A 55,305-nucleotide genomic window follows, 5' to 3' on the forward strand; every position below is an offset into this window, starting at 1 on the left:
GATCGATAAGTGACCGGCGTTCTGCGCGGCCGCAAAATATTGGGCCCTGCGCGATCAGACCAAAACGCTGTGACGCGTTTTCTTGACGCGAACCGGTATCCACTTTGCTCGAAAACGCGATAGAAGCATCGCATGATTCCATGGTTGCAACTAGATACGACGCGTGTGCCGGGGGCAGAGGTCGAACTTCGCTTGATGCGAAGGGGAACGGAATTCTCGATGATGCTGGGTCCGAACGAGCTGATGAACAGCCGGCTCAGCGGATCCGAGGAGGCGCTGGCCACGCTCGCCTGCAAGAGGCTGGAGGCCGGCAAGGCGGCGCATCTGTTGATCGGCGGACTGGGCATGGGTTTCACGCTCCGTGCCGCGCTCGCGGTGCTGGGATCCGAAGCGCGCATCACGGTGGCCGAACTTGTGCCTGCCGTGATCGCCTGGGCGAGAGGTCCGATGGCGGGCATTTTCGGCGACAGTCTGAGCGACCCGCGCGTCCACATTCGCGAGGCCGATGTCGCCGATGTGATCGGGGCGCGCGCGTCCGCGTTCGATGCGATTCTGCTCGATGTCGACAACGGCCCGGAGGGATTGATCCGCAAGGCTAACGACGCGCTCTATGATGCGAAGGGATTGAAAGCGATCCGCCGGGCGCTGCGGCCGGGCGGCGTGCTCGCCGTGTGGTCGTCGGGACCGCATCCCGCCTTCACCAAGCGGCTTCGCGATGCCGGCTTTGACGTCAACGAAGTCAATTTGCGCGCCACCACCAGGCGCAGCGGCGCACGCCATGTCATCTGGTTTGCGACGAAGTCGTGAGCCTGCCGGAACCCGCCTGTCAGCGGTGGGTGGTGCTCTGCGCCACGGCGCCGACGATCGAATTCGTCCATGGCCATTCGCTGGAGGCGAGTTTTCCCGCGACCAGGACCAGGGTCACCGCCAGCAGCAGCCGCAGCGCCATTTCCGGCACGCGGGTGGCGAAGTAGCTGCCGATCACGATCCCGGGCAGCGAGCCCATCAGCAGCACGGCCATCAGATGCCAGTCGATCGCGCCGAGCGCCCAGTGCCCGATACCCGCAACCAGCGTCAGCGGCACCGCATGGGCAATGTCGGAGCCGACGATGCGCGACATCGGCAGTTGCGGATAGAGCAGCAGCAACGCGGTCACGCCCACGGCGCCGGCCCCGACCGATGAAATCGAGACCAGCACGCCGAGCGCGGCCCCGACCAGCACGGTCGCGCGCGCGATGGTATGCTCCTCGAGCCGCTCCATTCGCCAGCGAAGCCTTTCCATGATGGCCTTGCGGAAGATCAGCGATGCCGCCGTCAGCATCAGCGCAAAGGAGAGCACGATGTTGACCAGGCTGCGCGCGGCGGCGCTGTCGAGATCGAGCTGCCACAGAACAAGGAGCGTCAGGATGCTGGCCGGGATACTGCCGCTGGCGAGCCGGATCACCGCGGGCCAGTGGATGCTGCGCGCCCAGCTATGTACGAGGCTGCCGCCGGTCTTGGTAGCGGCGGCATAGAGCAGATCGGTGCCGACCGCGGTCGAGGGATGAATGCCGAACAGCAGGATCAACAGCGGCGTCATCAGCGAGCCGCCGCCCACGCCGGTCATGCCGACAAGCAGTCCGACGCCGAAACCCGATGTGACATAGAGCGGATCGATTACCGGCATCGGGCGCGCCTGCACTCACGCTTGGTCATCGAACAGGTTCCCTCGTTGGCTCGCGCGGAACGGCGGCCGGATCGTTCAGCATATGTTCAGGTAGGATCATGCCTGCGATGACGGCAAGAGGGCGGCGGAAAAAAGAATGTTACTTGCGTTGATCGGGACAGGGTAGGAATTCCTCCCAGCAAGCCGGCGAGTGGCGGTGATAGCGGCCTGTCGGAACCCCGCCGGCAAAGGCTTCCAAATCGGGTGCTTTGATTGTGCTCGGCCTGATCGAACCATCAAAAGAAATAGCGCGGCGGATGGTTCCGCCGCGCTGCTGTCTTTCTGGGCGCCGGCGGCACGCTTCCCGCCGCTTCGTGCCGAGGCTTATGCTCAGCTGTAGATTTCGAACAGGCCGGCGCCGCCCTGGCCGCCGCCGATGCACATCGTCACCACGCCCCACTTCGCCTTGCGCCGGCGGCCTTCCTGCAGGATGTGGCCAGTCAGACGCGCGCCGGTCATGCCGAAGGGATGGCCGATCGCGATCGAGCCGCCGTTGACGTTGTACTTTTCGGGATCGATGCCGAGCTGGTCGCGCGAATAGAGGCACTGGCTGGCGAACGCCTCGTTGAGCTCCCACAGATCGATATCCCCGATCTTCAGGTCATGACGCTTCAACAGCTTCGGCACCGCGAAGACTGGGCCGATGCCCATTTCGTCCGGCTCACAGCCCGCCGCCGCCCAGGCGACGAAGCGGCCGAGCGGATGGAGGCCGCGCTTTTCGGCATCCTTGGCTTCCATCAGCACCACGGCCGCCGCGCCATCCGAAAGCTGGCTGGCGTTGCCGGCGGTGATGTATTTGCCCGGTCCCCTGACCGGTTCGAGCCTCGCGAGACCTTCCAGGGTCGTCTCCGGGCGGTTGCACTCGTCGCGGTCGACCACATAGTCGACGATGCTCTCGGCCTTGGTAGCCTTGTCGACCACCTTCATCCTGGTCTTCATCGGGACGATTTCGTCCTTGAACTTGTTGGCCTGCTGGGCGGCGGCCATGCGGCGCTGCGATTCCAGCGAATACTCGTCCTGGTATTCGCGGCTGAGCTTGTAGCGCTCCGCGACGATATCGGCGGTGTCGATCATCGCCATGAAGATGTCGGGCGCCGTCTTGAGCAGGTCCGGATCGACCACTTCCTTCGGCAAGGGACCGCCGGGGACCGAGATGCTTTCCACGCCGCCGGCGACGATGCATTCGGCGCCATCCGAACGGATCGAGTTGGCGGCCATCGCGATGGTTTGCAAGCCCGAGGAGCAGAAGCGATTCACCGATACGCCACCGGTCGACTTCGGCATGCCCGCGAGCAGCGCGGCCTGGCGGCCGATATTGGGCGCGCCATGCGCGCAATTGCCGAGATAGCAATCCTCGACATATTCCTTGTCGACGCCGGCGCGCTCGACGGCGTGTTTGATGGCGTGGGCCGCCATCGACATCGGCGGGGTGATATTGAACCCCCCGCGGCCGGATTTCGCCAGCCCGGTACGGGCATAAGAAACAATGACGGCTTCACGCATTTTTTTGATCTCCCCTGGAACTGGCCGATGATGCCTCGCGAAGGGCTGTAATCGTACATAATTCCAGCGGGGGCAATGAAAATACCGCGGGTTTGGGTTTCCGGCTGGCGGAATTAGTCGGCGGCGCGGCAGATTGTCCGCGCGTCACTACCGGTTCAAGGCGACGCTCTTGAACGCCGTCACCAGCGGCATCTCGAGCTTGTCTTGCATGCCCGTGAGGATGTCGAAGGCCTGGGCCCGCGACATCGGCGGCTTGTATCGCCGATCCTCGATCAGCGCGGAGAAGATATCGGAAATGGTCAGGACCCGGACGAGGTCGGCTATATCGGCAGCGCTAAGGCGATCGGGATATCCGCTGCCGTCAAGATATTCATGGTGGTGCCTGACCGCGTCCAGGATCTCCGGGGATATCCCGCCGGCCCCCTTCAGCGCATCATATCCCGCCGCCGCATGGGTTTCGATAAGAGCCCGTTCCCGGTCATCTAGTCGCCCGGGCTTGTCCAGCACGGCGGACGGGATCTTGGCTTTGCCGACGTCATGAAACATGGCTGCGGTAGACAGGCGTTCCAGGTCGGCTCTCGCCAGTCCCAAACTCAATCCAAAAGCCGCGGCTGTGCCGGTTACCAGCAGGCAATGCTGGTAGGTACCTTCGTGGTGGCGCCGTACCGTTTCCAGCCAGTGGGTAAAGCCGTTTTCGCCAACCGCATCGGCGATCTTCGCGGCGGCGCGTTTTGCTTCGGCTGCGTCGACCTGTTGGCCGGTCGCGACGCGGGAGAACATCGAATCAAGACAGACCGCGCCTTCCAACGCGGCTTCGCGCGCAACCCGATCGGCATCTCCGGCGGGTTCGGGTGGTTTGCCGGGACCGCCCAGGGCCGCGAGCAGAGTCGGCTGATTTACGGGATTGAACAATACATGCGTCGCGCCCAGTGCATATGCCTGAGCGGCATCCAGCCGCGCCTTCTGATCGACGACGAAAACCTTTCGCCGGGCGGATTTGAAGGCCGTCGATACCGTCTTGAGGGCGGCGATGTTCTCGGCGTTCCGGAGATCGGCAGCGGCGATCATCGCGTCGCAGTCCTGCGGCAGGCGATCCTTGCCATAAAGCAGAGTGGAAGTGATCACATGCCGCGAACCGAACAGCGGACGCAAGTCCGAAATCTTGTTCGGGTGGTCGGCGACAATGTGCACCAGCATCGAAGTGTGCTTTTCTATTCGGTCGGATTCCTGATGAGATTGAAAGCAAGCACCTTGTGGCCGCGCCATGAATTGAGCGCATGGCCGCAGACCTCGCAGTCAGCGCTATCTTCAACCCAATCGGTGATTTCGAATTCGACCTGCTCGTAGACCGCTTCGCACTCGCATTTGATGATGATTGCCATGTCGGGGGCCCTCTAACCTCGGACGGCTTTTTTCGACTTCGGCGCCGGTGCCTGCAGGAATCCGACGCCGATCTGATCGCCCGCCACCCGCACCAGTTTGCAGCGACGATACGCAAGACCTGTCGATGACAGCAAAAGGAAGAACTCCTTGAGGTCCAGTCCTTCGAAGGATCCTTCGATGCGCAGGCGCGCGCCTGTTTGCGACACATCGAACATCATGCAGTCCCGGCGCCAGGTGCCGTCAATTCCCATGATTTGAACGTCAATGCCGCGTTCGAAATCAACACGCCCGCTTTTTCTGTCTCCGAAGGCCATTGGTGCAATCCGATTTGTCGTAAAATTTGTGGATGGCGGTTTCAGGCGCTCCGCGCGCTGACCTCCCGGACCTGCCAAAATCGAAGCAGGCGCTGGGCGTTGGGTTTCGACAATTTCGCGAAATCAATCTTGAGCTTCTCCTGTCCCGGCTTCGGGGCGGAGCCGGGCGGGAGTTTGCTCGCGAGAATGGCGCTGACGGTTTCCCATTCGCAGCCGGCTACCTTGCAGGGGATCAGGAGACCGTCGTCTCTCGGGCTGTTCATGACAGCCTTGATGATCTCGAGCGATGCCGACGACAGCAGCGACAAAGCCGCCGTCGCCTCTTCAAATTTGCGGCTGCGCGCGAATTCGAACAACGTGTCTTGGTCAAGCTCGCCTTGTTCCCACAGCAGACCCACAAAGGCCCTGGCCGTCTGGTAGTCGCGGGGCTTGCTCGATTCCCTGTCGACCGCATCCGAGGCAATTCGCAGCGCGAGACGGACTTCGTCCTGGAGTTCGGGAGGGGCTCGAGAAAGAAGCTTCGACCGGACGGCCTCGGTTGCGCGCATCAGCAGCTCGCGCAGCAGCTGGAGCGGAAGATCGAGCCGCAGCCCCGTCTTCTCCGCCAACTTCTCGTCGTGTTCGGACGCCTTGAGCAGGGCGGCAAAGCCGGTCTCGGACAGTTCGGCGCCCGAATTGCCGGCAACAATGTGCTTAACCGCGTTGTTGCCGCGGTTTAGCAGAACGTCGGTGACGTCGGCTTCGATGCGGGCGCGCCCGGAAATGGCCAGCAGATGGTCCTGCCCCCTGGTCTGGGCAATCTCGACGAGGTCGCGCGTCGTCAGTCTGGTCGAATTGGTGAGCACCGGTCCCGCAACCGCAATCGCCTCGTGCCGGGCCAGCCGAAGCGTGACATCCAGCGGCGCATTCTCGACCGGCGCCAGACGAGCGCTGATCTCCGCCAGCGTCCTGGTTTCGATTCGGTTGATCAGATGTACCAGGACCTGGTCGAACACGCCGATTTGCTGGTCGTTCAGACGATCGGCATCGTTCAGGAAAAGATCGGTGACGCGACGCAGCATATCGACGCGTTTGTCGGACGACCCGTTGCGCAGGACGTCGTCGAGTTCGTCAAATAGGGAGCGTTCGCAACTCGTCATAATCCACAACCCGAACCCAAGGCAGCCGGCGTCGTTGCCGGGCCGCGTGGCGAAAGCAAAACAATTGATACTTACGTCTTCCCGTCGGGCCGCAGTTCGGGAAATTCCTAAAATGCGACGCCCGCGCGTCGTCCGGCTTTCCAGACCACGCGACATCTTTTCTTGGTGGCACCCCAGAGCAATTCAAATCGGTTTGGCAGAACGACGGATGGCGAAACTTCCAGACAGGCACCTCCCGGTGCATAATCGATAATCGTGCAATCTATGATCGGCGCCCGCGGCGCGACAATGATCTTCGCGACCTTGGACACCTGCCCGCTTGGCCGGACCCGGGCAAATCGGCGCGGATGAATCATCTGAGTCCTCAATCACAGATGCGAACTTCTACTGAATGATAACCGGCATTCCATAATGTCCGTTTAATGCAAAAGCAGTAGGCGGCCCTCGCGTCGAGTCGGTTAGCCGACATACGCTGGGCGAAAAGCGACAACGTTCCGCAAGCTGTGGCGGAAAACGAGCGCTGGCAGTATTGGATAACCTAAAAAACAACCGACGCGTGCAAGGCTGCTGCGCGCTCAAACGATCCGCGAACTCTTGTTGCCCCAGTAGCGGTCGCGCAACAGCCTCTTGTAGAGCTTGCCGGTCGGCAGCCGCGGCAGTTCGTCCTCGAAGTCGATCGAGCGCGGCACCTTCTGGCGCGACAGCGACTGGCTGCAGAACAGGATCAGTTCCTCGGCGAGCGCGGCGCAGGGCTCGATCCCCGGCATCGGCTGCACCACCGCTTTGACCTCCTCGCCGAGATCGGCGTTGGGTACGCCGAACACGGCGGCGTCCGCGATCTTGGGATGGGTGATCAGCAGGTTCTCGCATTCCTGCGGGTAGATGTTGACGCCGCCGGAGATGATCATGAAGGTCGCGCGGTCGGTCAGATAGAGATAGCCGTCATGGTCGACATAGCCGACGTCGCCGACCGTGCTCATGCTGCCGTCCGGCGAACGTGCCTCCCTGGTCTTGTTCGGGTCGTTGAAATATTCGAACGGGCTTGCGGTCTTGAACCAGACCGTGCCCGGCGTGCCCGCGGGGCACGCTTTCATGGACTCATCGAGAATGTGGAGGTCGCCGAGCAGCACCTTGCCGACGGTGCCGCGATGGGCGAGCCATTGCTCGCTGTCACAGGCGGTAAAGCCCAGTGCTTCGGTGGCGCCGTAATATTCGTGGATGACCGGCCCCCACCATCTGATCATGTCGTCCTTTACCGCCGCCGGGCAGGGCGCCGCGGCGTGGACCGCGATTTCCAGCGACGACAGGTCGTAGCGGGCTCGCGTTGGCTCCGGCAGTTTCAGCATGCGCGAGAACATCGTCGGCACCAGCTGGCTGTGGCTGATGCCCCATTTCTCGACCAGCTCGAGGTAACGCTCGGGATCGAAATGCTCCATGATGATGACGGTGCCGCCCTCGCGGATCGCGAGATTGACGGCGGCCTGCGGCGCCGAGTGATAGAGCGGTGCCGGCGACAGATAGATCATGCCCTCGCGATACCGCCAGAGCTTCCGCAGGAACTCGAAGATCGGCAATTGCTGGGTCGACGACTGCTCCGGCAGCGGTCGCAGGATACCCTTCGGCCGTCCGGTCGTGCCCGACGAATAAAGCATCGCGGTGCCGATGCACTCGTCCGGTATCGGCGTCCGGGGCAGCCCGCGCGTCGCCTCCCGCAGGCCGACGATGCGCTCGCTTTCGCCTTCGCCGTCGGCGACGATGCAGAGTTCGACGTTGGGGCATTCCCTGAGAGCCTCGCGAGCGACGTCGAGTTTGGCGACTGACGTGATGAGGACACGCGAACAACTGTTATTGACGATGTAGGCGAGCTCGCCCGGCGTCAGGTACGAATTGACGCAGGTGTAATAGAGCCCGGCCCGCTCGCCCGCGCCGCAGGCTTCGAGATAGCGGCTGTTGTTCTCCATGAAGATCGCATAATGGTCGAGCCGCTTCAGTCCGAGCTTGCGCAACAGATGCGCCAGGCGATTGCTGCGCGCCTCCAGCTCGCGATAGGTCACGGCCTCGCCGGTGGCGGCCATGATGAAGGCGGGCTGCAGCGGACGCAGATGAGCATGCTTGCCGGTATACATCGTGTCTCCCATTCCCTCATGCGGCCAGAAGCAGAATTTCGCGCACCTGCGCCGGCGTATCGATCCTGCGCGGATTGCGCGGTATCCATGGCGTTGCCATCGCCAGTTCCGCGATGCGGTCGAAATGTTCGGGACCGATGCGGACGTCGTGCAGGCTGCGCGGCATGCCGAGGTTGTGGATGAAATCATCCAGCACATCGGCGGCGTCCTTGCCGGGCTCCCCCATCGCGGCGGCGACCAGCGCCTGCCGCTCGGCATCGTCCTGCCGGTTCCAGCGCAGCACCGATGGCAACATCACGCAGGAGGTATAGCCGTGCGGCACGTCGTAGACCGCGCCGAGCACATAGCCGATGCCGTGGCTCGCGCCCATCGGCACGCCCGACGACAGCGGCCCCATCGAAAGCCAGGTGCCGATCTGGCAATCCATCCTGGCGTCGAGATCATCGGGACTTGCCTTCACGCGCGGCAGCGCCTGCGCCAGCATCGACAACCCCTTGACCGCCTGCGCGTCGGCAAAAGGATGCGCCTCGCGCGAGCACAGGCCTTCGACGCAATGATCGACGGCGCGGATGCCGGTCGAAAGCCACAGCCATTGCGGCGTGTGCACGGTCACCGCGGGGTCGAGGATGGCCGCGCGCGGCATCACGAGGTCATGGCGCAGCATTTCCTTGACTTTGGTGCGGAGGTTGGTGACGCCGGCGATCGCGCTGAACTCGCCGCCGGCAATCGTCGTCGGCACGCTGATCTGGCGCACCAATGGCGCGTTCATGTCGGGCGCGACGCCCTTGACCGCGCGAATCCGGTCGATGTCGTCGGTGGTGCGAACGTCGTTGGCAAGGCAGAGCTGCACGGCCTTGGCGCCGTCGGTGATGGAGCCGCCGCCGACGGTGACGATAAGATCGGCATTCGCGTCGCGCGCCTGCCCGGCGGCGGCGACGACGGCCTCGCGCGGGGTATGCGGCGGCATGGCATCGAAGGTCCCGACGCAACGGGGCCCAAGTGCGTTTCGGATCTTTTCGATCTCGCCGGTGGTTCGGTTAAGCGTGCCGCTGACCATCAGGAAGGCGCGGCTCGAGCGCAGACGCTCCATCTGCCCCACGATCACGTCGGCGGCCGGTCGGCCGAACACGACCTCCTCCATGGCGCCGAAAACGACACGCCCCCTGTGCACGACGATTGTCCTCCCCGGACATTTTGGTCTTGTTGCCGCGTTGCGGACAATCTAGCGGAGGTCCGGCGCCGATGGGAACCGTAAAAATCGCGCGCGACGGTCGGCGGACAAGAGGCTCTCCAAAATGGGGCTGAGATCGCCAGCCGGGCGGCATGTCCTGCGTGAAATCGCGGCTCGGCACCCGAACCGCAGACACATGGTCAGCGCGGGTTATGCGACCAGAAGTCCCGCAACGTCGGCAATCCCGACCTGGCGCTCCGAGAAGATGATTTCCGCGGCCGCATCCTCCCAGCCGCCGGCCTGGGGCTCGAGCGGATCCTGAGCGCTCAGCCGATGTTCGAGAACCAGCCGCGCGTACAGCGCGCGGCGCGCGTCCGAGCCCGGCCGGGAGGCTTCCCACATCATCAGGATGGCGCTGGCGACGTGATAGAGACTTGATGCCGCCTGCCGCGCGCTCGCTTCCAGCGAAGGCTCCGCGGCGACGCGCTCGGCAAATGCGAGCGAGCGGTCGAGCGCCAGGCGAAGGCGATCGCGGAACGAAGCCGGCACGCCGGTCGCGTTGTCGAGCAATTTGGTGAGCGCGGTTCCCAGCGCGCGGTGGGCGCGGCTCTTGCCGACCGCGCGGCTGACGATATCGAGCGCGTTGATGTTGCTGGTGCCTTCCCAGAGCACGCCGATATGGGCATCGCGGATCAGTCGCGGATTCACCCATTCCTCGATGTAGCCGTTGCCGCCGCGCACTTCCATGGCGCCGGTCGCCACCGGAACGTTGTCGCGGCAGGCGCGGAATTTCAACAGCGGCGTGAGAATCCGCAAGGCGTTCTCCGCTTCCTTCGAGCCGGCATTGGCGCGGTCCATGGCGCTCGCCGCAAACAGGAACATCGAAAGCGACTGTTCCGACGGCAGCGCGATCTTCAGCAACTGGCGGCGAAGCAGGGGAAATTCGATGATGGTCTTGCCGAACGCCATCCGGCCGTGCGCGCAGGCCATCGCCTCGTTGACGCAGCGCCGCATCATGGCCGCCGCCCGGACACCGTGCGAAAGCCGCGACAGGTTGACCTGCTCCATCATCTGCTTCAGCCCGCGATCGATGTCGCCGACCAGATAGGCGACGGCGCCTTCCAGCAGGATCTCGCCCGATGCCATCGAGCGGGTGCCGAGTTTGTCCTTGAGCCGGGCGATGCGGTAGGCGTTGCGGCGGCCGTCCTTCAGCCGTCGCGGCAAGGCAAACAAAGCGAGCCCCCTGGTGCCGCTTGCGGCACCTTCCGGGCGCGCCAGCAGCAGGGCTATGTCGGCGTCGGCGTGCGAGCAAAACCATTTGTCGCCGTAGAGCCGCCATACCCCGTCCTCGCAGCGGGCCGTTGTTTCGATCGCGCCGACGTCGGAGCCGCCGGCGCGTTCGGTCATGAACTGCGTGCCCTTCCACTGCACGGCCGGGTCAGCCGACAGCATTTTCGGCAGCAGATAATCCTTCAGTTCCGCGCTGGCGAATTTGCGGATCAGATGGATCGATGTGTCGGTGACGCTGATCGGACACATCAGTCCGAACTCGGCCTGCACAAACAGATATTGCAGCGCATATTTGGCGACCGCGGGCAGCGGCCGGTCCATGCCGAGGGCGCCCGAGCGATGGCTCATGGCGTGAAACTGGAAATCGGCGAAGGCGATTTTTTCCATGTCGCGGTAGGACGAATGGTAGTCGATCCAGTCCTCGTCGCGGCCGAAGCGGTCCCGGGCATTGAGAACCGGCGGATGCTTGTCGGCGACCCGCGCCAGTTCGTCCAGCCGGCCGCCCGCCAACTCGCCCAGACGATGAAAATGCGGCTCCAGCCGCCGAAAATCCTCCGGCTGCAGGTATAATCGAAGCAGATCGCGCAAACCCCGATCAACGGCGTAAAAATTCTGTCCTGCGCAATCCGGCGCGATGCGATCGGGGCCGCGGCCCTTCGTCTCGGCGTCGGCGAACGATTGGTGAGAGAGAGGCGCGTGCATGTCTGACCTCGTGTGACGGATCGTTCGGCCGGGATTTTCGCGATAATGCCTGCACTTCGGCGCGGGGTCGAGAGCCAACCGCACGGCGGAGGAGGCACGCCGGCCGCGGCATTTGCGCTGACGGCCCGTCTTGGTGCGCCATGGGCTCTGGCACCGAAACGGGGTTAGGCAACGCCACAAGGTGCAAAATCGGGTGCCGATCCGAATTGGACAGCTCGGTTGTCATGTCTTCCGGTTATCATTGCTGATGAATGCGAGAAGGGATGGGAGGCGTCTGCACTCAACCCGGCCAGAAGGCTAGCTCGCGCCAAATGCGCAACACGGTATTAATGGCCCAATCCAGAAATTGCCTGTGCGCACGGGGGCGTGGGCCGCTCGCGCCTGACGCCTACCGAATTTCCTTGATCTCGCCCGGTTCTTGCACAGACTGGGGATCAATCGGATAGGCGCGGCAAGCGCGGGGGAGAACGAAGTGAGAATGAGCGGGAGATCGGTGCGTTTGGCGCCCACACTTCGGGTCTTGAGGCCGCTGATCGTCCTGCTTGCGGTCGCGCTGTCCGGCTGCGGCGAAAAGCCGCCGCAACAGGCGGCCGGCGCGCCGCCGGTCACGGTCGCGCAGCCCACCAAACGCACCGTCACCGATTGGGACGAGTTCACCGGCCGCTTCGAGGCGATCGAGGAGGTGCAGGTCAAGGCGCGCGTCGGCGGATTTGTGACTAATGTCGAGTTCAAGGACGGCGACATGGTCCATGCCGGCGACCTGCTCTACATCATCGATCCCCGCCCCTTCGAGGCGGTATCGACGCAGGCCGATGGCCAGCTTGCGGATGCGCGCGCCAAGATGGAACTCGCCAAGCGCGAGCTCGATCGCGGCCTGAATCTGGTCGTCACCAGTGCCGTCTCCGAGCAGGTCGTCGATCAGCGCAGGCAGGCCTTACAGGCGGCACACGCCGCCGAGACCATCGCCGAAGGCGCGCTGAAGGCGGCCCAGCTCAATGTCGAGTTCACCCATGTGATGGCGCCGATCACGGGCCGGGTGAGCCGTCATCTCGTGAGCATCGGCAATCTTGTGCAGGGCAGCGACAATGGCGCTTCGACCTTACTCACCAGCATCGTCTCGCTTGATCCGATCTACATCTACTTCGACGTGGATGAGGCGACGTATCTGAAGCACAACAAGCTCTGGTTCGAGGGCAAGCGGCCGAGCTCGCGCGACACCCCCAATCCGGTGCAGGTGACGCTGACCGGCGAGACCAAACCCTCGCATGAGGGCCACATGGACTTCCTCGACAACCGGCTCGATGTCTCGACCGGCACGCTGCGCAGCCGCGCGATAATCCCGAACCACGATCTTTCGATCCTGCCCGGACAATTCGGCCGCGTGCGGCTGCTCGGCTCTTCTCCCTACGAGGCGCTGTTGCTTCCTGATACCGCGATTGCGACCGACCAGTCGCGCAAGATCGTGTTCGTGGTGAAGGACGACGACACCGTGGAAGCGCGCACGGTCGAGCTCGGACCGCTGGATGAAGGCCTGCGCGTGATTCGTACGGGCCTGAAGCCGGAAGACCGCGTCATCATCGACGGCATCCAGCGCGCCCGCGTCGGCGCCAAGGTGGCCCCGCACAAGGCCGAGATCGGCGGCAACAAGTCATGAATCTCGGACGTCTCTCCGTCAATCAGCCCATCCTGGCGATGGTGCTGTCGATCGTGCTCCTGATTGTGGGCGCGCTCGCCTACCGGACGCTGCCGGTCGCCGAATATCCCGAAGTGGTGCCGCCGACGGTGGTTGTCACCGCGCAATATCCGGGCGCCTCCGCGCAAACCATCTCCGACACCGTTGCGGCTCCGATCGAGCAGCAGATCAACGGCGTCGAGGACATGCTGTATATGTACAGCCAGGCCACCTCGAACGGCCAGCTCACCATCACCATCACCTTCAAGCTCGGCACCGACCTCGACAAGGCGCAGGTGCTGGTGCAGAACCGCGTCGCGATCGCGCAGCCGCAATTGCCGGATGAAGTGCAACGCAACGGCGTCGTCACCAAGAAGAACTCGCCCGACATCCTGATGGTCGTGTTCATGCTGTCGCCGGACGACAGCCTCGACCAGCTCTACATCTCCAACTACGCGCTGCTGCAGGTTCGCGACCAGTTGCTGCGGCTCGACGGCATCGGCGACATCCAGATTTTCGGCGCGCGCGACTATTCGATGCGGTTGTGGTTCGATCCGGACAAGATCTCGCACCTCGGCATGACCTCGGGCGACGTGATCGCCGCGATCCGTTCTCAGAATTTGCAGATCACCGGCGGTCAGCTTGCGAGCCCGCCAATTGCCGACCGCGCCTTCCAGCCGAACCTGACCTTTACCGGCCGTTTGAAGGACCCATCCCAGTTCGAGGACATTGTCGTCAAGGCGAGCGCGGATGGCCGTACCGTGCGGCTGCGCGATATCGCCCGGATCGAACTCGGCGCGCTCGATTATTCCACCAACAGCTTCGAGCTGCGGAAGACCGCGGTCGCGATGCTTGTGACCCAGCGTCCCGGATCGAATGCGCTTGCGACCGCAAAGGGCATCTCCGACACGATGGTAAAGCTGAAAGCCAGCTTCCCGAGGGGGCTCGACTACGACATCGGCTACAACCCGACCGAGTTCATCCGCCAGTCCATCAGCGAGCTGATCAAGACCATCTATGAAGCGATGGTCCTTGTCGTCATCGTGGTGCTCGTGTTCCTGCAGGGTTGGCGTCCGGCGATCATCCCGATCGTTGCGATCCCGGTATCGCTGGTCGGTACGTTTGCGGCAATGGCGGCGCTTGGCTACGCCATCAACAATCTGACGCTGTTCGGGCTCGTGCTCGCGGTCGGCATCGTGGTCGACGATGCCATCGTTGTGGTCGAGAATGTCGAGCGGCATCTCGAGCACGGCATGAGTCGGCGCGACGCGGCCTTGAAAACCATGGAGGAGGTCGGCGGCGCGCTGGTGTCGATCGCGCTGGTGCTGTGCGCGGTGTTCGTGCCGACCGCGTTTCTGGGGGGAATCACCGGGCAATTCTTCCAGCAATTCGCCGTCACCATCGCGGTTGCGACCGCGATCTCCTGCTTCTGCTCGCTGACGCTGTCGCCGGCACTCGCCTCGCAGATCCTGGTGATGCATGCGGACAAGCGGCCGCCTGCGGCCTGGAATCTGATTGCCCGCGGCTGGGGATGGTTCACCGGACTCTTCAACCGTGGATTCGACTGGCTGTCGAATTTCTATGCGAACCTTGCCGGCTTCGTGATCCGGTACCGCGTCGTGATGCTGCTGGTCTATGTCGTGCTGATCGGCAGCGCCGGATGGCTGCTGGCGACAACGCCGCAAGGTTACATTCCGGCGCAGGATCGCGGCTACGTGATCATATCCGCGCAATTGCCGGGTGCGGCCTCGCTGGCGCGGACCACCCAGATCGTTCGCAGGATTGAGAGCGTCGCGCTCGATACGCCCGGAATCTCTCATATTGCGGTCTTTGCTGGCCTGTCGGGGGCGACCCGCACACAGGCGAGCAACTCGGCGGCGCTGTTTCCGGTGTTCGAAGAGCCGGAAGTGCGTCTCAAGAAGGGTCTGAGCGCACAGGTGATTACGGCGGATCTGCGCAAGCGGCTTGCGGCCATCGAGGGCGCGTTCATCATCGTGATTCCGCCGCCACCGATCCCGGGCATCGGCACCGGCGGCGGCTTCACCATGCGTATCCAGGACCGGCAGGGCCGCGGGCCCGAGCTCTTGGCGGCTGCGACCGACGAGCTTGTCGCCGCGGCGCGCAAGTCGCCGCTTCTCCTCGCCCCTACTGTGTTCTCGCCGTTCTCGGCCAACACGCCACAGGTGTTCGTCGACATCGATCGCGTCAGGGCGCAGAAGCTCGGCGTTCCCATCCAGAACGTCACCGACACCATCGAGACCTATTTCGGCTCGACCTATGTCAACGACTTCAACCTGTTCGGTCGCACCTATCACGTCACCGCGCAGGCCGACCTGCCGTTCCGGAAAGAGCGCGCCGACCTTTCGCGGCTGCGCACCCGCAACGCCAATGGCGATACGGTGATGCTCGGCAGCCTCGTGGACTTCAAGGACGTCTCCGGGCCCGATCGCGTCGCGCGCTACAATCTTTATCCCGCAGCCGAGCTGCAGGGCGAGGGGCTGCCGGGCACGAGCTCGGCGACCGCGATCGCCGCCATGAAGCGGCTTGCCGACAACACGCTGCCGAGCGGTTTTGCTTTTGAATGGACCGACCTGTCCTATCAGCAGACGACCAGCGGCAACGCTGGCCTCGCGGTGTTCCCGATCTGCGTGCTGTTCGTCTATCTGGTGCTGGCCGCGCAATATGGCAGCTGGACCCTGCCCTTTGCCGTCCTCCTGATCGTGCCGATGTGCCTGTTCGCTGCGACCATCGGCGTGCGCATCATGCATCAGGACGTCAACATCCTGACCCAGATCGGCTTCGTGGTGCTGGTTGGCCTGGCGGCCAAGAACGCGATCCTGATCGTCGAGTTCGCGCGCGACATCGAGCTCGAGGGCAAGGAGCGGCTGGAGGCGGTGATCGAGGCCTGCCGCTTGCGGCTTCGGCCGATCCTGATGACCTCGTTCGCCTTCATCCTCGGCGTGCTGCCGCTGGTGGTTTCCACGGGCTCCGGCTCGGAAATGCGTCAGGCGGTCGGCGTCGCCGTGTTTTTCGGCATGCTGGGGGTGACGATGTTCGGGCTGATCTTCACGCCGATCTTCTACATGATCGTCCGCAACCTGGCCGATGGCTCGCGCCGCAAGGTTCCCGCTGCGAAGCACAGCGGGCCATAAAGCCTCCGGTTTCACGCCCTCTGCGCGATTTTGCCCGCCCGAAATAGATGGGCAGGCGCAGGGTTATTAAATATCATGCCCGGAACCGAAACCGTGGGGAGACACCTGTTATGAAGTCGGGATTATTGTCGGCGGCCGTTGCGGCCTGCGGCCTGTTGCTAGCCGCGCCGGTATCGGCGCAGGGCGTCAAGATCGGAATTCTGAACGATCAGTCCGGCGTCTACGCCGACTACGGCGGCAAATGGTCGTTCGAGGCGGCCAAGATGGCAGTCGAGGATTTCGGCGGCAGCGTGCTCGGCCAGAAGATCGAGGTGATCTCCGCCGACCACCAGAACAAGCCGGATCTCGCCACCGCCATCGCGCGGCGCTGGTATGAGGTCGAGGGCGTTGACATGATCACCGAACTGACGACGTCCTCGGTCGCGCTCGCGATTCACGATCTATCGAAGCAGATGAAGAAGATCGACATCGTCGTCGGTGCCGCGACCTCGCGCCTGACCGGCGATGCCTGCCAGCCCTACGGCTTCCACTGGGCCTACGACACCCATGCGCTCGCGGTCGGCACCGGCGGCGCGCTGGTCGAAGCCGGCGGCGACACCTGGTTCTTCATGACCGCCGACTACGCGTTCGGCTATGCGCTGGAAAAAGACACCGGCGACCTGGTCAAGGAAAAAGGCGGCAAGGTCCTGGGCTCGGTCCGCATTCCCCTGAACTCGTCGGATTTTTCCTCCTTCCTGTTGCAGGCGCAGAGCTCGAAGGCGAAGATCATCGGACTGGCCAACGCCGGTCTCGACACCACCAATTCGATCAAGCAGGCGGCGGAATTCGGCATCGTCAAGGGCGGCCAGAAGCTTGCCGGCCTGCTGCTGACGCTGGCCGAAGTCCACGGTCTCGGCCTCGAAGCCGCCCAGGGCCTGGTGCTGACGGAAGGCTATTACTGGGACCGCGACGACAGGAGCCGCGAATTCGCCAATCGTTTCTTTGCCCGCACCGGCCGCATGCCGAACATGATCCAGGCCGGCACCTATTCGGCGACGCTGCAATATCTGAAGGCGGTCAAGGCCGCCAATTCCAAGGACACTGAAGCGGTCGCCGCCAAGCTGAAGGAATTGCCGGTCGACGACATGTTTGCGCAGGGCGGCAAGGTGCTGCCCAATGGCCGCATGGTGCACGACCTCTATCTGTTCGAGGTCAAGAAGCCGTCGGAATCGAAGAAGCCCTGGGACTATTACAAGCAGCTCGCGGTGGTGCCCGGCGACAAGGCGTTCCCTTCCGCCAAGGACTCGGGCTGTCCGCTGACGAAGTGATCGCGGCGGCCGGCGGTTTCGGCTGAACGCACGATAAGAGACGCCGCGCTGTTCCTGCTGATACCAACGGGCCCAAACACTGACTCATTTTTGGGATTCCCAAATCAGGGAAACTCTGACTCGATGCTGGCTCTTTGAGAGGAGCGGCATCGATGGGAGCGGCGATTTCGATCACCCGGTTTGATCTGACGGCTCGGGAACTTCGCAAGGCGGCGAGTGGGGAAAAGGATGGTGCGGTGTCACGGCGGATGCTGGCACTTGCGCTGGTGCTCGACGGCATGGACCGCAAGACGGCGGCCGAAACCTGCGGCATGGATCGACAGACCTTGCGGGACTGGGTGCATCGTTACAACGCCGAGGGACTGGCTGGGCTTCGCAATCTCACACCGCCAGGCCCTGGATCGAAGCTCACGGCACAGCAGCAGGCCGAATTGGCTGAGCTTGTCGAGGCCGGCCCTGATCCGGCGCGGCACGGAGTGGTGCGTTGGCGGCGGATCGATCTGCGCGACGAATTGCAGCGGCGCTTCGGTGTCGCGCTCCACGAGCGTTCGGTCGGGAAGGTTCTGGCCAAGCTCGGTTACCGCAGGCTGTCGGTAAGGCCCCGCCACCCGCAGGCCGACGAAAAAGCCCCGGAGGCGTTTAAAAAAACTTCGCCACGACAGTCACGGCGCAGCTCCCCGACCACGCCAAAGACAAGCCGATCGAAATCTGGTTCCAAGACGAGGCCCGGATCGGCCAGCAGGGCACGCTAACCCGCGTCTGGGCCAAGCGTGGAACGAGGCCCCGCGCCCCGCGCGACCAACGCTACGACTGGGCCTATCTGTTCGGCGCCGCCTGTCCGCAACGTCGCGTCGCCGCAGGCCTGGTCATGCCGGCGGCGAACGCCGAGACCATGTCGCTGCATCTCATCGCCATCGGCCGCATGGTCGCCACAGGTAGCCACGCCGCCCTCGTCCTCGACGGCGCGGGCTATCACATCGCTGCCGCACTCACCATCCCCGACAACGTCACCCTCGTGCACTTGCCGGCCTACGCCCCTGAACTCAATCCAATCGAAAACGTCTGGGAATATCTGCGCGGCAACAAACTCGCGATCACCGTCTTCGACGACTACGACGACATCGTCGATAAAGCCTGCGCAGCATGGAACTTCTTTGAAAAAGATCCAAAGCGCATCGCGTCAATAACCACCCGAACATGGGCAACGGTCAATCCTTAGGGCCGTTGGTATGAGACGGCGCGGCGCAGCTCATGGTTCGAGATGCGCGGCGATGCCGCGCGCCTCACCATGAGGCTCCAAGACCTCATCCTTAAGGAGGCGCCAACGGGTCGCGCGAATGCGCGCCCGATGACAGGCTCCGCACCGTCTCGAAGGATGAAGCCACCGAACTGAAGTCAGGCGAGTTCGCGGTCGGTGCCGAGCCGGACGCTGACGGTTCCAGGCACGGCGTATTCGGCGTGGCTGGAATAGATGACTACCCGATTCGCCAGTTGCGACAAGATCCGCTTCAAGATCCGGGCCGCCTGGTCGAAATCCAGATGCTCGACCGGCTCGTCGAGAACAACGATCGGCGCATCGTTGAGCAGCGCGCGGGCGAGATTGAGCCGCTGCGCCTCGCCGAGCGACAGCATGTCCTGGCTGATCCAGCTGTCGAGCCCGTCGGCGAAACGGCCGTCGAGTTCCACGGCGGCAAGTGCCAGCCAGCACGCTTCGTCGGTGGCGGTGGCTGCGAAGAGATTTTCGCGAACCGTATCGGACAGGATCGCGGCATCGTGCAGGCAAAGATGCGACGCCGCGCGACGGTAGGCGCCGAGCATTACGAGCCCGTCGCCGACAAACTGGCCATTGTTGTCGGCGCCGATCCAGCCGGCGATCTGTTTGAGCAATGTCGTTTTTCCGGTGCCGCTGGCGCCGACCAGCGCCGTCGGACGGCCGGCGCCGAAATTCAGATTGATCGGCCGGCCGAGGCTGCGACCGTCGGGCGTCTGCCGTGGCACGTTCTGAAGAGTCAGATTTTGCAGGACTGCCGGTGAGGGCGCTGGCGTTGTCTTCAGCACGGTCGACCAGTCGTCGAGCCCTTCGCGGGCGACGCGCTCGCGGACCCTTCCAAGCACCATCCGCGAGACGCTATGGGCGGTCTCGCCCAGCGCGAGCCAGCCGAACCCGAGGAAGGCCGGAACCAGCAGGGCGCTGTCGCGAGCGCCGGCATGCCAGGCCGCGACCAGCACGCTGAGCGCCGCCAATGGACCAGCGAGCCCGGCCAGCATGTCGAGCATGGCAAGCGCGCGACGCTGGGCAAGGCGGCCTGCTTCCGCATCGCCGAAATAGGTAAAGGCAATGTTCAAGATGTCCGGGAAGGCGCGCTCGGCCTGCAGCGGCACCACCGAGGCCAGCGCCGTCCCCAACAGGCGGCCCGCAGACCGCTGCGAGGATCTCACGCTTCTCCATATCCGATCGACAAACGGCATCAACCGGCGCAGCGTCTCGGCCAACGCCAGCGACAACAAGGCGATCGGCACCAGCGCGAGCGGAGAAAGCCATGCCGTCGCCACCGCAAGCGCGCCAACTCCAGCCACCAAGATGGCGGAGGGCATGCCGACGCGCAGGCGCTCGTAATCGACGTCCTCGACGTCTTCCATATAGTCCGACAGCCGGTCCTGGTTGCCGAGTTGCCAGCCCGCCGCGCGGGTGGAAGGTGCCAGCGCCATCGCGGCGAACAGTTTTGCGCGCCGTTTCACCTGGTCGAGCAGCGCGGCGCGATGGCCGACGACACGTTCGCCATATTTGCCGAGCGTCTTGCTCAGCGCGAACAGCCGCACCAGCGCCGCCGGAATATGAAAATTGAACGCGAGCGCAGCCGGTCCCAATCCTGCCAACGCTACGGCGCCGAGGAACCAAACGGAGATGCCGGTGAGCAGGATTCCGGACGCCGAAGCCACGACGGCCAGCAGGATGGCGAGCCGCCATGGCGATTTGGCGCGCAGCGACGAAGGTGCGGAGACGGCTATCGTCATTGAGGGTGCAATCTGTTGCAGGCTCATGCGGCAACCGCCTGCCCGTCCTGGGATGGAACTCGCAGCACGTGGTGCCGGCCGGCCGCTTCGATCAGCCGCTCGTCATGGGTGGCGACGATGACCAGGCGCCGCTTCGCGATATCGATCAGCATCTGCCGGACCAGTTTCGCCGTCTGCGGATCGAGTTTGGCGGTGGGCTCGTCGGCGAGGACCACGCCGCCGGAAAGCATGATGCGGGCGATGCCGATGCGCATGCGCTGCCCGCCGGAGAGATTGTCGCCGCCCTCCGCGATGCGGGCATCGAGCCCGCCGGGCAGCAGCCGTTCGTCGAGCAGCCCCACATGCGCCGCCGCAGACTGCAGCACCGCGCGCTCATGGCCGCCGCGATTCCAGCCGATGGCTTCGCCCAGCGTGCCCGCCGGCACATAGATATCCGTCGATATCCAGTCGCAGCCCTCCGCGGTTACCTGGAGTAGCGGCTTGAAACCGGGTGGTGGCGTTTCGATTCCGGCCAGCATGCGCAGCAGGGTCGATTTTCCGGCGCCGCTCGGCCCCGAAATGGCAATCAGGCCGGCCGGCGGAAAATCCGCGGCGTCGAACGCGCCGTCAATGGTAAATGGCTTCGCGCCGGCGTCGTCTGCGCCGGTCATTGCCGTGCCGGAGTCATCAAGATACCAGTCCAGCTCCTTGGCCGCTGCCTGTCCTTCCGCCTTGACGTGATACTGCTCGGCATAACGGCGGAACGGCGTGAAGAATTCGGCGGCGATGATCAGGATGAACAGGCTCTGCCAAAGCGCCAGCCCCGAGAATCCGGGGACGTGCATTAGCCCGAGATGGCTGAGACCGAGGAGTACGGCGAGCACCGCGATGGCGATGGCGGAGAAAAAGTCGATGATGCCGGCGTTGAGGAACGCGACCTTGAGCACGGCCATCGTGCTGTCGGCATAGAGCGTCATTCGGGCTTCGATCTTGCCGTGTTCGCGCGGCAAAGCGTGGTTGGCCAAGATGGTCGGCAAGGTCCGGATCCGGTCGGAGAATTGCGCGGCCAGCCGGCCGAAGGCCTTCTCCTGTGCCTCCGCCCTGCTGCGGACGACGCCGCCCAGCAGCACGAAGAAGATGACCATGACCGGAATCGCCAGAAAAAGCGTAATGGCCGCCTCCCATGACACAAGGGCTACCGCCACTGCCGCAAGCGTTGGGCCGATCGCCAGCATCGATTTCGCGACACTATGGCTGATCACCAGGCCAGCCACCGCGCCCGGGTAACGCTGCAGTCCGGCGACCAGCGCGCCGGCGGGCCTGGTGCGTATCCGCACCGGGGATTTTCGGGAGAGTGAATCCTGCAACGCGGCACGCAGCCGATCGACGACGACGTCCTCGGCGCCCGCCGCGGCGAGATCGGCGAGCACGCCGGCTGCGGCCGACAGTGCGAGGCAGGCCAGCGCGCCACTCAGCGCGATGACGTCGAAAGCAGCGTCTTCGATCAGGCGCCCGGCGAACACCGCCAGCGAGCCTGCGAAGCCGATCCGGAACAGCGTCCGCGCGACTTGCCAGCTTAATGTGGTGCGCAGACCCGCCGTGCCGAAATTTCGGGCAAGTCCGAGCGCGGGATCATGGTCGGTTGAATTGTCCGCGAGCGGTGCCGTGGTCGCCCGGTTTCCGCGGCGCTCAGTCCGCTTTCTGTCATTCGATATTCGCATGCGGATTTTCTGCATCGATTTCGGCCGTCGTCCCTTGATCCAGGTCAACAGCGCGGCGCGTCGAAATGGCTAGGTAGGAATGAACCTCTCGAAAGGTGCGTCTGCTATGACCAATTCGCTGCTCGTCGAGCTTTCGCGGCTGCAATTTGCGCTGACCGCGATGTATCACTTCCTGTTCGTGCCGCTGACGCTGGGACTGTCGATCCTCGTGGCCATGATGGAAACCGTCTACGTGATGACGGGCCGAACGATCTGGCGCGACATGACCAAGTTCTGGGGCCTCTTGTTCGGTATCAATTTCGTCCTCGGCGTTGCCACCGGCCTCACCATGGAGTTCGAGTTCGGAATGAACTGGGCCTTCTACTCGCATTATGTCGGCGACATTTTCGGCGCGCCGCTTGCGATCGAGGGGCTGATGGCGTTCTTTTTGGAAGCAACCTTCGTCGGCCTGTTCTTCTTCGGCTGGGACAGGCTGTCGCCGCGCGCGCATCTGGCTGTCACCTGGATGGTCGCGCTCGGCACCAATCTTTCGGCGCTCTGGATCCTGATCGCCAATGGCTGGATGCAGAATCCGGTCGGCGCTGCCTTCAATCCCGATACGATGCGCATGGAGGTGACGGATTTCGCGGCGGTGCTGCTCAACCCGACCGCGCAGGCGAAGTTCGTGCATACGGTGTCCGCAGGCTATGTCTGCGGCGCTGCCTTCGTTTTGGGCATTTCGGCCTTCTACATTCTGCGTGGACGTCACATCGAACTCGCCAAGAGGTCGTTCGTGATCGCGGCGGCCTTCGGCGTCGCGGCCGCTTCGTCGGTCATCGTGCTCGGCGATGAAAGTGGATACACCATCACCGATAACCAGAAGATGAAGCTCGCCGCGATGGAGGCGATGTGGCACACGGAGCCGGCGCCGGCCTCGTTTACCGCCTTCGGCATTCCCGACATGGAGGCGCATGAGACGCATGACGCGATCGAGATACCCTGGCTGATGGGACTGATTGGCACCCGTTCGATCGACGAGCAGATTCCCGGCATTTTCGATCTCGTGAAGAAGGCGGAAGGCAACATCCGCAACGGCCTCGTCGCCTATGACGCGCTCGAGAGGCTCAAGAAGAACCATGCCGACGCGGCGGCCCGCGCGGTGTTCGAGAAGACCCGCGGCGATCTCGGCTACGCGCTGCTGCTGAAGCGTTACCTCGAGAACCCGGCGCTGGCGACGCCGGAACAGATCCGCGATGCGGCGTGGTCGACGGTGCCCAGCGTTCCCTCGATCTTCTTTGCCTTCCGCTTCATGGTGCTGTTCGGCTTCGTGCTGCTGGCGGTGTTCGTGATCTCGCTCTGGTACACGATGCGCGAGACGGAGGCGCCGCGCTGGCTGTTATGGCTCGCGCTCTGCACGTTCCCGCTGCCGTGGCTCGCAGCGGAACTCGGCTGGTTCGTCGCCGAGTTCGGACGGCAGCCCTGGATCATCGACGGCGTGCTGCCGACCTTCCTCGCGACCTCGGAACTCGGCGTCTACAATCTGGTGCTGACCATCATCGGATTCACGGCCGTCTACGCCGTGCTCGCCGTGATCGAATGCACGCTGATGCTCCACGCCATCAAGAAGGGTCCCGACGCGGTGAGCGAGATGGGCTCTTTCGGCACGTTCGCAACCGGTACCGGCGCCATTGCGCCGGCCGAGTGATCCTCAGGTTTGATCAGGGAATACGATCATGATCCAACTTATTTTCGACTACACGACGCTGCGCCTGATCTGGTGGGTGTTGCTCGGCGTCCTGCTGATCGGCTTTGCCGTCACCGATGGCTTCGACATGGGCGTCGGCGCGCTGTTGCCCTTTGTCGCCAAGACCGACATCGAGCGGCGCGTCGCCATCAACACCGTCGGCCCGGTCTGGGAAGGCAATCAGGTCTGGTTCATCCTGGGCGGCGGAGCAATCTTCGCGGCCTGGCCGGCGCTGTATGCGCTGAGCTTTTCCGGCTTCTACCTCGCGATGTTCCTGGTGCTGTTCGCGCTGATCCTGCGTCCGGTCGGCTTCAAGTACCGTTCCAAGCGCGCGAGCGTCGTGTGGCGCCGGAACTGGGACTGGGCGCTGTTCGTCGGCGGCGCCGTTCCGGCCCTGATCTTCGGGGTCGCGGTCGGCAACGCGCTCAGGGGCGTGCCCTTCCATTTCACCGACGAGCTGCGGCCGATCTATGAAGGCAATCTGTTCGGCCTGCTCAATCCGTTGGCGCTGTATTGCGGGCTGGTGTCGCTCTCGATGCTGGTAATGCACGGCGCGGCGTGGCTTTGCTTCAAGTCGGAAGGCCCGGTCGCGGAGCGCGCCGCAGCGTTCGGATCGAAAGCGGCGCTGATCACCGCGGTGCTGTTCGCGGGCGGCGGCCTCCTGATCTGGTTAGGGGCGTTCGGCGACTATCAGGTGACGAGCCCGATCGTGTGGGATGGGCCGTCCAATCCGGTCGGCAAGACGGTGACGCTCAATTCCGCGGCTTGGCTGCAGAATTTCCGCGCCACGCCCTGGCTTGCGATTGTGCCGCTGCTCGGCATCGTCGCGCCGCTGCTGGCGGCGGCGGGTTTTGGCGCACGGCGGTCCGGTCTGACTTTCCTCGCCTCCAAGCTTGCCATCGCCTGCATCATTGCGACCGTCGGGCTGTCGATGTTTCCGATCATCCTGCCGTCGAGCACCAACCCGAATGATTCGCTGACCGTGTTCGACGCCTCGTCGAGCCACGCGACGCTTCGCAACATGCTGATCGCGACCGTGATCTTGCTGCCGATCGTGCTCGCCTATACCGCCTGGGTCTACAAGGTGCTGTGGGGCAAGGTCAGCGCCACGACCATCGAAAGCGCCGGATCGTCGGCCTACTGAACCATAGCGTTTTCAAGCGGAGTGGATTCCCGTTCGCGTAAAGAACGCGTCGAACAAACAAAACGGAGCCCCGGTTCTGATGAATCAGAATTGAGGCTCCGGGAAACCGGAGACAAACGATGTGGTACTTTGCCTGGATCCTCGGCCTCGGACTTGCCGCCGCCGTCGGCGTGCTCAATGCGCTCTGGTACGAACTGCGGACGGTTCGTGAAAAAGACGACACCAGTGCGCCCGCGCTGCGCACGCCCTGATCGCGCCGGCGCATCGCTGCCCGTGTTGATCGGCTAGCCTCTTCTCACGCTGGCGCCGCCGTCCACCGGCAGCGTCACGCCGGTAATGAAGTTGGCTTCGTCGGAGGCGAGGAACAGCGCGGCGTTGGCGACGTCCCAGCCGGTGCCCATCTTCCGGCGCAGCGGCACCTTGGCATCGCGCTCGGCCTCGACCTCGGCGCGGCTCTTCTTGAACTCGCGGGCGCGGGTGTCGACCGCCATCGGCGTGTTCATCAGGCCGGGCAGGATCACGTTGGCGCGGATGCCGTGTTCGGCGTTCTGGTAGGCAAGCTGTTCGGTGAAAGCGATCATCGCCGCCTTGGTCGCCTTATAGGCGACGTAAGGATAGGTGGTGATCGCCGCCATCGACGAGATGTTGATGATGGCGCCGCTTTGCTGCTGCCGCATGATCGGGATCACGTGCTTGGCGGCGAAGATGCAGCTCTTGAGGTTGATCGCCACGCAGCGCTCCAGCGCTTCCTCGGTGAAGTCGAGCAACTCGGCGTCGCCGCCGGAAAGGCTGACGCCGACATTGTTATGCAGGATGTCGATGCGGCCCCAGCGGGTTTTTGCATCTTCCACCATGGCCTTGAGCTCGGCATTTTTGGTGACGTCGGCCTTGAAGGCGGCCGCGGCGCCGCCCTTGGCGCCGATCATGTCGACGGTTTCCTGGGCTGAATCGAGGTGATGATCCACGCACAGCACGCGGGCGCCTTCGCGCGCGAAGGTCAGCGCGGTGGCGCGGCCGTTGCCCATGCCCTCGCCGGGGCTCTGCCCGGCGCCGACGACGATGGCGACACGATCTTTCAAACGCATGTCAGTTCACTCCCGGGATCGGGTACTGTTTGAGTACCTCTTTGTAGGTGGGTTCATTGTCGATCTTCATGGTGGCGAGCACGCGGACCACCGCGCAATAGAAGGCGATGGTGAGCACGAGATCGGTCATGTGCTCGTCGGAGAGCTCCTTCTTGATTTCCGTGAAGGTTAATTCCGACATCGCGAGCTCGCGCACCATCTCGCGGGCGCCCTTCAGGATCGCCTTGGCCAGCGGCTCGAGGCCCGAGGGCCTGCCCTCGGTCTCCGCCATCAGCGCCTCGATATCGGCGTCGGTGACGCCGAATTCCTTGCCGATCTTCACATGATGGGTGAATTCATATTCCGACCTCTCCATCCAGCCGACCTGCAGGATCGCGAGCTCACGCAGGCGCGGGTCGAGCTTGCTCTTGAAGCGGATGTAGCCGCCGACGCCGTTGAAGGCGCGCGCCATGTCGGGCGAATTGACCAGCAGTTTGTGCAGATTGGTGTTGCGCTGGAGCATGTCGCGATATTCGGGCGCGATCTGGTCGGCCTCGAGATAGGGCAGGCGGGCCATCTTGTTCGTTCTCCCCTTTATGCAATCCGTGACCTGATAAATTCGCGCCTTCCGCGGTGTTGCCGTCGTTTTTCGTGACTGCGAGCCAACGGGTCGGCGCGAAGCGCCACCCGATGATAAACTCCGCGAAGCAATCGATGCTGTAACATCGGGAAAGAATGGATTGCTTCGTCGCGGAGCCTGTCATCGGGCGCATTCGCGCGACCCGTTGGCTCCTCGCAATGACGTGAAAACGTCAGGCATGAATGAGGCGCCAGACGATGGCACCGAGCGCGCCCAGCCAGAGCACGCCGGCCGCCAGCGCCTGAATGCCAAATCCCCGGCTGCGCTTTTCGGCGGCTTGTGAATAGCCGGTCAGATAGAGAGCGCGGCCGACGATCCAGACGAGGCCGATGGCCGCGGCAATGGGATCGCTGATGTAGATCGCGAACAGCCAGAGCGAGGGCAGGAAGATCGGCATCCATTCCAGCGTGTTCATCTGCACGCGAAATACCCGCTCGAAATCGGGATTGCCGGTGATGGCCGGCGCCTTGATGCCGAACGCCGCGCGCGCCTTCGCCACCTGAATGCACGTGAAGAAATAGAGCGCGATGGCAAGACAGGTGACGAGTGCGGTGAAATGAAACATTGTTGGAATCCCCCTATGACGTCGAGGTCCTCAATAGCCTGTCAGCTCGAGATATCCTACTCCGCCGTGGCTGCCGGCAAAGCTGATCGGCCCCTCCCAATAGGCAAAACTCGTCCCCATCCAGCTTTTCGGATTCAGCGGGACACAGGAGATCGTGAGCGCCAGCGGCGGGATCGCGATCTCCCAGGTGGTCGGGATCTTGCGATTCCCGATCTCGGTCCACGTTTTCGGCGTCATCGCGATGTCGGCCGAGGCGATCTGCCGGGTCTTGCCGTCGGGCAAGATCCAGTTGGCGGAGGCGAAATTCCGGCCGTCGGTCTGGCGCATCCGGTACAGCATCAGCTTTTCGCCTGAATTGAGATGCAGCGACAGCCAGTCCCAGCCGGTCTGGTCTGACGCCAGCGGCTGGCTGCTCCATTCCCGGTCCATCCAGGCGAGACCACTGACAACGACAGGCTTGTCGCCGATGGTGATGCGGCCCGCCGCCTTGAAGAAAGGCTGGCTGTAATAATAGGAGGCCTGTTCGCGCTCCGATTTCCGGCTGTAGCCGCCATCGCCCTGCAGCACCAGCGGACGATCGGCGTCGAGCCGCAGCGTGTAGGAAAAATCCGCGGCCATTGCGTTCAGTTCAAGCGGCGCGATCAAGTCGTCGCGCAGGCCGTCGACTCCGCGCATTTGCCAATCATCGATCCAGGCCTGAAACGGCTTTGCCTCGACGCCGGCCTGCCCAATCCCGCCGCGGGCGAATTTCTCGGTTGTGCGGTGGGTGTCGGCGCGGGTCACGGCGGCATGGCCCATCCAGAGCTGCTGATTGGCCCAGCCTTCTCCCTGCGGGCCGGGTCGCGCGGCCTGCCGGAACAGGGTCCACTGCACGCCATAGGCCGCGCCGGAGGCATCCCTGAGATTGGCCGTCAGGTACCACCATTCGATGCGATAATCGGAATGCGGACCGTGATCGGCCGCAAACGAAAAGGTCTTGCCGGGCACGACGGGCGCGAACCCTTCGCCGTTCTCGCCGAGCCCGGCAAAGCCCTGCGCCCGCGCGCGGTTGCGGCCGAGCCCGAGAAGCACGGCGCCGCCGAGCAGGGCGCGCCGCGTGATCGAAAAACTATCGCTCATCGGCGAAAATCTTGATTAGGCGCGCCGGCTGCATGCGCGCCAGTTTGATCACGGGCAACAGCGCGGCCAGCAGCGACGCCGCCATCGCCACGGCCAATAGCTGCAGCAGTTGCAGCGGGAAGACATGGAACGGCAACCGCCAGCCAAAGGCCTTCACATTCACCACCGCTATCAGGCACCACGCCACCAACAGCCCCAGCGGCAGCGCCAGCAGGGTAGTGATCAGCGCCACCGACAGGGTCTTCAAGAGCTCGATCGCCGCCAGCCGCCGCCGCGTGATGCCGATCGCCCACAATGGAGCGAGCTGCGGCAGGCGGGAACTGCTCAGGGTCAACAGGCTCGTCAGCAGCGCGATGCCGGCGACGCCCAGGGTGAAGGCGTTCAATGCCGCGGTCACCGCGAAGGTTCGATTGAAGATCCGTGTCGACTCCGCTTTCAACGTGACCTGATCCATCAAATTGCGGCCATCGAGACCGAATTTTTCCTGCAGCGCCGAGATCAGCGCAGGAATCGCCGCGGGCCAGACGCGCAAGCCCATTCGCGTCAGCGGCACTTCCGGGAAATGGCGGGTGAATGCGGCAATATTGACGGCGATCTGGCCCTTCGGATTGCCGTAATCGGCATAGATGCCGACGATCTCGAGCTTCCAGTTGCCGCCTGTCGCAGGAACCTCGATGGAATCGCCGATCCCGACTTTCAACCGACGGGCCAGTTGTTCGCTGATGAGGCCGGCATCGCCCGGACGAAGCCTGGTCCAGGTGTTAGCGCGGGCTTCCAGCAGCGGCCAGTGATCCCGATAGGTGGCGTGATCGGCGATGCCCAGGATCTCGATCGGCGCTCCCGCCATCTGCACCTCGGTGCGGCCGCCGGGCAGGATCGTCGAGACTTCGGGATGGTCGCCAAGCCACGCCCTGATTTCCCTCGCCTGCGCGGCGTCGGACGCATTGACATAGACGTCCGCCGCCAACCGACCGTCCAGCCAGGTGACAAAGGTCCGGCTGAACGTTTCCACCATGGTGCCAACTCCGACATTGACCGCGAGCGCGAGCAACAGCGCCATCAAGGCCAGCGACAATCCCGAAAGCTGCTGGCGGCTGTCGGCCCAGAACCAGCCCGCAAGCGCGCCATCGGCCTGCCGCTGGCCGAGCGAAAGCAGGCGTTCCAGGATCGCCGGCAGGATCAGCGCCGCGCCCAGCAGCAACGCCGCGAGCACGGCAAATCCTGATACCAGCGAATCGCCGTACCACAGGATCAGGCCGGCGGCGGCGAGCACGGCGAGCGCCAGCGCGCTTTGCAGGATCAGCCAGCGGTGCTGCGCCTGCTGCCAGGCATAAGGCTGCGCCGCCGCCAGGATCGGCAGCCGGATCGCTTTTGCAAGACTGGTGGTCGCTGCCGCCAGCGCACCGGTAATCGAGATGACGATGCCCGCGATCCACCACTCGGGCTTCAGCGTCAGCTGGCCAGGAATCTGCGCGCCGTAAAGTCCGCGCAACGAGGCTGCGACGTCGGGCAACAGCGCCGCCGCGATCAAATAGCCGCAGACCAGGCCAACGAGGCCCGCCACCAGCGCCAGCGACACCAGCTCGACCACCAGCACCGCGTTCAGCATGCGCGCCGACACGCCGCTGGCGCGCAAGGTCCGCAGCATCGGCAGGCGCTGCTCGAACGCCAGGCCAACGGCCGAATTGACGATGAACAGCCCGACGACAAAGGACAGCAGGCCGAACGCCGTCAGGTTGAGGTGAAAGCTGTCGGTGAGGCGTTCGAGGTCGCTCTCCGCGTCCGGCTGCACCAAACGGAGCTGGTCGCCGGCAATCGTTTCGAGCGGCGCGAGTTTGCTCTTTGTCTTGCCGATCAACAGCCGGGAGATCTGGTCCGGCCTGTTGAGCAGCCGCTGCGCGACGCCGATGTCGACCACCAGCACGCCCGGCACCAGCTCCGGCTGGGCATGCAGCGGCGGCAGAGAGGCGCCCTCGCTCGAAAGCGGCGTCGCGCCTTCCTTCAAATTGAGATCGCCGAGCACATCCGGCGCGACCAGGGTTTCGCCCGGCGGCTCCAGGAAGGATTGCAGGCCGGCCCGGCCGATCGCCGGCGTAGTGCCGACTTCCACCGGAATGGTGATGGGTTCGATGCCCAACAGCCGGAGCGAGCGCCCGTCGATCTGAATGCGGCCTTCGAGCACCGGAGATACCGGCCAGCCGGCGCGGCGCAACTCGACAAAGAGTTTTTGCGGGAAGGTCGCGCCGCTGCGCGCCACCAAGGCAGCCGTTCGCGCGCCACCGAAGGTCGCGGCAGCGCGGTCGTAGCTGTCGCGGGCCTGCGCGTTCAGCGCCTGCACGCCGCTCCACAAAGCGGTCGCGGAAATCAGCCCGATCAAGAGGGTCGCAAGCTGCATCGGATGCCGCCGCCAGTGGCTCAACAATACCGCGAGAATCCACAGGATGCGGCTCATGCGATCAGCCCCGCATGCAGATTGATCTGGCGGTCGAGCGTGGCGGCGAGCCGTACCGAATGCGTCACCATCAGGAAGCCACAGCCGGTTCGCGCGACGAGATCGCGCGTCAGCGCCAGCACGTCATCCGCGGTCGCCTCGTCGAGGTTGCCGGTGGGTTCGTCGGCGAGCAGCAGCAGCGGTTTTACCGCGAGCGCGCGGCCGATCGCGACCCGCTGCTGCTGGCCGCCCGACAATTGCTCGGGATAGCGCTTTACCAGGGCGCCGAGCCCGAGGCGCTCGACCAGTTCGGCATGCCAGGCGGCGTCATGGCGGCCGGCAATGCGCGACTGGAATTTCAGATTATCCTCGACGCTCAGGCTCGGGATCAGGTTGAACTGCTGGAACACCAGCCCCAATCGGTCGCGGCGCAACTCGGCGCGGCCGGCGTCGCCGAGATCGGAAATGGAGCTGTCGGCGAGCCTGATCTCGCCGCCGTCGGCACGATCGAGGCCCGCGACCAGATGCAACAGCGTGCTCTTGCCGCTGCCGGATTCACCGGTCAGCGCCACGCGCTCGCCGGCCGCGATATCGAGGTTGACACCGCGCAGCACCACGACGTCCTCGCCGGCGGAGCGATAGATTTTCGTCAGGCCGCGGACGCTCAGCACGATTGGGTTGCCGGTTGCCATATGAGGCGGATGCGAAATCTTACAGCGGCTTCTGGTATTTCAGCACGAATTCATCGACCGGAACGGCCGGATGGAACACCGCCGCATCGCGCGGATCTTCGGGGTGACGCAGGAAGTCGGCCTCGCCCGCGAGCTTGAATCCGGCGGCCTCGATCTCCTTGCGCAGCGTGCTCTCCTCGATCCGATGCAGCGTCTTCGCCACGCTCGTGCCGTCGCCGGCGCGCGCCGAATGGTCGGCGATGACCAGGAAGCCGCCGGGCTTCAAGGCGGCGAGCATCTTTTTGTCCATCTCGGCGCGATCGGCCGGCATGTAGGTCACATCGTGATAGGCAAAGAAGAAGGTGATCAGATCGAGCCCGCCGACCTCGGGCGGCAAGGGATCGTCGTAATTCCGGATCAGGTGCACGACGTTCTTCATGGCCGGAGACTGGGCGCGGATATCGAACTTGTCCTTCACCCGCTCCATGACGCCTGCCGATTCCTGCGCATAGACCTTGCCGTCGGGCCGAACGGCGCGCGCCATCAGTTCGGTGCTGTAGCCGGCACCGGCGCCCATATCCAGCACCTTCATTCCGGGCCGCGCGCCGGTGAAGGCGAGCATCCTGGCCGGCTGGCGGCGGACATCGGTTTGCCGGTCGGCGTCGCTGCGGTCCGGCGCGGCCACGATAGCCTCGTAATCCGGCGCTTTGGCGTCCTCGGCCGACGCCAAGCCCCACCCTGCGAGCATCGAAAGCGAAACGAGCATGCCAATGGCGCCTGCGCAATGGATTGGTCTTGGCATCAAAAACCCCTGACAATTTGTGCGCCAACATAGCAAGGCCGGGCCGGGAGATCACGGTCTCAATCGCTGTGGGGACGCGATCGTGATCAGGTTGCGGGACGCCTGGACAACAGCCCGTGCGGCATAAACGCGTGACGGCGCGGTTGCAGCGCACTGGGCCGCCCAAAATGTTCAGTTGCATTGTCCGACACCCCCCGGGTAGCATCGGACGGGGCCGATCAACAGCCAGAAAAAAGATAATCGGGAGAGAACATGACCGCGCAACCGACGCCGAAGGGCGCCTGGAAAATCACCTTTCTGCTGTTCCTGTTCATGCTGGTCAATTTCGCGGACAAGATCGTGGTCGGCCTTGCCGGCGTGCCGATCATGACCGAGCTGAAACTGGAACCTGAACAGTTCGGTCTGCTCGGCTCCTCGTTCTTCTTCCTGTTTTCCATCTCGGCCATTGTCGTCGGCTTCATCGTCAATCGCATCGCGACGCGCTGGGTGCTGCTGGTGCTGGCGGCGATCTGGGCGCTGGCGCAGTTTCCGATGGTGGGCACGGTCAGCTTCACCACGCTGCTGATCTGCCGCGTGATTCTCGGCGCCGGCGAAGGTCCGGCGGCGTCTGTCGCCGTGCATGCGATCTACAAATGGTTCCCCGACGAGAAGCGGACGCTGCCGACCGCGATCCTGGCGCAGGGCTCGGCGTTCGGCGTCATCCTCGCGGTGCCGGCGCTGAACTGGGTAATCGTCAATCACAGTTGGCACTACGCTTTCGGCGCGCTTGGTGTCGTCGGCCTGATGTGGGTGGCGGCGTGGCTCGTCATGGGCAAGGAAGGGCCGCTGGTCCAAACGGTGGCGATGGCCGAGGCCGATCCCCGCATTCCCTATTTGCAGCTATTGACCTCGCGCACCTTCATCGGCTCCTGCGCGGCGGCCTTCGGCGCCTACTGGGCGCTGTCGCTGGGATTGACCTGGTTCACGCCCTTCATTATCAAGGGTCTCGGCTTCTCGCAAAACGACGCGGGATTGATTTCGATCCTGCCCTGGGTGTTCGGCGCCACCATCGTGCTGCTTACCGGGTGGATTTCGCAGGTGCTGATGGCGCGCGGCATGTCCACCCGCGGCGCGCGCGGCGTGCTCGGTTCGGTGCCCCTGATCGTCGGCGGCTTGATCCTTGCAACTCTTGCGTATGTCGATCATGCGGGGCTGCGCATTGCCGTGCTCGTGATCGGAACAGGGCTCAGCGGATCGATCTATGTGGTCTGTCCGCCGATGCTGAGCGAATTCACGCCGGTGTCGCAGCGCGGCGCGGTGATCGCGATCTTTGGCGCGATCTACACGCTCGCCGGCATTGTCGCGCCGGCGGTAATGGGCAGCGTGATCCAGCACGCGGGCGGACTGCTCGAGGGCTACATGACCGGCTTCACCATCAATGCGGTGGTGATGGTCGTATCCGGACTGCTCGGCCTGCTCTTGCTGTGGCCCAACACCGAGCGCGCGCGCCTGATGACGCAAGTCGGGCAACCGAAGTTCGCGTGAGGGAATGGCTCACTACAAGCTTCATTGCAATGGCGGCTCGGGCAATTCTTACAAGCTGGCGCTCTATCTGAATTGCGCCGGCCTTGATTGGGAGCCGGTCGGGGTTGATTTTGCCGGCGGCCAGACACGGGATCCGAACTGGCGGGCCGGCACCAATGCGATGGGTGAAGTCCCGGTGCTCGAAGTGAACGGGAAGAAAATGTCTCAGTCGGGTGCGATTCTGATTTGGCTGGCCGAGACTACCGGCAAGTTCGCTCCCGTCGGCCCCGACGAGCGTTTCGAGGCCTTACGATGGATTTTGTTCGATAATCACAAGTTCACGAACAACTATGCGATGCACCGATTTCAGAACTCGTTGACGGCGGAGCCGGTGCATCCCGCAATACTGTCCTTCCTGAGATCGCGCGTGGAGGCCTCCTGTTCGATCGTCGACAAGCACCTGATGGATCGTCCCTTCGTGCTGGGCGACAGGCCGACCATCGTGGATTTTTCCATGGCAGGCTACGTTTATTATCCTTCGGAGGAGACTGGCTTCGACATAGAGGCCGATTTTCCGGGGCTCCATGCCTGGCGTAAGCGCATTGCAGGTCTGCCGGGCTGGAAGCCGCCTTACGAACTCATGCCGGTGGGATCGTCTCCGCCCGTCCGGGTGACCCCACCGGCCTCTTAAGAAAAACGCGCATCAAGCGGCATACGCTAACTGGCTGCTGCGCCTAACTGCGGCTGGCTTCCTTGCGCGCCGCGTACCAGACGACCTGGTCGCGCGCCGGTTGCCGATCCCAGGCGTTGCGTTACTACGCCGGAGACGATGGTGGCGTCGTAGCCGTCGACCTGCTGCAGCAAGCGGCGGCCGCCGACCGGCAGGTCGTAATGCACTTTCGGCGGATGCAGATGCAGTCGGTCATAGTCGATGACATTGACATCGGCCTTGTAGCCCGGCGCGATCAAACCGCGATCGGAGAGGCCGACCGACAGCGCGGTCTTGCGCGACTGCGCCGCCACCACGAAGGGGATCGAGAGTTTCTCGCCGCGCGTGCGGTCGCGCGTCCAGTGCGTCAGCAGATAGGTCGGGAAGCTCGCATCGCAGATGATGCCGCAATGCGCGCCGCCGTCGCTCAGTCCCGGCACCGAATGCGGATCGGTCAGCATTTCCCGCGTGGCGTCGAGATTGCCGTCGGCATAATTCAGGAACGGCACGTAGAGCATGCCGCGGCCCTCGTCCGACAGCATCGCGTCATAGGCGAGCTCTTCCGGCTGCCGTCCCTGGCGGCGGGCCTGTGCGCCCAGCGTGTTTTCCGGCGGCTGTTCGTAGTCCGGGGGGTCGCCGAGCAGGTACATCTTGTCGTAGTTGGGCCGGAAGAACAGCGGATCGTCGGTCGCAGTCGCCGTCTCGCGCAGGATCGCCGCGCGCATTTCGGGCTGGTGCAGCCGCCTGAGCCGCTCGGCCAGCGGCAAATGCGCGATCGCCTTGTAACTCGGATGGGTCTGGAACGGGTTGCGCGACAGTTCCAGTCCGAGCAGCAATCCGACCGGGCGCGCGGCGATCTGCGCGGTGATCGAAAGCCCCCGGGCCGAAGCTTCGCCGATGCTGTCCAGCGTCTGGCGCCAGCTCCGCGGCGCCTTGTCGTTCTGCGTGATTGAGAACGAGATAGGGCACCTGGTGTTTTCCGCCACCCGCAGCATCATCGGCAGGTCTTCATGCAGGGTGGAGAGATCGAGCACGAATTGCAGCACGCTGCGGCCGACGCCATGCATCGCGCCGGCGATCGCGGTCAGTTCGTCCTCGCCCGCCTTCAGGGTCGGCGTGAAGTCGCCGGTGGAGGTTCGATGATTGAGCGTGCGCGAGGTCGAAAAACCTAGCGCGCCGGCGCGGACTGCTTCGCCGGCGAGCGCGGCCATCGCCTTGTTGTCTTCGGACGTGGAGGGATCGCGGCGGGCGCCGCGCTCGCCCATCACATAGACCCGCAGCGCCGCGTGCGGAAGCTGCGCGCCGATATCCACGTCGAAGCTGCGCTGCAACAGCCAGTTCATGTAGTCCGGAAAGCTTTCCCAGGCCCAGGGAATGCCCGCGCTGAGCACCGGCTCGGGGATGTCCTCGACGCCTTCCATCAACTGGATCAGCCGCTGATGATCCGAAGGCCGGCAGGGCGCGAAGCCGACGCCGCAATTGCCCATGATCGCCGACGTGACGCCGTTCTGCGACGAGGGCGTGATTTCGTGGCTCCAGGTGACCTGGCCGTCATAATGGGTGTGAACGTCGACGAAGCCCGGCGTAACTAGTTTGCCTTTGGCGTCGATCTCTTCCTTGCCCTTGCCCGAAATGCGGCCGACCTCGGAAATACGGCCGCCCGTGATCGCCACGTCCGCCTCGAACAGCTCGCCGCCAAAACCGTCGGCAATGGTGCCGCCGCGGATCACGAGGTCTGGATGGTCGGCCATGGCGTTTCCCCGGGTTCTGTTTTGTTGCCGCATCATGGGTTGTCCCTGGACGCTGTCAACCGCCGCGGGTGAAGCTCAGGACTGCAAAACCCTTGCCTCCGCTTCCTCGGAATCGCCTTGCGGGCTGCGCTCGGTAATCAGCGCCAGCAGCACGGTGAGCACCATGAACACCACGGAGGCGCCGAACACCCAGTGCGGCGCGCCCTGGTCCATGATCCAGCCGAACAGCAGCGGGCTGACGATGCCGCCGAGATTGAAGCCGGTCGAGACGATGCCGAAGGCCCGGCCGGCCGCGCCCGGCGGCGCCGCGTCGCGCACCAGCATGTCGCGCGAGGGCGCGATCACGCCGCCGAGGAACCCCGCCATTGCCATTGCCGCGGTCAGCAGCGGCGACGGCAGATTGAGGGTGGCAATGGCGAACACGATGACGGCATTGATGGCGAAACAGGCGGCCGCGACCTGGCCGTGACGCCTTGTGCGGTCGGCTAGAAAGCCGCCCGCGAGCACGCCGACGGCGCTAAAGCCGAGAAAGGCCGTGAGTGCGATGTTGGCTGATGAGAACGACGCGCCATAGCCTCCCATCAACGCCACCACACCGAAATTGCCGATGCCGGCGTTGGACAGGCTGAGCAGCGTGAAGAACGCCGTCAGCACGATCAGGGCCGGCGTAACGATGTTCTGCTTCGGCGGATGCACGCCGTCGACCTCGCGATCGGCGGCGCTGGCGTCGGGAAGGCCGCCGGCGATCAGCACCAGCGCGACCAGCGGCCCCACGGCGCCGGCGACGATCAGGGCGCCGAGGCCTCCGGTCACGCCGACCAGCGCGGCGACGATCGCGGGCGCGACCGCGCCGCCGGCATATCCGGCAAAGGTGTGGATCGAGAAGGCCCGGCCCATCCGCGCTTCGTCCATGTGCGCGGCGAGGATTGCATAATCGGCCGGGTGATAGACGCTGTTGGCAAGCCCGAGCAGCACGGCGCTTGCGATCAGCCAGGAATAGCTCAGATGCACGCCCAGCATGATGAGCGCGAAACCGCCGACGGCGAGGCCGATCAGCAGCACCTTGCGCGCGCCGATATGATCGGCAAGATAGCCCATCGGGGCCTGCGTCAGGCCGGAGACCACGGCGGACACGGTCAGCGCGAATCCGAGTTCGATATAGCCGACACCAAGCTGGGCCTTCAAAAACGGGAACAGCATCGGCAGCACCAGCAGATGAAAATGGCTGACCCAATGCGCGATCGAAATCAGCACCAGGGTGCGCAGCGCAGTGTCCGACTTCGCTTGTTGCGGTGCAGCTAAAACGTCGACCATGTCCTGGACAAAACCCCGTTCATCCCAACGCCCCGGCAGGGCCCGCCGAAATTACCGGCTGGCGGTTATTTGTCCATGAATAGTGCTGCATGGCAGCCGCTTGTGGAGCGGGCCAGAAACAGCATTTGCCCCGGTTGCTCGTCGGCACCGAGCCCCACGCCGGCAAACACCTGCTCGACCTCAACACCCTTCGGCTGATCGAGAGCGCGGATTTCGGCTTACAGAACCATTATAGCGGTTCGTCGTCTTCGCCATCGCGGTCATGCTTCGGAGTGGCGATGTCGCCGTCTTCGTAGTCGTCGTCTTCGATCCGCTTCGGCGCCGATTTTTTGGACTTGTCATTGTCCTTGCTGGGAGGCTTGCTCTTTTTGCCGGTCATACCCATGTTTTTCCCTTAACCCGAACAATCGAAGTCTTGCGCGGCGAAGTGGCATCGCCTAACGCAGCGACGTCAATCTCGTCGCCCTCATGGCTATATTAACCTCAGCCGGACAAACTTTCCCGCCTTTTTCCCGCCTTTAGTGTAAAGGGAGGCGCAACAAGGAGCCAAGATGAAGAAGCCAAAGATCGAAGCAGAAGAACAGCAGCCGCGCAAAGTCATTCGCGCCGACAAGGCGCCAACCTCAGGCTATTCGCTTGTTGTGGACGGTCACTTCAAGTCGCACCACGACACCGTCGAAGCCGCCGAAGAAGCGGGTATGGCCTTGAAGAACAAATTTCCGATGCTTCAGGTGCAGGTCTACGACGCCGCGACCAAGACGCGGTCGATGGTGCAATGGCCGGTGCCGGCCTGATCTTCAGGTTCGGCGTCCGCCGCTTTGCTGGCCCGCCAGCCAATCCGACAATGCCGGAGCCTTTTCACCCGATTTCTTCGATGATTTGGCGCGGGCTTTTTTGGCCGCGGGCGGAGGCTCGGCGGCTTCCCGCGCGAGCCGCAAGGCCTTCAGCCTCGCCATATTGTCGAGCACGGCTTTCGCGGCGATATCCTGTTCGGACTTGCCGGCTTTGGCCTGACCGGGCTTGTTGAAGCGCGCATCGGCGCGGTTGTGATCTTGTTTGCTCATTTAAGTCGTCTTCTTTTTCTTCGGTTTGGCTTTGACCTTGGGCGCCGGCGGCGGATTGTCGCGTTCGGCGGCTTCTCTCGCCAGACGCTGCGCGCGCAAATCCGCCGTCCGTTTGCGGATAGCGACATCGGCCGCCGCAATCTCCGCCATCGCCTTGATGCCTTCGGCCTCCTGGGCGATCTTCCGGTTCAGCCGGATCTCTTTCAATTCGGCGGGGCTTTTCGGTTCGTCACTCATCAACTGCCTCAATACGTCCGGCGCGCATCGACGGGCGGCGACCGGTTTGTGGCATCTTACCATGCATTGGAGCGATAAGTTCGCTTCTTTGGGTCGGAATCGTCTAAAATGCGCCCCTTTCGGGCCGAATCTGCCATCGTGGTGAAGAGCTGCCGCCCGACCGGAACCTTTGGGGGCGGCGGCCGATAAGTTTCATGCGTTCGTTTGATGGGCCAGTCTTCAATAATCCTCTAAAATACCGGTGAGGTCCTCTGCCATGGATCTTGCTTTTGTGGCCTGCCGCCGGCCGAATGAAATGGATGTGCGTGAGAATGGTTAACGCATCGCGAATCGTCTCGTTTCTGCCCTCGGCCACCGAAATGGTATGTGCCCTCGGTCTTGGTGACCGGCTGCTGGGCGTGACGCATGAATGCGACTACCCGCCGGAGATCGCAGGCAAGACGGTCGTTGTCCGTAACGTTCTTCCGATCGAAACGATGAGCCAGCCGGAAATCGATTCGGCCGTCACGCAAAGACTGCGCGATGGTCTGAGCCTCTATCGGGTAGACGAGACCCTGATGCGGGAAATCGCGCCCGATCTGATTCTGACGCAAGAGCTCTGTCAGGTCTGCGCTCCCTCCGGCAACGAAGTCTCGCAGCTGTTAAAGGTGCTTCCCAGCCAGCCGCAGATCTTGTGGCTCACACCGAAATCCCTCGAACAGATATTCGACAATTTGCGCGATCTTGGCGAGGCAACGGGCCGCTCCCACATCGCGGAAAACCTGATCGCGGAGGGCAGGGCCCGGCTTGAAAAGATCGAGGCGGCGGCGCGCGCTGCTCCGTCGCGGCCAAGAGTCTTCTGCATGGAATGGATGGATCCGGTCTATTGCTGCGGCCACTGGGTTCCGGAAATGGTTCGCATCGCGGGCGGTATCGACGGACTGGGGCGCGAGGGCACGGATTCCGTTCGCATACCATGGCAAGACGTTCTCCAGTGGAAGCCCGAGGTGTTGATCGTCATGCCTTGCGGCTTTGGTCTGGAAAAGGCCGCCGATCAGGCGCGAATGCTGGCCAGCTACCCTGGCTGGGCCGATCTGCCGGCGGTGGGCGACGGCCGCGTTTATGCGGTGGACGCGAACGCCTATTTCGCGCGACCGGGACCGCGGGTCGTTGAGGGAACAGAGCTGCTGGCCCATCTCCTCCATCCCGGCTTGTTCGAATGGAAGGGTCCTCCCGGCGCGTTTCGGAAGCTGGGGTAAGAGACTGAGGCGGCCGAATAGCCGGCCGCCTCCATGGAAGCGGCCGGCGCGTTGCCTGGACGTGTTGCCGTGCGGCTTCTAATTCACCCCATAGCTGGCAACGCGGATACCACCATAGACCCCGAGACCCGGCTGCAGAAAGCCGGTCGGGTTCTGGTAATGGACGTTGAACAGATTATCGACGCGGCCGAACACCTTGAGCTGGTCGGTCACGGCGTAGTCGGCCGCCACATTGATCACGGCGTAACCCGGCGCCAGCAGGCGCGGGATGCTGAAATCGCGATTCGCGTCTATGAAACTGCCGGTGTGCAGCACGGTAGCCGACAATGTGAGCGGATCGATCGGATTCCAGATAAGGTTCGCGCTCCATTTTTCCTTGGGCCGCCGCAGCAGTTCCAGTCCGGTCATCGCATCGACGGTACGCGTAAACGTGTAGTCCGCGCGAACCCGGATACGGTCGGTGATGGTGGCGGCCACGAAATTCTCGGTGCCTTCCGTGGTCGCCCTTCCGACGTTGACATTGGTGCTGCTGAAAGTCGTGGGATCAACCACGCTCTGAATCAGGTTCGTGATGTCGTTGTGGAAATAAGTCGACCCGAAGCGGAGGCGATCGTTGAACAAGGGTTGCTCGAAGCCGGCGTCGTAGCCGACGCTTTCCTCGGGCTTCAGGTTCGGGTTGGCGAAGAAGAAGAACGCAGGAAAGCTGACGAAAAGCTGGTTCAGCGTCGGCGCCTTGAAGCCGGTGCCGTAGCTTCCCTTGAGCTTGGTCTCGGTGAACGGAACGATCACCGCGGGAGCGATGCGCAAAGTAGGGTGCTCGCCAAACCGGTCGTTGTCGTCCTGCCTGATATTCTCGACCAGAAACACGCGGTTTGCGAACTCCGATTGCAATTCCATGTAGCCCGCTTTGTTGACGTTTTGCGCCGACACGGTCGATGTCTGCAACGTCTCGGTCTCATGTTCGGCGCCGACGATGAAAGTGTTATGCGGCGTGAGCTGGGTGACGGTGTGCCAGTCGTATTTCACCCGATCGCCGGTCGCGATTGTCGGCGCGACATCGCCCGGCGAAATGTTGTAGTTCCAGTTATTGGAGTAGTTGACACCGAAATAGTTCTTGATGCGGCCGTCGAGCACGGACCAGACGGCCTCTTCGCGCGTGAAAAGCTGGTGCACGATCTGCGTGCTCTGCGCGGCGGCCGGAAAACTCGCAAACGTCACCGGGTCGAATGCATCGCCGGTAAAATGCAGGGTCGCGTCGGTGTAGCGCACGACCGCGTTCAAGGTCAGGTTTTCGCTGACGTCTGCGCCGAGCTTGGTCGAGTACGTCATGTTGTCGTAGCTGTTGCCGATGGCTTTTTGCCCCGGCGGCAGCAGCTCCAGCGGCGTTACCGGAATGTCGGTGGCGCTGAAATGCGCGGCAGTGAAGGCGTAGTTGATCCGGTCCTGCGCCCCGCTCAGGCCCACGGTCTGGTTGAACGTGCCGAACGAGCCGCCTTCGATCGTTGCCGTCGCGCGGGGAGGGCCTTCACCCTTCTTGGTAATGAACGAAATCACGCCGCCGAGCGCGTCGGCGCCGTAGAGCCCGCCTTGCGGGCCGCGCAGGACCTCGATCTGCTGGATATCCGCCGTCAACAGCTGGCCCAGGTCGAACGAGCGATTCGGGTTGCTGGGGTCGCTGACATCGATGCCGTCGATCAGGATCTTGGTGTGATTCGAGTTCGTGCCGCGCATGAATACCGAGGTCAGGCCGCCGAGACCGCCGCTTTGCACGAGATTGAGTCCCGGCACGGTGGCGAGCGCATCGGGCGCGGTGCGGCGCTGGTCGCGCTCCATATCCTTGGCGGTGATGACCGTGACCGAACTCGCGATCTGATCGACCGGCGTCACCGTCGCGGTCGGGCTGACCACAACGGCCGTCTCCTTGCCGGGCGTCCCCGACGAATCAGCATCGGTGGGAGCTTGCCGAGCGGCGCGGACGGCGCGACGAGATACGGAAGGCTGTTCAGGCGCAGGCTCCGAGCGGGTCCTGCTTTGATCCGCGGGCGCCTGGACCTCGATGGTCGGAAGCAGGTTTGGAGACGCCGATTGCTGCGCGCGGGCGGCAGAAACACCCAGCGAAAGCGCGGGCACGAGAAAAGTGGAGGCAAGCCAATACTGGCGATGCCGCGTGGCGGCTTTGGTAAGGGAAGACATGGTTGGACCTCGGTATGACGTCAGTGGCACGTCACAGCGAACGAAGTCTCACCTTGGGCTTCCGCGCCTCAGGTGAAGCTAATGTCTGTACTCCCCGACCGACATCTTCGCGTGTGACCACGGCTGACGGCAGGTCTCCTGGCTCGCGGGTCGATACCCTTCGTCGCCTTCCCAGGACCGAGATTCCCAGTGGCATATGACGAAAGATTCACCGCTTACAGTTGCGGGGGCAGCCGCGGCATTGGGGAAGCTTCCCCGCACCGCATTCCCTTTTGATCCCCACACTGGGGAACCGTCGCCGGTATCTAGAAGTTTGCCAGGCGAAGAGTCAATGCCACCGTTTGGCCACGTGTGCCGCGCGCCGCGGGTGCGCATTTTGTTCGCCGACGCGGCTTGTGCGCGGTCTCAATCATTGTATGAGCATGGGACCTGAGGCGACCAGGTCGCCGCCTTTAGGAAGATGGATGAGCATTCAGAACGTCATGGCGACGGCTGACATCGCGGCGCGGCGGCGCGCCGGCGTGATGGCGGCGCTCGTGATGCTCGTCGTGCTGCTGGTGTTGATCTCGCTCGGCGTTGGACCGGTGCGGCTGTCGCCCGTGAGCGTGATCGATGCCCTGTTCGGCGGCGGCAGCGACGTGCAGCAGGTGATCGTGCGGGAAATCCGGCTGCCGCGCACGATTCTCGGGTTCGCGATCGGCGCGATGCTTGGGCTGTCGGGCGCCGCCATGCAGGGATTGCTGCGCAATCCGCTGGCCGCGCCCGAATTGTTCGGCGCGCCGCAATCGGCCGCGTTCGGCGCCGTGCTGGTGATCGCGTTCGGCCTCGCCGACGTGCGCTCCTATGCGCTTCCGGTCGCGGCGATCGCGGCCGCCTTCGCGTCGGTCTTTGCGCTGCTCGCGATCGCGGGCCGCAATGCCGGGCTGTTGATTCTGATTCTGGCGGGGCTTGCGATCTCGAGCCTTGCGGGTGCCGCGACCGCACTGGTGATGAACCTGTCCAGCAATCCGTTCGTCGTGCTCGAAATCACGTTCTGGCTGCTCGGCTCGCTGGACGACCGCAGTTTGCGCCACGTCGTGTTGGCGCTGCCGTTCATCGTTGCGGGCGCCGTCATTCTCCTGAGCCAGCGCCACGCCTTTCGCGTGCTCAGCCTGGGCGAGGAAACCGCGCAAAGCCTCGGCGTCGATGTCGGCCGGCTCAGGCTGATGGTGATATCAGGCGTCGCACTCGGCGTCGGCGGCGCGGTGGCCGTATCCGGCAGCATCGGCTTTATCGGTCTGGTGGCGCCGCATCTGATGCGGCCTTTGCTCGGCCACGATCCGGCGCGGCTGCTGGTGCCGAGCGCGCTCACCGGCGCTGCGCTGCTGCTGGCTGCGGATATCGCCGTGCGCATCATCCCGTCGACCAGCGATATCAAGGTCGGCGTCCTGACCTCGATCATCGGCGTGCCGTTCTTCCTCTATCTGATCATGCGCGAACGCCGCGCGCTGTCGGGAGGCGTCGCATGACCGATGTCGCCCTCGTCACCGCGCAGGGGCTTGCCGTCAAGCTGGCCGGCCGTGTCGTGCTGCGCGATGTATCGCTGTCCCTGTCGTCCGGCCATCTGGTGGCGCTGGTGGGGCCGAACGGCGCCGGCAAGACCACGCTGCTGCGCGGCTTGGCGGGGCTGGTGCCTTCGGAGGGCGTCATCCATGTGCGCGGCGACGCCCTGTCGTCGCTGTCGTTGCGCGAACGTGCCCGGCGCTTTGCGTATCTGCCGCAGGGCCACCTCGTGCACTGGCCCCTGCCGGCGCGCGATATCGTCGCACTCGGCCGCTATCCCCATGGTGCGACTGACCCGGCGCGATTGACGGCGAAGGATGCGGAGGCCGTGTTGCGGGCGATGCAGGCGGCCGATGTCATGGAATTCAGCGAGCGCCGCGTCACGGAACTGTCCGGTGGCGAGCGCAGCCGCGTCGCGCTGGCCCGCGCGCTGGCCGTGGAAGCCCCGGTCATCCTGGCGGACGAGCCGGTATCCTCGCTCGACCCGCGGCACCAGCTCGACGTCATGAAAACGCTGCGGGCGGCGGCCGACACGGGTGCGCTGGTGATCGTTGTAACGCACGATCTCGGCCTTGCCGCGCGATTCGCCGATACCGTTCTGGTGCTGTCGGACGGTCGTCTGGTGTCGCAAGGCGTGCCCGCGGAAGCCTTGTCCGGGCAGGTGATGGCAGAGGTGTTCAGAATCAGCGCCTATCGCGCCGAGTTTCAGCGCGAGGCCGTGATCGTGCCCTGGGCGGAAATCTGAGGGGGCGATGCGCGGGCGCTTCCGATTCGTGTCGAGACCGATCGCCGTCGCAGCCCTCGCGATGGTTGGCCTGTCCGCGCCGACGCTCGCGGCCCCATTGCTGCGAATCGTCTCGATGAATGTCTGCACCGATCAGCTTTTGCTGCCGCTGGCGGACCCCACGCAAATCCTCGGACTCAGCCGGTTTTCGCGCGACGCCTGGCAATCCTGGGCGTCGCAAGACGCGCGCCGTTATCCGAGCCTGTCAGGCGGCGCCGAGGATGTGCTGGTGCTCAAGCCCGATGTCGTGGTCGTCAGCCAGTTCGACAAGCGCTCGACTCGGGAGCTTCTGAAGGCGCAGGGGTTGCACCTTGCCGAATTTTCGCTGCCGCGCAATCTCGACGAAGTTAAAGCGCAAATCCGCCAGATGGGCGAGGTCGTCCAGCACGGAGATCGCGCGGAAGCTGAAATCGCCCGGCTTGATGCGGCGATGGCGCGGGCACGCCGGGCGGTGGTGGAAAAGCACTATTCGGTGCTACCGGTGTCGCGGCGCGGCTGGGTGGCCGGCAGCGACAACCTGGTCAGTTCGCTGTTGAGCGAGACCGGGCTTTTCAACGCAGCCTCCGAACTCGGCGTCGGTGGCGGCGGTCTCGTCTCGCTCGAGGAAATCGTGAAGGCAAAGCCCGATTTTTTGCTGGTGTCGGAGGCCGGCGACCGCGCCGAGGATGACGGCAGCGCGTTTCTGCTGCATCCGGCGCTGGAGCGTTTCTATCCGCCTTCAAAGCGCATCGTGATTCCGGAGCGACTGACAGTGTGCGGCGGCATGATGCTGGCGGATGCGCTCGACGCGCTGGTGAGCGAGTTGTAGCGGGTCAGCCGTTAACGCGATCCGGCAAACTCTCTCGTCGTCCCTGCGAAAGCATGGACGACGGCTCGTTCGATCTCATCCCGTCAGCACCGGGCCGCCGGCCTTCTTCCAGGCGTCGATGCCGCCGGCGATATGCGCGGTGTTGGCAAGGCCTGCTTCCCTGGCGGCGGCGACCGCCATCGCGGAGCGCTCGCCGAAGGCGCAGAAGAACACGATGCGGCGGCCGGTTGCCGCGGCCACCTCGCGCAACATGCCGCCGGACTGCAGGTTTTCGCCGATCGCAGGATAGGGCGCGTGCAGCGCGCCCGGAAGCGTGCCGTGCTTGGCGCGCTCGCTGTTTTCGCGGAGATCGACCAGCAGAATGTCCGGCCGGCCGAGGCTGTCGATCGCCTCGCGGGCGGTGAACGAGAGGCCCTGCTTGGCGAGATCGTCCTGGTGCAGGCCGACATGCATGTTGGCCGGCACCGCCACATCCATCATCTTCGGATTGGGCAGCTTCAGATTGGCCATCAGCTCGATATATTCATCCACCGAGCGCACCTGCAGCCGCGGATTGAAGCGCTTCTCCTCGCCGATGGTGGAGACGGTGTCGCCTTTATAGTCATGGGCGGGAAATACCATGGTCTCCTCCGGCAGTTTCAATAGGCGGTTGAAGATGGAATCATACTGCTCCCGCGCGCTGCCGTTCTGGAAATCGGTGCGGCCGGTGCCGCGGATCAACAGCGTATCGCCGGTGAAGACGCGGTCGCCCATCAGGAAGCTGTAGGAATCGTCGGTATGGCCGGGCGTGTACATCACGTCGAGCGTGAGGCCCTCGATCGTCACCTTGTCGCCCTCGGCGACCCGCATCGCCACCACGTCGGCCTTGCTCTGTTCGCCCATGATGGTGACGCAATGGGTGCGGTCGCGCAGTTCGCCCAGGCCCGTGACGTGGTCGGCATGCAGATGGGTATCGACCGCCTTGACCAGCTTGAGATCGAGTTCGCGCAACAGCTGGCAGTAACGGTCGACCTTTTCGAGCACGGGATCGAGGATCAGCGCCTCGCCGCCGGCGCGGCTCGCCAGCAGATAGCTGTAGGTGCCCGAAACGCTGTCGAACAATTGGCGAAAGATCATGATCGGCGCTGCCTCGAAATCAAACTAAACGAAATTTTACGGCCGGACATAGCTCCAGCCCTGTTCCTGCAATTCCATCAGGTGGACAACGCCGGACGGGACGATGGTGGCGTCAGCCACGACCGAGATCGCGTGGCCCTCCGCCTTCTCCATGCCCTGCTTGGAGTTGTTGCAGGCCGAAAACTGGATCTTGCCGGGAAATACCATGTCCTTGAGCCGCCTGATGCGGTCCTCCACCGGCGAGGTGTCGGCGCGCAGCATGTGCAGGCCGGGGCCGCAGGTGACGATGTCGACGTCTTCGTTCTTGCCGCGATAATATTCGATGATGTTGTTGGCGTTGTTCAGCGCGAGATTCATCACCTGTGGATCGTTCTGGTCGACCTGGATGGCGATGTGGTGCGGCTTGCCGTCGGCGGCGAGGCCGGGTGAAGCAAACGCCATCGCAATCACGACCAGGGCCGCGCAACGCTGCAGAAAACCGCGCATGATGAAACTCCGTTATGGCCGAACCAATGTATAGCCGTTTTCCGTCAATGCCAGGATCTGCCCGACGCCGACCTGAACCGGGGTCGCGATGGGGATGATATCCGGCCGCTTGCCGGTTTCGCGTTCGATGGTGTCGACGGTGTTCAGGCAGACATCGAAGCGCACGCCTTGCGCGACCAGGCTTTCCACCAGCTTGCGGTTGGGGTTTTCGCTGCGCAGCAAGTCGATGCCGGGACCGAACGTCACCACCTCGATCGCGACCTTGTCGGGATCATACGCCTTCAGCAGATTGTAGGCGACGCTGATCACGAGACTTTGTTTCTTCGGATCATTGTCGGAAAGTTGCAGCGCGATGCGGTGCTCGGCGAAAGGCTTGTCTGGCAGCGTCGCCGGCTGGGCAAGGGCAGGCGAGATCGTTGCCGTCGCCAACGCCGCCATCACGGCGCCGCACAAGGCGTCGAGGGCCGAGCGTCGATGTCCGGCAAAATCTGTCATGGGTGTTCTGCGATCCCTGGATTGTCGTCGACACCCTTCAACGCGACACCGGTGCCGCGCGCCGCTGCCATTTTTCCGGACGCAAGGTGCTTGGCGAAGACGTCCCACACCGGCTTGCCCTGCTGTGCGTTGACCGAAGCCCATCCGGCCACCTTGTAGCTCTTGGTGGCCTCGAGCGGGCGGCTGTTGTCGAGCTTCAGGTCGGAAATCCGCCGCCCGACGCTTTCGGCCGGCGTGCAGGTATAGGTAAAACCGCCGACGCGAACCATGTCGCCGCCCTGCTGATGGTAGGGGTCGGCATTGAAGAGATTGTCGCAGACGTCCTCGAGGATATCCTTGATCTGGCTGCCGGTCATGGTCAGGATATAGGTTTCCGGATAGCTGATTGCGGTTTCCGTCAGCACGTCCTCCATCGTCATCGGCTGGCCTGGCAATATGCTGTTGCCCCAGCGAAAACCCGGCGACAGCGCGATCTCGGCGTCGAATTCGCTGCGCAGCGCGTCGCAGATCAATTGATCCACGGTGCCGCCGAAATTGCCGCGGCGATAGAGCAGCCGATCGGAGGTCGCGATCTTTTCGGCATAGGCCGCCGCATGAGGCGTGCGCATCTTTTCGATCAGCCCCGCCATCGCCGCGTCCGGCTTCAGCAATTCCGAGAACACCGGCAGCAGACGGTAGCGCGCGTCGGCGACCCGGCCCTTTGTCAGTTCGAGATCGAGCACGCCGAGAAATTTTCCGCTGGATCCGGCATTGGTGACGAGCGTTGAGCCGCCGGGATTGGTGACGGGGATCGGCTGCGGCACGGCGTCGTGGGTGTGGCCGCCCAGGATGACGTCGATGCCGGTGACGCGGCTTGCGAGCTTGAGATCGACGTCCATGCCGTTATGCGACAGCAGCACCACGGCATCGACCTTGTCGTTGCTCCGCAAGCCGTCGACCAGCTTCTGCAATTCCTCGTCGCGAATGCCGAACGTCCAGTCCGGCGTGAATCGCCTGGGATGCGCGATCGGCACATAGGGAAACGCCTGCCCGATCACCGCGACACGGTAGCCGCCGATTTCCTTGATGGTGGCCGGCTTGAAGACACGCCCGGAGGCGGGATCGAATGCCTTGGCGTCGTTGAAGGCGGCTTCCTCCGTGAGGAAGACGTTCTGCGCCAGGAATTCGCCCTTGAAGCGCTCGAGATTGGCGCGCAGCGCCGCCTCGCCATAGGTGAATTCCCAGTGCCCGGTCATCGCCTCGATGCCGAGCAGGTTGGCGGCCTCCACCATGTCGGAGCCCTGCATGGTGTTGGCGAGCCCGGTGCCCTGCCAGAGGTCGCCGCCATCGAGCAGCAGCGAGCGGCCTTGTCCGGCGTCGCTGCGCAGCCGGTCGATCAGGGTCTTCAGATGCGCGAAGCCGCCGAGCCTGCCGAACCGGGCGGCGGACTTCTCGAAATCGAGAAAGGTGAACGCATAGGCGTCGGCACTGTCGGGCGCGATGCCGAAGCGCTCCAGAAAGGCGCGGCCGACCAGATGCGGCGGCTTGCCGGCCATCGCGCCGATTCCGAGATTGACGCTGGGCTCGCGAAAATACACCGGCAACAGCTGCGCATGGGTGTCGGTCATGTGCAGGATGCGCACATTGCCGAACCGTTCGAAATCGTAGACGCTGACGTTGTCGGCGGCGCGCGCGAATCGCGGCAGTGCCGGCGAGAGCGCTGCGGCGCCCGCAAGGGCAATAAATTCCCGGCGGCGGATGGTCATGCGAGTTCTCTCCGCCTTCAAAAGGGACGCTAGCGAATTTCGAGCGCTTTCCAGGCTTCTTTTTCGCTGGTCGCCTGATATGTCGAGGCTTTTGCCAATGCTTCGGCTTCCTTCGACGACGCGACGGCCGCGTCGAAGTCGCCCTTGTCGGCGGACTTTTTCGCATCCGCCAAGGCCGCCGCCGTCGTGGTCCATTGATTGCGCAAGGCGGCCGCCTCCTTGTTGGCGGCTTCGGCCGCGGCATAGGCGGCCTTGAAATCGGCTTCGGAGCTTGCGGCCAGCGCCGACGTCACGCCTGCGATCAGCATAATTGCGGCCAGCGCGAGGGCGGATTTTGGCATGTTACCTCTCATGGCCGCGCTCCCGGGCCGGAGATCGGCAGGCCGTTGCTGACATAGGACAGGTAATATTCGAGATCGCGGTACTCGTCGGACTGCGGCTCCAGCGGCACGCCGCGAATCTGGCTGTTGCAGGTGGTGAACCGCCGGCTGGTCGTACCCATGCCGCCCCATTCGGAGCGGTAGATCGGCATCGCATTCAGTATCCCGAGCGCGGGCGCCAGCACTTCGGCGCGAATCCGCTCGCCCGGATTCTGCACATGGCAGCTCGCGCAGGAGAAATTGAGCTGGCCGCGCCGCGTGTAGAAATAGCGCTTGCCGTTTTGATAGGCCTCGAGCGCGCGGGGATCGCCGGGGATCTTGATGTCGAACGGCTTGCCGCGCGAGGTGAAGGCCATATAGGCCGTCAGTGCCGCCATTTCGTCCTTCACATAGGAGAACGGCGCCTCGCCATTGGCCTCGCGGCAACGGTTCAGCGCCAGCTCGAGCGTGACGACCTTGCCTTCCTTCTCGTCGAAGTAAGGATAGTTCTGCCGGATGCCGATGCCCTGATTGGGGAAGCAATCCGCATAGCTCTTGCCGTTCTTGAACGGTTTCGCAAACATCTCCTTGCCCAGATCGAGCGAGAAATCGTAGGGCGGGAACTGTTCCTTCTCTTCCCATTGCCGGTGCATGTCCTCGTTCATAGAGTATGGACCGTTGACGAAATCATCCAGCTTCAGCTTGGGAAACTTCTCGGTGAAGAATTTCTGGAACGCCTTGGCGTCGGCGACCGGGTCGGGCGTGTCGGCGGCAATTGCGAACTGCACGGCGCCAAACGAGAGCGCTGCCAACGCGAGAGCGGCTGAGGCCAATTGGATCGCAGATCGCACGTTCATTTCTCCGCTCACAATGCGTCAAGACAACCTAGCCGAACGCCTTTACTGAATTTTCGCCGTGGTGGTATCGCTGGCGCCCTTGTTGTCGACCCAGCTGATCTTCAGGTCGTCGCCCTTCTTGCCGCCCTTGAAACTGAACTTGAGGTAGGGGTCCTTGGAGACCGCCGGTCCCCAGTTGGCGAGAAACACGTTCTTGCCGTCATATTCGAAGGTCAGCTGCTGGATGAAGCGCGGCGGAATCAGATCGCCCTTGGCGTCCTTGACATAGCCGGAATCCATCGGGTGCTGGATCAGCGCCTGGACTTCGGTGGTCTCTCCGCTCGAGGTCGCGCGCACGCGAATGGTCGATGCCATCGTAATTCTCCTTCAGTCATAATTTTGCGCATGATCTTGTCGGAAAACCGGTGCCCACTTTGCACTTACGTGGCCCTCCGGGTCCGGATCATGCGCGCTAGCCGCCGCAGCCTCCGACGGTGACTTTGACTTCCTTGCTGGTGCTGTAAAGCTTGCCACCGGCCTCGACGATCGCGATGACGTTGGTGGTCTTTGCCATTTTCAGGCGACTGGCGACGCTCGGCAGGGTGCCGGCCGGAATCTGGTAGGACGCCGCCAGCGCGTTGGGGTTTTCCGCGACCAGAATGGCGATCGAGGTGACGTCCGCAAGCGTCGAACTCACCGAGATCGGAACCACCGCGCCGTTCTCGGCGATCTCCGGCGCGTCCATCTTGACCTTGTCCGACGCTTCGGCGGTCTTGCCGTAGAGCGCCTTGACGGCGTCCGCGTCGCTCTTCTGCCTGAAGGCGTCCTCCGGATATTTATCGTTGGCCGCGGCAAAGGCCGGCACAAGGCTGAACGGAAGGTTGCCGAGGCCGATCAGCGCCACGGTTGTCGCGCCTTTCAGGATCAGGCGCCGCGTCGCCGGGAAGCCGTCGTGAGTGGTCGTCATTCTATTCTCCTCAAAGGCGGCTCGCCGTCAGAGCGTCTGCAGGAAATCCACCACCGCGTTGATCTCCTGTTCGGTCAACATCCGGTTTCGTCCGAACGGAGGCATCACGGTCTGCGGGTTGCGCTTGGTTTCATCGGTGACGATCGCGACGAGGTCGTTGCGATCCGGATATTTGCTTTTGATATTCTTCAGTTCCGGCCCGATGGTGCCGGGAAGGTCGCCACCCTTGATGACGTGGCAGGTCAGGCAATTGCCCTTGCCGCGATCGAAGGCGAGTTTCTGGCCGTCGGAAGCCGCGGACTGCGCCAGCGCGGGGCCTGCCGAGGCCAGCACGCCGATCGTCAGCGCCAGCGCGGCAATCAGGACAGGCCTGGTCGAGGGATGGTTGATCACGGCGTTTCCAGCGGGTTCTATTTCGGTTGCATGGTGTCGAGCGGCCCGGTCGTGCGTGGCGTCAGGCCGTCGCCTTCGGCCGTCGAGCTGATCTTGACGCCGGCGGGGTCGACACATGCGTTCATGCACGGCCTGGAAATTGTATCAGGTCTTGGGTCGGTCCAGATGAAATTGTCGCGGTTGGGCATTTTGACTTTCGGCAAACTGTCGCGGTCGGCAACGAAGTCATTGGAAACGAGGTCGTTGAGGTTCAGAATATAGGCTGTCAAAGCATAAACGTCATCCGCAGACAATGTGTGCGGGGCGGGCATCGGCATGGCGCGGTTAATGTAATCGAACAATGTCGGCGCAAACGGCCAATAGCTGCCGACCGTGAGCTCCGGACGGTCGTTTTTGAGCGTCCCGGCGCCGCCCACGAGTTTGGGAAAGCGGCCTTCGCCCTCGCCGAAAGTTCCATGACAGGCGGCGCATTGGTCGGCAAATACCTCGGTGCCCCGCTCAACCCCGCCTTTTCCGGGCGGCAGGCCAGTGCCATCGTCGCCGCGCGCGTCGATATCCCAGCCGGCGATCTGCGCGGGCGTGGCGGTCTTGCCGTAGCCGAAATGCCCGGGCTCCGCCGCGCCTGCGAAGCTGCCGAAAGCAGCGATCACGCCAGCGCCGAGCAGCAGGGAAAGTTTACGCGAGCTGCACATCGAATACGCTCCCGTCCGGCTTGACCTGCCAGGTCTGGATCGAATTATTGTGATAGACCGAATTCGAGCCGCGTTGCTTGCGCAGCGCCGCGATCGTCGGTTGAACGTAGCCGGTTTCATCGATCACCCGCGATTCCAGCAGCGCCGGCTGGCCATCCCACTGCCACGCAAACGTGAATTTCGTCAGCGCTTTTGACAGCACCGGCTCATGCAGCCGCGCGCTCTGCCAGTTGACGCCGCCGTCAGTGGAGATGTCGACCCGCTTGACCTTGCCGTTGCCGGTCCACGCCAGTCCCCTGATTTCATAAAGACCCGGACCGGCCAGCGGCTTTTCCGGGCAGGGGAAGGTGATGACGGATTTGGCGTCGATCAGCCAGGTGAAGCCACGCGAGGTGCCGTCCGGCATCAGATCGGTGTATTTCGAGGTCTCTTCGCGGGAGAACCAGGGCTTGTCGCCGAGTTTGATGCGCCGCAGCCATTTGATGTTGACGTTGCCTTCCCAGCCCGGCACCACCAGTCGCAGCGGATAGCCTTGCTCCGGTCGCAGCGCCTCGCCGTTCTGCGCGTAGACCACGAGGCAGTCGTCCAGGCATTTGTCGAGCGGCAGGCTGCGGTTCATATGCGCGCCGTCGGCGCCCTCGACCAGCACCCATTTTGCCTCTTTCTTGATTCCGACCTCTTCCAGCAGCGTCGACAGCCGAACGCCGGTCCATTCGGCGCAGGAGATCATGCCGTGATTGAACTGCAGCGAATTGACCTGCGCGGCGCGCCATTCCATGCCGCCATTGGCCGGGCATTCGATGAAGTGGATCCGCGTCACCTGCGGAAAACGTACGATGTCCTTCATGGTGAGGATCAGCGGACGATCGACCAGGCCGTGGATCATCAGCCGGTGCTGATCCGGATCGACGTCCGGCCGTCCGGCGTGATGGCGCTCGAAGAACAGGCCGTTCGGGGTGATGATGCCGTGCAGATCCTGCAGCGGCGAAAAGCTGACGGACGATTCGGTGCCGGCGGTGAGCCACGGCACGTTGCGCCGGATCACGCCGGCCTCGAAGTCGGCGGGCCGGCCATAGGGCCGGTCCACCACGCCGGGGCCGAGCGATTGCGACCATGGCGGATCCGCCGGGGGAGACGCCGGCGCGGGTTCGGCGTTGCCTGATCTTACGCCCAGCGCGAGGCCGCCGGTCAGCGCGGCGCCCAAGCCCAGAACCGAACGCCGGCCAAGCCGCGGCGCGGTGCCGGCAGCGCTTGGTAGAACGGTCATGCTGCGCAGGAGGTCGGATCGCACGTTTTCTTCCCCTCGCGGCCTTGTTGCCGCGTCATTCATTCTTTTTTGCAGGGCTATCGACATTTGCTAATTTAGTCAATGCTAAATAAGAGCCGGCGCGGTAATGTGATGAAAATGGGCGCCGGCGCCGCGCAGGCCAATTCGGAAAAGCAAGCGATGAGAGCAGTTGCGACAGCGACGAGGATGGCCGCCGAAACCGGCGCCGACGACGCGGCGGCATTGAAGAAACTGGCAAAACAGGCCGGCGAAGCCGCGCAGTTGCTGAAGCTGCTCGGCAACGAGAAGCGTCTGCTGGTACTTTGCTTTCTTGCCGCGCGCGGTGAGATGACGGTGGGCGAACTCGTCGGCGTGGCAAAACTCAGCCAGTCCGCGCTGTCGCAGCATCTGGCGCGCCTGCGCGCCGACGGGCTGGTGACGTTCCGCCGGACCTCGCAAACCCTGCACTACCGCATCGCCGACAAGCGGGCGCTCCGCATCATCCAGGTGCTCAAGGAAATCTACTGCGGAACCATCAAGTGAAGCGACTTCTTGTCGCAGCCCTGCTCGCCGTATGCGCAGGCTTTGCGGCTGACGCGCAGACCGTTTCGCCTTATCCGCCCCTGACGATTCCGCTGAAGATCGATCAGGTTCCGGGCAAGCCGGTCTGGTACTCGACCGGGAATCCCGGCATTCCCGGCAAGGACAATGAAGGCAATACCTCCAACGCTGGATTTGTCGTCACCTCCGACGGGGTCGTGGTGTTCGATGCGCTGGGCACGCCGAGCCTCGGCTGGGCGCTGCTGCAGGAAATCCGCAAAGTCACCGACAGGAAACTCCGATACGTGGTCCTGAGCCATTATCACGCCGATCACATCTACGGGCTGCAGGCGTTCAGGGATCACAGCGACGCCACCATCGTGGCGCAGGAACGCTCGGGCGAATACCGGGACAATGAAGAGACCGCCGACGAGAAGGCGAACCAGCGCCTCGAACAGCGGCGCGGTGCATTGTTTCCGTGGGTCGATGCCAATACCCGCGTGATCCCGCCGGACGTCACTATCAGCGAGCGCATGACGATTGCGCTCGGCGACCGGCGGCTGACGCTGCTCTATGCGGGGCCTGCGCATTCCTCCAGCGACATCATGATGATGGTCGAGCCGGACGGCGTGCTGTTCGCCGGCGATATCGTGCAGAACGCTCGCATCCCCTTCATGAACAGCGATGATGTCTCCACCACGCAATGGCTCCGCGCGCTCGACGAGGTGGCAAAGCTCGACCCGAAATTCATCATTCCCGGCCATGGCCGGACGTCGACGGAAGCCAGGCAGGCGATCGCCTTCACCCGCGACTACATCCAGTATCTGCGGAACAAGATGACCGCGGCGGTGCAGAACTGGACCGATTTCGATGTCGCCTATGAACATGCCGACTGGTCGAAATACCGGGATATGCCGGCGTTTGCGAG

54 protein-coding genes and 1 riboswitch (2 of these 55 cut by a window edge) are annotated in these 55,305 nt (G+C 63.7%); of the genes, 18 read left to right on the top strand and 36 right to left on the bottom strand.

Going from position 1 to position 55,305, the window contains the following annotated elements; translation table 11 throughout:
• Window positions 1-13, top strand: the 3' portion of a protein-coding gene (locus B5525_RS12945) for an extracellular catalytic domain type 2 short-chain-length polyhydroxyalkanoate depolymerase (RefSeq protein ID WP_154073181.1). 1,415 nt of this gene lie to the left of the window's left edge; the window shows 13 of its 1,428 coding nt (coding positions 1,416-1,428); its start codon lies off the left edge, out of view; its stop codon occupies window positions 11-13.
• Between the two features lie 119 nt (window positions 14-132).
• On the top strand, window positions 133-807 hold the full coding sequence (locus tag B5525_RS12950; RefSeq protein WP_079566356.1) for a spermidine synthase: 675 nt from the start codon (window positions 133-135) through the stop codon (window positions 805-807).
• Window positions 808-826: 19 nt separating this feature from the next.
• Here B5525_RS12950 and B5525_RS12955 read toward each other — a convergent pair whose 3' ends face one another.
• The 10 genes from B5525_RS12955 to B5525_RS12995 form a co-directional block, all read right to left on the bottom strand.
• Window positions 827-1,666 carry a sulfite exporter TauE/SafE family protein gene (locus tag B5525_RS12955; protein WP_079566357.1) on the bottom strand — a complete coding sequence of 280 codons (840 nt, stop codon included), beginning with the start codon at window positions 1,664-1,666 and terminating at the stop codon, window positions 827-829.
• 369 nt (window positions 1,667-2,035) lie between these two features.
• Window positions 2,036-3,208 (bottom strand): thiolase family protein, encoded by a 1,173-nt coding sequence (locus tag B5525_RS12960; protein ID WP_079566358.1) that lies wholly within the window; start codon window positions 3,206-3,208, stop codon window positions 2,036-2,038.
• 147 nt (window positions 3,209-3,355) lie between these two features.
• Window positions 3,356-4,405 (bottom strand): HD-GYP domain-containing protein, encoded by a 1,050-nt coding sequence (locus tag B5525_RS12965; protein ID WP_079566359.1) that lies wholly within the window; start codon window positions 4,403-4,405, stop codon window positions 3,356-3,358.
• A gap of 14 nt (window positions 4,406-4,419) precedes the next feature.
• Window positions 4,420-4,590 carry a hypothetical protein gene (locus tag B5525_RS43835; protein WP_154073182.1) on the bottom strand — a complete coding sequence of 57 codons (171 nt, stop codon included), beginning with the start codon at window positions 4,588-4,590 and terminating at the stop codon, window positions 4,420-4,422.
• A gap of 12 nt (window positions 4,591-4,602) precedes the next feature.
• The gene (locus B5525_RS12970) at window positions 4,603-4,905 is read right to left on the bottom strand and encodes a PilZ domain-containing protein (protein WP_079566360.1); all 303 of its coding nucleotides are present in this window, start codon (window positions 4,903-4,905) and stop codon (window positions 4,603-4,605) included.
• A 41-nt stretch (window positions 4,906-4,946) separates the two neighbouring features.
• A complete protein-coding gene (locus tag B5525_RS12975) occupies window positions 4,947-6,044 on the bottom strand; it encodes a DUF2336 domain-containing protein (protein WP_172899864.1) in 1,098 nt (365 codons plus the stop codon).
• 107 nt (window positions 6,045-6,151) lie between these two features.
• A complete protein-coding gene (locus tag B5525_RS46240) occupies window positions 6,152-6,400 on the bottom strand; it encodes a pilus assembly protein PilZ (protein ID WP_079566362.1) in 249 nt (82 codons plus the stop codon).
• Window positions 6,401-6,619: 219 nt separating this feature from the next.
• Window positions 6,620-8,170, bottom strand: coding sequence for an AMP-binding protein (locus tag B5525_RS12985; protein ID WP_079566363.1), 1,551 nt, complete (start codon window positions 8,168-8,170; stop codon window positions 6,620-6,622).
• Window positions 8,171-8,186: 16 nt separating this feature from the next.
• Window positions 8,187-9,341 (bottom strand): iron-containing alcohol dehydrogenase, encoded by a 1,155-nt coding sequence (locus B5525_RS12990; RefSeq protein ID WP_079566364.1) that lies wholly within the window; start codon window positions 9,339-9,341, stop codon window positions 8,187-8,189.
• A 210-nt stretch (window positions 9,342-9,551) separates the two neighbouring features.
• The gene (locus B5525_RS12995; protein ID WP_079566365.1) at window positions 9,552-11,333 is read right to left on the bottom strand and encodes an acyl-CoA dehydrogenase family protein; all 1,782 of its coding nucleotides are present in this window, start codon (window positions 11,331-11,333) and stop codon (window positions 9,552-9,554) included.
• Between the two features lie 478 nt (window positions 11,334-11,811).
• Between B5525_RS12995 and B5525_RS13000 the strand changes: the two genes are divergently transcribed.
• The 4 genes from B5525_RS13000 (at window position 11,812) to B5525_RS13015 (ending at window position 18,683) form a co-directional block, all read left to right on the top strand.
• Entirely contained in the window at window positions 11,812-12,987 is a 1,176-nt protein-coding gene (locus B5525_RS13000) for an efflux RND transporter periplasmic adaptor subunit (RefSeq protein WP_079566366.1), read from the top strand.
• A complete protein-coding gene (locus B5525_RS13005) occupies window positions 12,984-16,157 on the top strand; it encodes an efflux RND transporter permease subunit (RefSeq protein WP_079566367.1) in 3,174 nt (1,057 codons plus the stop codon). The genes B5525_RS13000 and B5525_RS13005 overlap by 4 nt, the downstream gene beginning before the upstream one ends.
• Window positions 16,158-16,267: 110 nt before the next feature.
• Window positions 16,268-17,464 carry an ABC transporter substrate-binding protein gene (locus B5525_RS13010; RefSeq protein WP_079566368.1) on the top strand — a complete coding sequence of 399 codons (1,197 nt, stop codon included), beginning with the start codon at window positions 16,268-16,270 and terminating at the stop codon, window positions 17,462-17,464.
• 152 nt (window positions 17,465-17,616) lie between these two features.
• A protein-coding gene (locus tag B5525_RS13015; RefSeq protein WP_154073183.1) for an IS630 family transposase occupies window positions 17,617-18,683 on the top strand; the annotation gives its coding sequence in 2 pieces (ribosomal slippage) (window positions 17,617-18,106 and window positions 18,106-18,683; 1,068 coding nt in all).
• A gap of 176 nt (window positions 18,684-18,859) precedes the next feature.
• On the opposite strand, the gene B5525_RS13020 is transcribed toward B5525_RS13015, so the two are convergent.
• Both B5525_RS13020 and B5525_RS13025 read right to left on the bottom strand, forming a co-directional pair.
• On the bottom strand, window positions 18,860-20,506 hold the full coding sequence (locus tag B5525_RS13020) for an ATP-binding cassette domain-containing protein (protein ID WP_244567888.1): 1,647 nt from the start codon (window positions 20,504-20,506) through the stop codon (window positions 18,860-18,862).
• Complete coding sequence (locus B5525_RS13025; RefSeq protein WP_172899865.1) at window positions 20,503-22,179, bottom strand: ATP-binding cassette domain-containing protein; 1,677 nt, start codon at window positions 22,177-22,179, stop codon at window positions 20,503-20,505. The genes B5525_RS13020 and B5525_RS13025 overlap by 4 nt, the downstream gene beginning before the upstream one ends.
• Before the next feature lie 106 nt (window positions 22,180-22,285).
• Here B5525_RS13025 and B5525_RS13030 point away from each other — a divergent pair, with 106 nt between their 5' ends.
• The 3 genes from B5525_RS13030 to cydX all read left to right on the top strand — a co-directional run bounded on the left by B5525_RS13030 (window position 22,286) and on the right by cydX (window position 25,297).
• On the top strand, window positions 22,286-23,863 hold the full coding sequence (locus B5525_RS13030) for a cytochrome ubiquinol oxidase subunit I (RefSeq protein WP_079566370.1): 1,578 nt from the start codon (window positions 22,286-22,288) through the stop codon (window positions 23,861-23,863).
• A gap of 25 nt (window positions 23,864-23,888) precedes the next feature.
• On the top strand, window positions 23,889-25,046 hold the full coding sequence (gene cydB, locus B5525_RS13035) for a cytochrome d ubiquinol oxidase subunit II (RefSeq protein ID WP_172900105.1): 1,158 nt from the start codon (window positions 23,889-23,891) through the stop codon (window positions 25,044-25,046).
• Between the two features lie 119 nt (window positions 25,047-25,165).
• Window positions 25,166-25,297 carry a cytochrome bd-I oxidase subunit CydX gene (gene cydX, locus B5525_RS13040; protein ID WP_079566372.1) on the top strand — a complete coding sequence of 44 codons (132 nt, stop codon included), beginning with the start codon at window positions 25,166-25,168 and terminating at the stop codon, window positions 25,295-25,297.
• 33 nt (window positions 25,298-25,330) lie between these two features.
• On the opposite strand, the gene B5525_RS13045 is transcribed toward cydX, so the two are convergent.
• The 7 genes from B5525_RS13045 to B5525_RS13075 all read right to left on the bottom strand — a co-directional run bounded on the left by B5525_RS13045 (window position 25,331) and on the right by B5525_RS13075 (window position 32,302).
• Window positions 25,331-26,131 carry an SDR family NAD(P)-dependent oxidoreductase gene (locus tag B5525_RS13045; RefSeq protein ID WP_079566373.1) on the bottom strand — a complete coding sequence of 267 codons (801 nt, stop codon included), beginning with the start codon at window positions 26,129-26,131 and terminating at the stop codon, window positions 25,331-25,333.
• 1 nt (window position 26,132) lies between these two features.
• Window positions 26,133-26,687, bottom strand: a complete 555-nt coding sequence (locus tag B5525_RS13050; RefSeq protein ID WP_079566374.1) for a carboxymuconolactone decarboxylase family protein — start codon at window positions 26,685-26,687, stop codon at window positions 26,133-26,135.
• 235 nt (window positions 26,688-26,922) lie between these two features.
• Window positions 26,923-27,315, bottom strand: a complete 393-nt coding sequence (locus B5525_RS13055) for an MAPEG family protein (RefSeq protein ID WP_079566375.1) — start codon at window positions 27,313-27,315, stop codon at window positions 26,923-26,925.
• 30 nt (window positions 27,316-27,345) lie between these two features.
• Window positions 27,346-28,434, bottom strand: coding sequence for a lipocalin-like domain-containing protein (locus B5525_RS13060; protein WP_079566376.1), 1,089 nt, complete (start codon window positions 28,432-28,434; stop codon window positions 27,346-27,348).
• Window positions 28,424-30,886: an ABC transporter permease gene (locus B5525_RS13065; protein ID WP_079566377.1), complete on the bottom strand. Its 2,463-nt coding sequence runs from the start codon at window positions 30,884-30,886 to the stop codon at window positions 28,424-28,426. Before B5525_RS13065 ends, B5525_RS13060 begins: the two co-directional genes overlap by 11 nt.
• The gene (locus B5525_RS13070) at window positions 30,883-31,536 is read right to left on the bottom strand and encodes an ABC transporter ATP-binding protein (RefSeq protein WP_079573298.1); all 654 of its coding nucleotides are present in this window, start codon (window positions 31,534-31,536) and stop codon (window positions 30,883-30,885) included. The genes B5525_RS13065 and B5525_RS13070 overlap by 4 nt, the downstream gene beginning before the upstream one ends.
• A 40-nt stretch (window positions 31,537-31,576) precedes the next feature.
• Complete coding sequence (locus B5525_RS13075; RefSeq protein WP_154073185.1) at window positions 31,577-32,302, bottom strand: class I SAM-dependent methyltransferase; 726 nt, start codon at window positions 32,300-32,302, stop codon at window positions 31,577-31,579.
• Window positions 32,303-32,590: 288 nt separating this feature from the next.
• Here B5525_RS13075 and B5525_RS13080 point away from each other — a divergent pair, with 288 nt between their 5' ends.
• Entirely contained in the window at window positions 32,591-33,862 is a 1,272-nt protein-coding gene (locus tag B5525_RS13080; protein ID WP_079566379.1) for an MFS transporter, read from the top strand.
• 4 nt (window positions 33,863-33,866) lie between these two features.
• Complete coding sequence (locus B5525_RS13085; protein ID WP_079566380.1) at window positions 33,867-34,532, top strand: glutathione S-transferase family protein; 666 nt, start codon at window positions 33,867-33,869, stop codon at window positions 34,530-34,532.
• A gap of 26 nt (window positions 34,533-34,558) precedes the next feature.
• Here B5525_RS13085 and B5525_RS13090 read toward each other — a convergent pair whose 3' ends face one another.
• The 3 genes from B5525_RS13090 to B5525_RS45320 all read right to left on the bottom strand — a co-directional run bounded on the left by B5525_RS13090 (window position 34,559) and on the right by B5525_RS45320 (window position 38,000).
• Window positions 34,559-36,301, bottom strand: a complete 1,743-nt coding sequence (locus B5525_RS13090; RefSeq protein ID WP_079566381.1) for an N-acyl-D-amino-acid deacylase family protein — start codon at window positions 36,299-36,301, stop codon at window positions 34,559-34,561.
• A 75-nt stretch (window positions 36,302-36,376) separates the two neighbouring features.
• The gene (locus B5525_RS13095) at window positions 36,377-37,615 is read right to left on the bottom strand and encodes an MFS transporter (protein WP_079566382.1); all 1,239 of its coding nucleotides are present in this window, start codon (window positions 37,613-37,615) and stop codon (window positions 36,377-36,379) included.
• A 229-nt stretch (window positions 37,616-37,844) separates the two neighbouring features.
• Complete coding sequence (locus B5525_RS45320; protein ID WP_172899866.1) at window positions 37,845-38,000, bottom strand: hypothetical protein; 156 nt, start codon at window positions 37,998-38,000, stop codon at window positions 37,845-37,847.
• Between the two features lie 166 nt (window positions 38,001-38,166).
• Here B5525_RS45320 and B5525_RS13100 point away from each other — a divergent pair, with 166 nt between their 5' ends.
• A complete protein-coding gene (locus B5525_RS13100) occupies window positions 38,167-38,409 on the top strand; it encodes a hypothetical protein (protein WP_079566383.1) in 243 nt (80 codons plus the stop codon).
• A 3-nt stretch (window positions 38,410-38,412) separates the two neighbouring features.
• On the opposite strand, the gene B5525_RS13105 is transcribed toward B5525_RS13100, so the two are convergent.
• Both B5525_RS13105 and B5525_RS13110 read right to left on the bottom strand, forming a co-directional pair.
• On the bottom strand, window positions 38,413-38,679 hold the full coding sequence (locus B5525_RS13105; RefSeq protein ID WP_079566384.1) for a hypothetical protein: 267 nt from the start codon (window positions 38,677-38,679) through the stop codon (window positions 38,413-38,415).
• The gene (locus tag B5525_RS13110) at window positions 38,680-38,916 is read right to left on the bottom strand and encodes a hypothetical protein (RefSeq protein ID WP_079566385.1); all 237 of its coding nucleotides are present in this window, start codon (window positions 38,914-38,916) and stop codon (window positions 38,680-38,682) included. It abuts the gene before it with no gap.
• A 311-nt stretch (window positions 38,917-39,227) separates the two neighbouring features.
• Between B5525_RS13110 and B5525_RS13115 the strand changes: the two genes are divergently transcribed.
• Window positions 39,228-40,154 carry a cobalamin-binding protein gene (locus tag B5525_RS13115; protein ID WP_079566386.1) on the top strand — a complete coding sequence of 309 codons (927 nt, stop codon included), beginning with the start codon at window positions 39,228-39,230 and terminating at the stop codon, window positions 40,152-40,154.
• Between the two features lie 78 nt (window positions 40,155-40,232).
• Here the strand turns inward: B5525_RS13115 and B5525_RS13120 are convergent, their stop codons facing one another.
• Window positions 40,233-42,347: a TonB-dependent receptor plug domain-containing protein gene (locus B5525_RS13120; RefSeq protein ID WP_079566387.1), complete on the bottom strand. Its 2,115-nt coding sequence runs from the start codon at window positions 42,345-42,347 to the stop codon at window positions 40,233-40,235.
• Between the two features lie 111 nt (window positions 42,348-42,458).
• Window positions 42,459-42,659: riboswitch (cobalamin riboswitch) on the bottom strand.
• Between the two features lie 170 nt (window positions 42,660-42,829).
• Here B5525_RS13120 and B5525_RS13125 point away from each other — a divergent pair.
• From B5525_RS13125 to B5525_RS13135, 3 genes are all read left to right on the top strand, one after another.
• Window positions 42,830-43,855, top strand: a complete 1,026-nt coding sequence (locus B5525_RS13125) for an iron ABC transporter permease (RefSeq protein WP_079573300.1) — start codon at window positions 42,830-42,832, stop codon at window positions 43,853-43,855.
• The gene (locus B5525_RS13130; protein ID WP_079566388.1) at window positions 43,852-44,634 is read left to right on the top strand and encodes an ABC transporter ATP-binding protein; all 783 of its coding nucleotides are present in this window, start codon (window positions 43,852-43,854) and stop codon (window positions 44,632-44,634) included. The genes B5525_RS13125 and B5525_RS13130 overlap by 4 nt, the downstream gene beginning before the upstream one ends.
• Before the next feature lie 61 nt (window positions 44,635-44,695).
• Entirely contained in the window at window positions 44,696-45,481 is a 786-nt protein-coding gene (locus B5525_RS13135) for an ABC transporter substrate-binding protein (RefSeq protein ID WP_154073820.1), read from the top strand.
• Between the two features lie 75 nt (window positions 45,482-45,556).
• Here the strand turns inward: B5525_RS13135 and B5525_RS13140 are convergent, their stop codons facing one another.
• The 11 genes from B5525_RS13140 to soxC all read right to left on the bottom strand — a co-directional run bounded on the left by B5525_RS13140 (window position 45,557) and on the right by soxC (window position 53,837).
• The gene (locus B5525_RS13140; RefSeq protein ID WP_079566390.1) at window positions 45,557-46,597 is read right to left on the bottom strand and encodes an MBL fold metallo-hydrolase; all 1,041 of its coding nucleotides are present in this window, start codon (window positions 46,595-46,597) and stop codon (window positions 45,557-45,559) included.
• Window positions 46,598-46,633: 36 nt separating this feature from the next.
• Window positions 46,634-47,083 (bottom strand): DsrE family protein, encoded by a 450-nt coding sequence (locus B5525_RS13145; RefSeq protein WP_079566391.1) that lies wholly within the window; start codon window positions 47,081-47,083, stop codon window positions 46,634-46,636.
• A gap of 12 nt (window positions 47,084-47,095) precedes the next feature.
• Window positions 47,096-47,521 carry a hypothetical protein gene (locus B5525_RS13150; RefSeq protein ID WP_079573302.1) on the bottom strand — a complete coding sequence of 142 codons (426 nt, stop codon included), beginning with the start codon at window positions 47,519-47,521 and terminating at the stop codon, window positions 47,096-47,098.
• A 53-nt stretch (window positions 47,522-47,574) separates the two neighbouring features.
• Window positions 47,575-49,323 carry a thiosulfohydrolase SoxB gene (soxB, locus tag B5525_RS13155; RefSeq protein ID WP_079566392.1) on the bottom strand — a complete coding sequence of 583 codons (1,749 nt, stop codon included), beginning with the start codon at window positions 49,321-49,323 and terminating at the stop codon, window positions 47,575-47,577.
• Window positions 49,324-49,352: 29 nt separating this feature from the next.
• Window positions 49,353-49,664: a hypothetical protein gene (locus B5525_RS13160; protein WP_079566393.1), complete on the bottom strand. Its 312-nt coding sequence runs from the start codon at window positions 49,662-49,664 to the stop codon at window positions 49,353-49,355.
• A gap of 8 nt (window positions 49,665-49,672) precedes the next feature.
• A complete protein-coding gene (gene soxA, locus B5525_RS13165; RefSeq protein ID WP_079566394.1) occupies window positions 49,673-50,539 on the bottom strand; it encodes a sulfur oxidation c-type cytochrome SoxA in 867 nt (288 codons plus the stop codon).
• A 42-nt stretch (window positions 50,540-50,581) separates the two neighbouring features.
• Window positions 50,582-50,893 (bottom strand): thiosulfate oxidation carrier complex protein SoxZ, encoded by a 312-nt coding sequence (gene soxZ / locus B5525_RS13170; RefSeq protein ID WP_079566395.1) that lies wholly within the window; start codon window positions 50,891-50,893, stop codon window positions 50,582-50,584.
• Between the two features lie 97 nt (window positions 50,894-50,990).
• Entirely contained in the window at window positions 50,991-51,485 is a 495-nt protein-coding gene (gene soxY / locus B5525_RS13175) for a thiosulfate oxidation carrier protein SoxY (RefSeq protein WP_079566396.1), read from the bottom strand.
• 27 nt (window positions 51,486-51,512) lie between these two features.
• Window positions 51,513-51,848, bottom strand: coding sequence for a sulfur oxidation c-type cytochrome SoxX (gene soxX / locus B5525_RS13180; protein ID WP_425305310.1), 336 nt, complete (start codon window positions 51,846-51,848; stop codon window positions 51,513-51,515).
• Between the two features lie 47 nt (window positions 51,849-51,895).
• Entirely contained in the window at window positions 51,896-52,570 is a 675-nt protein-coding gene (locus B5525_RS13185; RefSeq protein ID WP_079566398.1) for a c-type cytochrome, read from the bottom strand.
• The gene (gene soxC / locus B5525_RS13190; RefSeq protein WP_079566399.1) at window positions 52,554-53,837 is read right to left on the bottom strand and encodes a sulfite dehydrogenase; all 1,284 of its coding nucleotides are present in this window, start codon (window positions 53,835-53,837) and stop codon (window positions 52,554-52,556) included. Before soxC ends, B5525_RS13185 begins: the two co-directional genes overlap by 17 nt.
• Window positions 53,838-54,044: 207 nt before the next feature.
• On the opposite strand from soxC, the gene B5525_RS13195 reads away from it, so the two are divergent.
• The gene (locus tag B5525_RS13195; RefSeq protein WP_079573304.1) at window positions 54,045-54,380 is read left to right on the top strand and encodes an ArsR/SmtB family transcription factor; all 336 of its coding nucleotides are present in this window, start codon (window positions 54,045-54,047) and stop codon (window positions 54,378-54,380) included.
• On the top strand, window positions 54,377-55,305 hold the 5' portion of the coding sequence (locus B5525_RS13200) for an MBL fold metallo-hydrolase (RefSeq protein ID WP_079566400.1). It continues 73 nt past the right edge of the window; 929 of the gene's 1,002 nt are visible here — the first part of the coding sequence; it begins with the start codon at window positions 54,377-54,379; its stop codon lies beyond the right edge, outside the window. The genes B5525_RS13195 and B5525_RS13200 overlap by 4 nt, the downstream gene beginning before the upstream one ends.

This window comes from Bradyrhizobium erythrophlei, assembly GCF_900129505.1.
GTDB lineage: Bacteria > Pseudomonadota > Alphaproteobacteria > Rhizobiales > Xanthobacteraceae > Bradyrhizobium > Bradyrhizobium erythrophlei_D.

What these genes read in the sequence shown, in the direction of transcription:
- B5525_RS13135 (WP_154073820.1), top strand. Translation starts at nt 44,696, where the DNA reads ATGGTTGGCCTGTCCGCGCCGACGCTCGCGGCCCCATTGCTGCGAATC.
- B5525_RS13050 (WP_079566374.1), bottom strand. Translation starts at nt 26,687, where the DNA reads ATGGCCCGCCTGCCCTATCTCGAGGCCGACCAGATCGCGCCCGAATAT.
- B5525_RS13055 (WP_079566375.1), bottom strand. Translation starts at nt 27,315, where the DNA reads ATGTTTCATTTCACCGCACTCGTCACCTGTCTTGCCATCGCGCTCTAT.
- B5525_RS13075 (WP_154073185.1), bottom strand. Translation starts at nt 32,302, where the DNA reads ATGCTCGTTTCGCTTTCGATGCTCGCAGGGTGGGGCTTGGCGTCGGCC.
- soxZ (WP_079566395.1), bottom strand. Translation starts at nt 50,893, where the DNA reads ATGGCATCGACCATTCGCGTGCGCGCGACCTCGAGCGGAGAGACCACC.
- B5525_RS13080 (WP_079566379.1), top strand. Translation starts at nt 32,591, where the DNA reads ATGACCGCGCAACCGACGCCGAAGGGCGCCTGGAAAATCACCTTTCTG.
- B5525_RS13105 (WP_079566384.1), bottom strand. Translation starts at nt 38,679, where the DNA reads ATGAGCAAACAAGATCACAACCGCGCCGATGCGCGCTTCAACAAGCCC.
- cydX (WP_079566372.1), top strand. Translation starts at nt 25,166, where the DNA reads ATGTGGTACTTTGCCTGGATCCTCGGCCTCGGACTTGCCGCCGCCGTC.
- B5525_RS13065 (WP_079566377.1), bottom strand. Translation starts at nt 30,886, where the DNA reads ATGAGCCGCATCCTGTGGATTCTCGCGGTATTGTTGAGCCACTGGCGG.
- B5525_RS13195 (WP_079573304.1), top strand. Translation starts at nt 54,045, where the DNA reads ATGGCCGCCGAAACCGGCGCCGACGACGCGGCGGCATTGAAGAAACTG.
- B5525_RS12985 (WP_079566363.1), bottom strand. Translation starts at nt 8,170, where the DNA reads ATGTATACCGGCAAGCATGCTCATCTGCGTCCGCTGCAGCCCGCCTTC.
- B5525_RS13095 (WP_079566382.1), bottom strand. Translation starts at nt 37,615, where the DNA reads ATGGTCGACGTTTTAGCTGCACCGCAACAAGCGAAGTCGGACACTGCG.
- B5525_RS13110 (WP_079566385.1), bottom strand. Translation starts at nt 38,916, where the DNA reads ATGAGTGACGAACCGAAAAGCCCCGCCGAATTGAAAGAGATCCGGCTG.
- soxY (WP_079566396.1), bottom strand. Translation starts at nt 51,485, where the DNA reads ATGACGACCACTCACGACGGCTTCCCGGCGACGCGGCGCCTGATCCTG.
- B5525_RS12970 (WP_079566360.1), bottom strand. Translation starts at nt 4,905, where the DNA reads ATGGCCTTCGGAGACAGAAAAAGCGGGCGTGTTGATTTCGAACGCGGC.
- B5525_RS43835 (WP_154073182.1), bottom strand. Translation starts at nt 4,590, where the DNA reads ATGGCAATCATCATCAAATGCGAGTGCGAAGCGGTCTACGAGCAGGTC.
- B5525_RS46240 (WP_079566362.1), bottom strand. Translation starts at nt 6,400, where the DNA reads ATGATTCATCCGCGCCGATTTGCCCGGGTCCGGCCAAGCGGGCAGGTG.
- B5525_RS13130 (WP_079566388.1), top strand. Translation starts at nt 43,852, where the DNA reads ATGACCGATGTCGCCCTCGTCACCGCGCAGGGGCTTGCCGTCAAGCTG.
- B5525_RS13115 (WP_079566386.1), top strand. Translation starts at nt 39,228, where the DNA reads ATGGTTAACGCATCGCGAATCGTCTCGTTTCTGCCCTCGGCCACCGAA.
- B5525_RS13025 (WP_172899865.1), bottom strand. Translation starts at nt 22,179, where the DNA reads ATGCGAATATCGAATGACAGAAAGCGGACTGAGCGCCGCGGAAACCGG.
- B5525_RS13005 (WP_079566367.1), top strand. Translation starts at nt 12,984, where the DNA reads ATGAATCTCGGACGTCTCTCCGTCAATCAGCCCATCCTGGCGATGGTG.
- B5525_RS13045 (WP_079566373.1), bottom strand. Translation starts at nt 26,131, where the DNA reads ATGCGTTTGAAAGATCGTGTCGCCATCGTCGTCGGCGCCGGGCAGAGC.
- soxA (WP_079566394.1), bottom strand. Translation starts at nt 50,539, where the DNA reads ATGAACGTGCGATCTGCGATCCAATTGGCCTCAGCCGCTCTCGCGTTG.
- B5525_RS13185 (WP_079566398.1), bottom strand. Translation starts at nt 52,570, where the DNA reads ATGTGCAGCTCGCGTAAACTTTCCCTGCTGCTCGGCGCTGGCGTGATC.
- B5525_RS12975 (WP_172899864.1), bottom strand. Translation starts at nt 6,044, where the DNA reads ATGACGAGTTGCGAACGCTCCCTATTTGACGAACTCGACGACGTCCTG.
- B5525_RS12950 (WP_079566356.1), top strand. Translation starts at nt 133, where the DNA reads ATGATTCCATGGTTGCAACTAGATACGACGCGTGTGCCGGGGGCAGAG.
- B5525_RS12965 (WP_079566359.1), bottom strand. Translation starts at nt 4,405, where the DNA reads ATGCTGGTGCACATTGTCGCCGACCACCCGAACAAGATTTCGGACTTG.
- B5525_RS13030 (WP_079566370.1), top strand. Translation starts at nt 22,286, where the DNA reads ATGACCAATTCGCTGCTCGTCGAGCTTTCGCGGCTGCAATTTGCGCTG.
- B5525_RS13150 (WP_079573302.1), bottom strand. Translation starts at nt 47,521, where the DNA reads ATGGCGGCGTTGGCGACGGCAACGATCTCGCCTGCCCTTGCCCAGCCG.
- soxB (WP_079566392.1), bottom strand. Translation starts at nt 49,323, where the DNA reads ATGACCATCCGCCGCCGGGAATTTATTGCCCTTGCGGGCGCCGCAGCG.
- soxC (WP_079566399.1), bottom strand. Translation starts at nt 53,837, where the DNA reads ATGACCGTTCTACCAAGCGCTGCCGGCACCGCGCCGCGGCTTGGCCGG.
- B5525_RS13085 (WP_079566380.1), top strand. Translation starts at nt 33,867, where the DNA reads ATGGCTCACTACAAGCTTCATTGCAATGGCGGCTCGGGCAATTCTTAC.
- B5525_RS13090 (WP_079566381.1), bottom strand. Translation starts at nt 36,301, where the DNA reads ATGGCCGACCATCCAGACCTCGTGATCCGCGGCGGCACCATTGCCGAC.
- B5525_RS13020 (WP_244567888.1), bottom strand. Translation starts at nt 20,506, where the DNA reads ATGAGCCTGCAACAGATTGCACCCTCAATGACGATAGCCGTCTCCGCA.
- B5525_RS45320 (WP_172899866.1), bottom strand. Translation starts at nt 38,000, where the DNA reads ATGGGTATGACCGGCAAAAAGAGCAAGCCTCCCAGCAAGGACAATGAC.
- B5525_RS13100 (WP_079566383.1), top strand. Translation starts at nt 38,167, where the DNA reads ATGAAGAAGCCAAAGATCGAAGCAGAAGAACAGCAGCCGCGCAAAGTC.
- B5525_RS12960 (WP_079566358.1), bottom strand. Translation starts at nt 3,208, where the DNA reads ATGCGTGAAGCCGTCATTGTTTCTTATGCCCGTACCGGGCTGGCGAAA.
- B5525_RS12955 (WP_079566357.1), bottom strand. Translation starts at nt 1,666, where the DNA reads ATGCCGGTAATCGATCCGCTCTATGTCACATCGGGTTTCGGCGTCGGA.
- B5525_RS13060 (WP_079566376.1), bottom strand. Translation starts at nt 28,434, where the DNA reads ATGAGCGATAGTTTTTCGATCACGCGGCGCGCCCTGCTCGGCGGCGCC.
- B5525_RS13125 (WP_079573300.1), top strand. Translation starts at nt 42,830, where the DNA reads ATGGCGACGGCTGACATCGCGGCGCGGCGGCGCGCCGGCGTGATGGCG.
- B5525_RS13000 (WP_079566366.1), top strand. Translation starts at nt 11,812, where the DNA reads ATGAGCGGGAGATCGGTGCGTTTGGCGCCCACACTTCGGGTCTTGAGG.
- B5525_RS12995 (WP_079566365.1), bottom strand. Translation starts at nt 11,333, where the DNA reads ATGCACGCGCCTCTCTCTCACCAATCGTTCGCCGACGCCGAGACGAAG.
- B5525_RS13140 (WP_079566390.1), bottom strand. Translation starts at nt 46,597, where the DNA reads ATGATCTTTCGCCAATTGTTCGACAGCGTTTCGGGCACCTACAGCTAT.
- B5525_RS13160 (WP_079566393.1), bottom strand. Translation starts at nt 49,664, where the DNA reads ATGCCAAAATCCGCCCTCGCGCTGGCCGCAATTATGCTGATCGCAGGC.
- B5525_RS13145 (WP_079566391.1), bottom strand. Translation starts at nt 47,083, where the DNA reads ATGCGCGGTTTTCTGCAGCGTTGCGCGGCCCTGGTCGTGATTGCGATG.
- B5525_RS13120 (WP_079566387.1), bottom strand. Translation starts at nt 42,347, where the DNA reads ATGTCTTCCCTTACCAAAGCCGCCACGCGGCATCGCCAGTATTGGCTT.
- B5525_RS13010 (WP_079566368.1), top strand. Translation starts at nt 16,268, where the DNA reads ATGAAGTCGGGATTATTGTCGGCGGCCGTTGCGGCCTGCGGCCTGTTG.